This is a genomic window from Amycolatopsis oliviviridis, from assembly GCF_014654365.1.
Taxonomy (GTDB): domain Bacteria; phylum Actinomycetota; class Actinomycetes; order Mycobacteriales; family Pseudonocardiaceae; genus Amycolatopsis; species Amycolatopsis oliviviridis.
Window position 1 is genome coordinate 1 of the sequence record NZ_BNAY01000012.1, and the last position, 51,293, is coordinate 51,293.

49 protein-coding genes and 1 rRNA gene are annotated in these 51,293 nt (G+C 69.2%); 35 read left to right on the plus strand and 15 right to left on the minus strand.

Translation table 11 applies throughout. The features are described 5' to 3' along the window. Positions 1-145 precede the first annotated feature (145 nt). A 5S ribosomal RNA gene (gene rrf / locus IE302_RS37470) occupies positions 146-262 on the plus strand. 157 nt (positions 263-419) lie between these two features. Here rrf and cobF read toward each other — a convergent pair. Beyond that, entirely contained in the window at positions 420-1,190 is a 771-nt protein-coding gene (gene cobF / locus IE302_RS37475; protein ID WP_191259212.1) for a precorrin-6A synthase (deacetylating), read from the minus strand. Between the two features lie 96 nt (positions 1,191-1,286). Between cobF and IE302_RS37480 the strand changes: the two genes are divergently transcribed. Genes IE302_RS37480 through IE302_RS37490 form a run of 3 tightly spaced genes read left to right on the plus strand, consistent with a single transcriptional unit; the run spans position 1,287 to position 3,867 of the window. Beyond that, positions 1,287-1,493 carry a heavy-metal-associated domain-containing protein gene (locus IE302_RS37480; protein ID WP_191259213.1) on the plus strand — a complete coding sequence of 69 codons (207 nt, stop codon included), beginning with the start codon at positions 1,287-1,289 and terminating at the stop codon, positions 1,491-1,493. Next, positions 1,490-1,666 (plus strand): hypothetical protein, encoded by a 177-nt coding sequence (locus IE302_RS37485; RefSeq protein WP_191259214.1) that lies wholly within the window; start codon positions 1,490-1,492, stop codon positions 1,664-1,666. Before IE302_RS37480 ends, IE302_RS37485 begins: the two co-directional genes overlap by 4 nt. Before the next feature lie 41 nt (positions 1,667-1,707). Continuing rightward, positions 1,708-3,867: a heavy metal translocating P-type ATPase gene (locus IE302_RS37490; protein WP_229908230.1), complete on the plus strand. Its 2,160-nt coding sequence runs from the start codon at positions 1,708-1,710 to the stop codon at positions 3,865-3,867. An 11-nt stretch (positions 3,868-3,878) separates the two neighbouring features. On the opposite strand, the gene IE302_RS37495 is transcribed toward IE302_RS37490, so the two are convergent. Then, positions 3,879-4,160 carry a metal-sensitive transcriptional regulator gene (locus IE302_RS37495; RefSeq protein WP_009081418.1) on the minus strand — a complete coding sequence of 94 codons (282 nt, stop codon included), beginning with the start codon at positions 4,158-4,160 and terminating at the stop codon, positions 3,879-3,881. 167 nt (positions 4,161-4,327) lie between these two features. Between IE302_RS37495 and IE302_RS37500 the strand changes: the two genes are divergently transcribed. Next, positions 4,328-4,690, plus strand: a complete 363-nt coding sequence (locus IE302_RS37500; protein ID WP_191259216.1) for a YciI family protein — start codon at positions 4,328-4,330, stop codon at positions 4,688-4,690. Here IE302_RS37500 and IE302_RS37505 read toward each other — a convergent pair. Next, positions 4,687-5,343, minus strand: coding sequence for a M protein (locus tag IE302_RS37505; RefSeq protein WP_229908206.1), 657 nt, complete (start codon positions 5,341-5,343; stop codon positions 4,687-4,689). The genes IE302_RS37500 and IE302_RS37505 overlap by 4 nt on opposite strands. 321 nt (positions 5,344-5,664) lie before the next feature. Between IE302_RS37505 and IE302_RS37510 the strand changes: the two genes are divergently transcribed. After that, positions 5,665-6,273: a maleylpyruvate isomerase family mycothiol-dependent enzyme gene (locus tag IE302_RS37510; protein ID WP_191259218.1), complete on the plus strand. Its 609-nt coding sequence runs from the start codon at positions 5,665-5,667 to the stop codon at positions 6,271-6,273. Here IE302_RS37510 and IE302_RS37515 read toward each other — a convergent pair whose 3' ends face one another. From IE302_RS37515 to IE302_RS37530, 4 genes are all read right to left on the minus strand, one after another. Then, positions 6,274-7,608, minus strand: coding sequence for a copper resistance CopC/CopD family protein (locus tag IE302_RS37515; protein WP_191259219.1), 1,335 nt, complete (start codon positions 7,606-7,608; stop codon positions 6,274-6,276). It lies immediately after the preceding gene. Further along, the gene (locus IE302_RS37520; RefSeq protein ID WP_191259220.1) at positions 7,605-8,183 is read right to left on the minus strand and encodes a hypothetical protein; all 579 of its coding nucleotides are present in this window, start codon (positions 8,181-8,183) and stop codon (positions 7,605-7,607) included. Before IE302_RS37520 ends, IE302_RS37515 begins: the two co-directional genes overlap by 4 nt. A gap of 117 nt (positions 8,184-8,300) precedes the next feature. Continuing rightward, a complete protein-coding gene (locus IE302_RS37525) occupies positions 8,301-8,984 on the minus strand; it encodes a winged helix-turn-helix transcriptional regulator (protein ID WP_191259221.1) in 684 nt (227 codons plus the stop codon). A 41-nt stretch (positions 8,985-9,025) separates the two neighbouring features. Then, positions 9,026-9,865, minus strand: coding sequence for an AfsR/SARP family transcriptional regulator (locus tag IE302_RS37530; protein ID WP_191259222.1), 840 nt, complete (start codon positions 9,863-9,865; stop codon positions 9,026-9,028). Positions 9,866-10,088: 223 nt separating this feature from the next. On the opposite strand from IE302_RS37530, the gene IE302_RS37535 reads away from it, so the two are divergent. The 16 genes from IE302_RS37535 to IE302_RS37610 all read left to right on the plus strand — a co-directional run bounded on the left by IE302_RS37535 (position 10,089) and on the right by IE302_RS37610 (position 32,793). Next, entirely contained in the window at positions 10,089-12,365 is a 2,277-nt protein-coding gene (locus tag IE302_RS37535) for a TOMM precursor leader peptide-binding protein (protein ID WP_191259223.1), read from the plus strand. Between the two features lie 42 nt (positions 12,366-12,407). Then, positions 12,408-13,853 carry a SagB family peptide dehydrogenase gene (locus tag IE302_RS37540; protein WP_191259422.1) on the plus strand — a complete coding sequence of 482 codons (1,446 nt, stop codon included), beginning with the start codon at positions 12,408-12,410 and terminating at the stop codon, positions 13,851-13,853. A 364-nt stretch (positions 13,854-14,217) separates the two neighbouring features. Then, positions 14,218-15,120, plus strand: coding sequence for a helix-turn-helix domain-containing protein (locus IE302_RS37545; protein WP_191259224.1), 903 nt, complete (start codon positions 14,218-14,220; stop codon positions 15,118-15,120). Between the two features lie 141 nt (positions 15,121-15,261). Continuing rightward, positions 15,262-16,239: a DUF1702 family protein gene (locus IE302_RS37550; RefSeq protein WP_191259225.1), complete on the plus strand. Its 978-nt coding sequence runs from the start codon at positions 15,262-15,264 to the stop codon at positions 16,237-16,239. Beyond that, positions 16,236-18,200 carry a CRTAC1 family protein gene (locus IE302_RS37555; RefSeq protein ID WP_191259226.1) on the plus strand — a complete coding sequence of 655 codons (1,965 nt, stop codon included), beginning with the start codon at positions 16,236-16,238 and terminating at the stop codon, positions 18,198-18,200. The genes IE302_RS37550 and IE302_RS37555 overlap by 4 nt, the downstream gene beginning before the upstream one ends. Positions 18,201-18,205: 5 nt before the next feature. After that, positions 18,206-19,192 (plus strand): enediyne biosynthesis protein, encoded by a 987-nt coding sequence (locus tag IE302_RS37560; protein WP_191259227.1) that lies wholly within the window; start codon positions 18,206-18,208, stop codon positions 19,190-19,192. Next, positions 19,189-20,541, plus strand: coding sequence for a cytochrome P450 (locus IE302_RS37565; RefSeq protein ID WP_191259228.1), 1,353 nt, complete (start codon positions 19,189-19,191; stop codon positions 20,539-20,541). The genes IE302_RS37560 and IE302_RS37565 overlap by 4 nt, the downstream gene beginning before the upstream one ends. A 5-nt stretch (positions 20,542-20,546) precedes the next feature. Continuing rightward, positions 20,547-21,104 (plus strand): DUF5987 family protein, encoded by a 558-nt coding sequence (locus IE302_RS37570; RefSeq protein ID WP_191259229.1) that lies wholly within the window; start codon positions 20,547-20,549, stop codon positions 21,102-21,104. Beyond that, positions 21,101-22,753 carry a GMC family oxidoreductase N-terminal domain-containing protein gene (locus IE302_RS37575; RefSeq protein ID WP_191259230.1) on the plus strand — a complete coding sequence of 551 codons (1,653 nt, stop codon included), beginning with the start codon at positions 21,101-21,103 and terminating at the stop codon, positions 22,751-22,753. The genes IE302_RS37570 and IE302_RS37575 overlap by 4 nt, the downstream gene beginning before the upstream one ends. Positions 22,754-22,755: 2 nt before the next feature. Then, a complete protein-coding gene (locus IE302_RS37580; RefSeq protein ID WP_191259231.1) occupies positions 22,756-23,706 on the plus strand; it encodes a carboxymuconolactone decarboxylase family protein in 951 nt (316 codons plus the stop codon). A 164-nt stretch (positions 23,707-23,870) separates the two neighbouring features. Further along, positions 23,871-29,690, plus strand: a complete 5,820-nt coding sequence (locus IE302_RS37585; protein ID WP_191259232.1) for a type I polyketide synthase — start codon at positions 23,871-23,873, stop codon at positions 29,688-29,690. A 1-nt stretch (position 29,691) separates the two neighbouring features. After that, positions 29,692-30,132, plus strand: a complete 441-nt coding sequence (locus IE302_RS37590) for an acyl-CoA thioesterase (protein WP_020629606.1) — start codon at positions 29,692-29,694, stop codon at positions 30,130-30,132. A gap of 1 nt (position 30,133) precedes the next feature. Continuing rightward, positions 30,134-30,706, plus strand: coding sequence for a flavin reductase family protein (locus IE302_RS37595; RefSeq protein ID WP_191259233.1), 573 nt, complete (start codon positions 30,134-30,136; stop codon positions 30,704-30,706). A 16-nt stretch (positions 30,707-30,722) separates the two neighbouring features. Further along, positions 30,723-30,890, plus strand: coding sequence for a DUF6222 family protein (locus tag IE302_RS37600; RefSeq protein WP_191259234.1), 168 nt, complete (start codon positions 30,723-30,725; stop codon positions 30,888-30,890). Positions 30,891-31,048: 158 nt separating this feature from the next. Beyond that, complete coding sequence (locus IE302_RS37605) at positions 31,049-32,590, plus strand: acyl-CoA carboxylase subunit beta (protein ID WP_373308076.1); 1,542 nt, start codon at positions 31,049-31,051, stop codon at positions 32,588-32,590. 11 nt (positions 32,591-32,601) lie between these two features. Continuing rightward, positions 32,602-32,793: an acyl-CoA carboxylase subunit epsilon gene (locus tag IE302_RS37610; RefSeq protein WP_191259236.1), complete on the plus strand. Its 192-nt coding sequence runs from the start codon at positions 32,602-32,604 to the stop codon at positions 32,791-32,793. A 146-nt stretch (positions 32,794-32,939) separates the two neighbouring features. On the opposite strand, the gene IE302_RS37615 is transcribed toward IE302_RS37610, so the two are convergent. Next, positions 32,940-33,131, minus strand: a complete 192-nt coding sequence (locus IE302_RS37615) for a hypothetical protein (RefSeq protein WP_191259237.1) — start codon at positions 33,129-33,131, stop codon at positions 32,940-32,942. Between the two features lie 290 nt (positions 33,132-33,421). Between IE302_RS37615 and IE302_RS37620 the strand changes: the two genes are divergently transcribed. The 9 genes from IE302_RS37620 (at position 33,422) to IE302_RS37660 (ending at position 39,716) form a co-directional block, all read left to right on the plus strand. Further along, positions 33,422-33,571: a hypothetical protein gene (locus IE302_RS37620; RefSeq protein ID WP_191259238.1), complete on the plus strand. Its 150-nt coding sequence runs from the start codon at positions 33,422-33,424 to the stop codon at positions 33,569-33,571. Between the two features lie 113 nt (positions 33,572-33,684). Next, positions 33,685-33,993 carry a DUF6235 family protein gene (locus IE302_RS37625; RefSeq protein ID WP_191259239.1) on the plus strand — a complete coding sequence of 103 codons (309 nt, stop codon included), beginning with the start codon at positions 33,685-33,687 and terminating at the stop codon, positions 33,991-33,993. A 277-nt stretch (positions 33,994-34,270) separates the two neighbouring features. Then, positions 34,271-34,756, plus strand: a complete 486-nt coding sequence (locus IE302_RS37630) for a DUF6423 family protein (RefSeq protein WP_191259423.1) — start codon at positions 34,271-34,273, stop codon at positions 34,754-34,756. 8 nt (positions 34,757-34,764) lie between these two features. Then, complete coding sequence (locus IE302_RS37635; protein WP_191259240.1) at positions 34,765-36,084, plus strand: FAD-dependent oxidoreductase; 1,320 nt, start codon at positions 34,765-34,767, stop codon at positions 36,082-36,084. Then, positions 36,077-36,562: a DUF6187 family protein gene (locus tag IE302_RS37640; protein WP_191259241.1), complete on the plus strand. Its 486-nt coding sequence runs from the start codon at positions 36,077-36,079 to the stop codon at positions 36,560-36,562. The genes IE302_RS37635 and IE302_RS37640 overlap by 8 nt, the downstream gene beginning before the upstream one ends. After that, the gene (locus IE302_RS37645) at positions 36,534-37,079 is read left to right on the plus strand and encodes a carboxymuconolactone decarboxylase family protein (RefSeq protein WP_191259242.1); all 546 of its coding nucleotides are present in this window, start codon (positions 36,534-36,536) and stop codon (positions 37,077-37,079) included. The genes IE302_RS37640 and IE302_RS37645 overlap by 29 nt, the downstream gene beginning before the upstream one ends. 269 nt (positions 37,080-37,348) lie before the next feature. After that, the gene (locus tag IE302_RS37650) at positions 37,349-37,540 is read left to right on the plus strand and encodes a hypothetical protein (protein ID WP_191259243.1); all 192 of its coding nucleotides are present in this window, start codon (positions 37,349-37,351) and stop codon (positions 37,538-37,540) included. A gap of 68 nt (positions 37,541-37,608) precedes the next feature. Next, positions 37,609-38,985 carry an MFS transporter gene (locus tag IE302_RS37655; RefSeq protein WP_191259244.1) on the plus strand — a complete coding sequence of 459 codons (1,377 nt, stop codon included), beginning with the start codon at positions 37,609-37,611 and terminating at the stop codon, positions 38,983-38,985. A gap of 125 nt (positions 38,986-39,110) precedes the next feature. Then, entirely contained in the window at positions 39,111-39,716 is a 606-nt protein-coding gene (locus IE302_RS37660) for a response regulator (protein WP_494492213.1), read from the plus strand. Positions 39,717-39,723: 7 nt separating this feature from the next. Here IE302_RS37660 and IE302_RS37665 read toward each other — a convergent pair whose 3' ends face one another. After that, a complete protein-coding gene (locus IE302_RS37665) occupies positions 39,724-42,075 on the minus strand; it encodes a sensor histidine kinase (protein WP_191259246.1) in 2,352 nt (783 codons plus the stop codon). 354 nt (positions 42,076-42,429) lie between these two features. On the opposite strand from IE302_RS37665, the gene IE302_RS37670 reads away from it, so the two are divergent. Beyond that, on the plus strand, positions 42,430-43,050 hold the full coding sequence (locus IE302_RS37670) for an L-threonylcarbamoyladenylate synthase (protein ID WP_191259247.1): 621 nt from the start codon (positions 42,430-42,432) through the stop codon (positions 43,048-43,050). A 41-nt stretch (positions 43,051-43,091) separates the two neighbouring features. Here the strand turns inward: IE302_RS37670 and IE302_RS37675 are convergent, their stop codons facing one another. The 3 genes from IE302_RS37675 to IE302_RS37685 form a co-directional block, all read right to left on the minus strand. Then, the gene (locus tag IE302_RS37675; RefSeq protein WP_191259248.1) at positions 43,092-43,778 is read right to left on the minus strand and encodes a winged helix-turn-helix transcriptional regulator; all 687 of its coding nucleotides are present in this window, start codon (positions 43,776-43,778) and stop codon (positions 43,092-43,094) included. A gap of 46 nt (positions 43,779-43,824) precedes the next feature. Continuing rightward, entirely contained in the window at positions 43,825-44,649 is an 825-nt protein-coding gene (locus tag IE302_RS37680) for an AfsR/SARP family transcriptional regulator (protein WP_191259249.1), read from the minus strand. A 167-nt stretch (positions 44,650-44,816) separates the two neighbouring features. Beyond that, complete coding sequence (locus IE302_RS37685; RefSeq protein WP_026466657.1) at positions 44,817-45,422, minus strand: response regulator transcription factor; 606 nt, start codon at positions 45,420-45,422, stop codon at positions 44,817-44,819. Positions 45,423-45,857: 435 nt separating this feature from the next. On the opposite strand from IE302_RS37685, the gene IE302_RS37690 reads away from it, so the two are divergent. Continuing rightward, positions 45,858-46,853 carry a DUF1702 family protein gene (locus tag IE302_RS37690; RefSeq protein ID WP_191259250.1) on the plus strand — a complete coding sequence of 332 codons (996 nt, stop codon included), beginning with the start codon at positions 45,858-45,860 and terminating at the stop codon, positions 46,851-46,853. Positions 46,854-46,932: 79 nt separating this feature from the next. Here IE302_RS37690 and IE302_RS37695 read toward each other — a convergent pair whose 3' ends face one another. Further along, the gene (locus tag IE302_RS37695; protein WP_191259251.1) at positions 46,933-47,631 is read right to left on the minus strand and encodes an AraC family transcriptional regulator; all 699 of its coding nucleotides are present in this window, start codon (positions 47,629-47,631) and stop codon (positions 46,933-46,935) included. Between the two features lie 490 nt (positions 47,632-48,121). Here IE302_RS37695 and IE302_RS37700 point away from each other — a divergent pair, with 490 nt between their 5' ends. Beyond that, positions 48,122-48,727 (plus strand): response regulator transcription factor, encoded by a 606-nt coding sequence (locus tag IE302_RS37700; RefSeq protein WP_005154150.1) that lies wholly within the window; start codon positions 48,122-48,124, stop codon positions 48,725-48,727. Between the two features lie 13 nt (positions 48,728-48,740). Here IE302_RS37700 and IE302_RS37705 read toward each other — a convergent pair whose 3' ends face one another. Beyond that, on the minus strand, positions 48,741-49,838 hold the full coding sequence (locus tag IE302_RS37705) for a carboxylate-amine ligase (protein WP_191259252.1): 1,098 nt from the start codon (positions 49,836-49,838) through the stop codon (positions 48,741-48,743). A 134-nt stretch (positions 49,839-49,972) separates the two neighbouring features. Between IE302_RS37705 and pip the strand changes: the two genes are divergently transcribed. Then, the gene (pip, locus tag IE302_RS37710; protein ID WP_191259253.1) at positions 49,973-50,914 is read left to right on the plus strand and encodes a prolyl aminopeptidase; all 942 of its coding nucleotides are present in this window, start codon (positions 49,973-49,975) and stop codon (positions 50,912-50,914) included. Between the two features lie 43 nt (positions 50,915-50,957). Here pip and IE302_RS37715 read toward each other — a convergent pair. Then, a partial coding sequence (locus tag IE302_RS37715) for an HNH endonuclease signature motif containing protein (RefSeq protein WP_191259254.1) occupies positions 50,958-51,293 on the minus strand: 336 nt, incomplete at its 5' end.

Here is a 51,293-nt window from a genome sequence, read left to right on the forward strand (position 1 = left end):
AATGGAAGCACAGTAATGTGTTGTCGAGTTGACTGGTACTAATAGGCCGAGGACTTGCCCACAAAGATGTTACGCATCCACTCTACAGCTCTGAAACACCACACAACCCCCTCGTGTGAGGTTGTGGGGGAGTGTTTCACAGTGTTTCGGTGGTTATAGCGTCAGGGAAACGCCCGGTCCCATTCCGAACCCGGAAGCTAAGCCTGACAGCGCCGATGGTACTGCAACCGAAGGGTTGTGGGAGAGTAGGACACCGCCGGACTAACATTGATAAAGGTCTGGGACCTGGTCGAGAACCCTCGAGGTTCTCCCAGGTCCCAGACCTTTTTTCATGCCCGCATGCATTCAGAGGACTAAACGCGTGGAGGGCACGCGACTACCCGCATTTAGAGGACTAAACGCCACATGCATTCAGAGGACTAAATGCGGGAGGGGGCGGGGCGGCGCAGGTGGTAGATGTCCATGATCCAGCCCTTCCGGGACCGCGCCGCGGCGCGAACCGTGCGGATCTCCTCGGCGAGCTCGGCGGTCAAGGGACCGGAGCGCAGGAGCTCGTCGGGCGTCCCGAGGTACGCGCCCCAGTAGATCTCCAGTCCCGTGTCCACGAATCGCGAGAACGTGCACTGCGCGTCCAGCATCACGAACACGTCGTCGACGTCCGCGGGCCAGCCGGCCTCCAGGCGACGGCCGGTCGTGACGAGTACCGGACGGCCGATCTGGTTCATGGTGGTCCGGTGCCGTGACGTCAGCGCGGCCACACTGCTGACCCCGGGGACGACGTCGTACTCGAACTCGACGTTCCCCCTGGCGAGCACGGCGTCCAGCAGCGTCAGAGTCGAGTCGTAGAGCGCCGGGTCACCCCACACCAGGAACGCGCCCCGCTCATCGGGACCGAGCGAAGCGATCATGCTCTCGTAGACGTCGGTGCGGAGCCGGTGCCAGTCGGCGACGGCCTTCCGGTAGTCGTCAGGGGTACGGTCGCGTTCGGGGTCCGGTGCCCGCACGACGCGGTAGCCGGGCCGTTCGACGAACCGGTCGAGGATCTCCTGGCGCAGTCCCACCAGGTCCTGCTTCTCTGAACCCTTGTCGAGCACGAAGAACACATCGGCCTCGTTCAGCCGCCGGACGGCCTGGACGGTCAGGTGTTCCGGGTCGCCGGCGCCGATGCCGATGGCGGAGATCTTCCTCATTTCCGCAGTGTGCCCGCACCCTCAGTGCACACCCCTACCCCCATGGGGTATAAAAGTAATGATCGCTTCGTTTGTCCTGTAGAGGAGTTCGTACCGATGGCCGAAACCACCTACACCGTCAAGGGCATGTCCTGCGGGCACTGCGCCTCCTCCGTCACCGAGGAGGTCAGCGGGATCGCGGGCGTCAGTGCCGTGAACGTGGACGTCGCCAGCGGCAAGGTAACCATCACCAGCGACACCGCGCTCGATGTCCAGATCGTGGACGCGGCCGTCACCGAGGCCGGTTACCAGCTCGTCTCGTGAGCACCGCCGTCAAGGTGTCGGCGTTCGCCGCGGCCCTGGTCGCGGTGTTCGTCGTCGCCTGGGCGATCGGGTCCGCCGTCGGGCCGGTGGATGAGCCTCCTCCGCCGGCCCCGACCGCGCCGGCCAGCACGCACGAAGGGCATCACGAGGGGCACACGGGAGGCACGCCGTGAGCGTCGGGACATCCCAGCGCGTCGAACTGGCCATCGGCGGGATGACCTGCGCGTCGTGTGCCGCGCGGGTCGAACGCAAGCTGAACAAGGTCGACGGCGTCTCCGCCACGGTCAATTACGCCACCGAGAAGGCGCAGGTCGACTTCCCCGCGGCGGTCTCGGTCGAGGACCTCGTCGGCGTCGTCGAGTCCGCGGGCTACACCGCCCAGCCGCCGAAACCCGACGCGGACGAGGACACTGACCAGACCGGCTCGCTCCGGACGCGTCTTCTGGTCTCGGCCGTGCTCGCCGTGCCGGTGATCGTGCTGGCGATGGTCCCGGCCTGGCAGTTCACCTACTGGCAGTGGGTCTCGCTGGTCCTGGCCGCGCCGGTCGTCACGTGGGGTGCGTGGCCGTTCCACCGCCCCGCCTGGACGAATCTCCGCCATGGCGCCGCCACCATGGACACCCTGATCTCACTCGGCGTCGCCGCCGCCACGCTCTGGTCGTTGTACGCGCTGCTGTTCGGCACCGCCGGGGTACCCGGGATGCGGCACGGCTTCGCGCTGACCATGGAGCGCGGCTCCGGCGCGGGCAACCTCTACCTGGAGGTCGCCGCCGGAGTGACCACCTTCCTCCTCGCGGGCCGCTACTTCGAGGCGCGCTCCAAGCGCCGCTCCGGTGCCGCGCTGCGGGCGCTGCTCGAACTCGGCGCGAAGGACGTCGCTCTCCTCAAGGACGGCGTGGAGAGCCGCGTGCCGATCGGCCAGCTGAAGACCGGCGACGACTTCGTTGTGCGGCCGGGCGAGAAGATCGCCACCGACGGGGTCGTGACGGACGGCGGATCCGCGGTCGACCTCAGCATGCTGACGGGTGAGTCCGTCCCGGTCGAGGTGTCCGCCGGCGACACCGTCGTCGGCGGGACGGTCAACGCCGGCGGCAGGCTCGTCGTCCGTGCGACCCGGGTCGGCGCCGACACCCAGCTCGCGCAGATGGCGCGGCTGGTCGAGGACGCGCAGAACGGCAAGGCGCGCGTCCAGCGGCTCGCCGACCGGGTGTCGGCCGTATTCGTCCCCGTGGTGATCGCGCTCGCGGTCGGCACGCTCGGCTTCTGGCTCGGGGCGAGCAGCGGCGCCGACGCCGCCTTCACCGCCGCCGTCGCGGTCCTGATCATCGCCTGCCCGTGCGCGCTCGGCCTGGCCACGCCGACGGCGCTGCTGGTCGGCACCGGCCGCGGCGCGCAACTGGGCATCCTCATCAAGGGGCCCGAGGTGCTCGAGTCCACTCGCCAGGTCGACACCGTCGTCCTGGACAAGACCGGCACGGTGACCGCCGGGAAGATGAGCCTCACCGATCTCCATGGCGACAGCGAGGTCCTCCGGCTCGCCGCGGCCGTCGAGCACGCCTCGGAGCATCCGATCGCCCGCGCGATCGTCACGGCCGCCGAGGAACAGCTAGGTGAGCTGCCGCCGGTCGAGGGGTTCCGCAACGCCGAGGGCCTGGGTGTCGTCGGAGAGGTCGAGGGCAAGACCGTGCTGGCCGGACGGCCCGCCCTCCTCGACCAGCACGGCATCACCGTCGGCGACACGTTCTCCCAGGTCAAGGCGGCCGCCGAGAACCGCGGCGCGACCGCTGTCGTCGTCGCCTGGGACGGCGAGACGCGGGGTGTGGTCGTCGTCGCCGACACGGTCAAGCCGACGTCGGCCAAGGCCGTCGCCGAACTGAAGGCGCTCGGGCTGCGGCCGGTCCTGCTGACCGGTGACAACGCGGGATCCGCGAACGCGGTCGCCGCCGAAGTCGGGATCGACGAGGTCGTCGCGGAGGTGCTGCCCGCCGGCAAGGTCGACGTCGTCAAGCGGTTGCAGGAGCAGGGCCGCGTGGTCGCCATGGTCGGCGACGGCGTCAACGACGCGGCCGCGCTCGCGCAGGCCGACCTCGGCCTCTCGATGGGGACGGGAACGGACGCCGCGATCGAGGCCGGTGACCTGACGCTGGTGCGCGGTGACCTGCGCGCGGCCGTGGACGCCATCCGGCTCTCGCGCCGCACGCTCGGCACGATCAAGGGCAACCTGTTCTGGGCGTTCGCCTACAACGTCGCCGCGCTGCCGCTGGCCGCGCTCGGCCTGCTCAACCCCATGATCGCCGGGGCCGCGATGGCGTTCTCGTCGGTCTTCGTCGTCACCAACAGCCTGCGCCTGCGGAGGTTCCGCGGCGTCGCTTGATCAGGAACGGATCAGGAACGGACCAGCCGGGCGATGGCGTCGGATGCCTCCCGGACCTTGAGGTCGGCCTCTTCACCGCCCGCGGCGGCGGCCTGCACCACACAGGTGGCGAGGTGCTCGTCCAGCAGTTCGAGGGAGAACGACTGGAGCGCCTTCGTGGCCGCGGACACCTGGGTCAGGATGTCGATGCAGTACTTGTCCTCTTCGACCATCCGCTGCAACCCGCGGATCTGCCCCTCGATCCGGCGCAGGCGCTTGAGGTAGGCCTCCCGCTCGCTGCCGTATCCCGTCATCCCGCACCCGCTCTCTCGTCGTTCCCTGCCGCTGCTCACTATACCCTCCCCACGTATCCGCCCCGGGCGGGTGAAAATCGTGGGTGCCAGGATGTCGAGGACGATCCGGCGGCTCCGACTCCTGCGTGAGCGGCCGGGCACCGGCCGGATGACCAGGAGGAACACCGATGAAGTACATGATCATGATCACGATGAACCCCGCCGCCTGGGACGCCCTCCCCGAGAAGGAGCGCGACGAGGTGGTCGCCCGCATCGACCCTTTCATGCAGAAGCTCACCGAGAGCGGCGAACTGCTGGGGACGCAGGCGCTGGGGGAGCCGAAGGAGAGCACGGTGGTCCGGGTGCGTGACGGCGTCCCGGTGGTCACCGACGGCCCGTTCGCGGAGTCGAAGGAGTATCTGGCCGGCTTCTACCTGGTGGAATGCGACAGCAAGGAGCGCGCGATCGAGATCGCGGGCCAGGTCCCGGACGCGCACATCAACGCGATGGAGATCCGGCCGGTGGTGTATTCCTCGGGCGATGACGCCTAGGTGGCGGCCGCTTCGGTGCCGGTGCGGGCCTCGGGCCTGCTCCGGCGCTGAACGGGCACTTCCGGTTCCGCGGTGATCGCCAGGACCGTTCCGGCTTCGGTGAGCAGTTCGCGGCAGCCGACCAGCTGTTTCAGCACGTCGTCGCGCAGGCTGAGGGCTACGTCGGCCTTCTGCCGCGCTTCGGCGACCAGGCGCTCGCCCTGTTCGGCGGCGTCTTCGAGCACTTTCCGCGCCCTCGCCTGCGAGGCTTCGTCCCGGGCGGCGAGTGCGCGCATCGCCTCCGCGCGGCGCAGCGTCATGGCGCGCTCGAAGTCTTCGGCGATCCGCTTGCGTTCCGCCTCGGCTTCGGCGGCCTCCTCGGCGGCACGCGCGGTGATGTCGGCGGCTTCTTCACGGGTGAGTTCGAGCATCCGGCGCGACCGCTCCTGCAGCGCGTCCGGCGCGATCGGCACCCGGCTGATCCGGTCGACGCTGTTCTTCAGTTCGCGATTTTCCTCTTGCGCCGCGGTGAGCCTGGCGGCGAGCGCCTGCCCGCGCCGGATCGCCTCGTCGCGTTCGGCGGCGACTCGTCGTAGCTCGGCCTCCACCTCGCGAACGAATTCCCGGACCTGCGCGCGGTTGAAGCCACGCCACGCCAGATCGAAGCCGGGCATTTCCATTGGTCACCTCCACAGTGGGCGATCCGTCACCGGTGAGCGCTTTGTTGGAACGGCAGAGTTCCTTGCGGCACGGGGCTTTCCCGTCCAGTGTGCCTGAAGCCGCGAGGACACGCGTCACGGGTGGGTGATCTTTGCGCCGAACGGTCGGGCGCACACGAGAAGAAGGGGCATCCTTCCAGCGGTGGGAGAATGGACGACCATTGTTTCACCCCTAGTGGAGGTGGCCGCGTGACGAGCAGCCGAATTCGGGTCCCTGGCTGGAATACGGCGACCGCGGCCGAAGGATACCGGCAGGTCAGAGAGAACATCACGATCTTGCTCACCGATCACGCGGGCGCGGGGGAGCGGACCGTCCCGGCCTGTCCACAGTGGACCGTCCGAGATCTGCTCGCGCATCTGACCGAGATCTGCGACCGGGTGATCACCCGTTTCGGCGGCGAGGCCTGCCCGGTCCCGGAGACGGCGCCGGTCGCCGAACTGCTGCGGCTGTGGACCGAACGCGGACCCGAGGCCGACGCGCTGCTCGCCGCCGACGGCGAAGGCAAGAGCCGCGGCGACATCATGGTGATGGACGCCTTCACCCACGAACTCGATCTCCGGTACGCGCTCGGCGCTCCGCCGCCCGAGGCGCACGCCGCCTGGCTGCGGGGTTTCGAAGTGCTCGTCAGTGGCCTCGGCGCCTCGCTGGGCAACCACGGGCTGCCCGGGATGCGGATCGAGATCGAGGGCGCGACCTGGATCGCCGGCACCGAGCCGATCGCCGCGGTGCTCTCGGGCGCGCCGGTGGACGTGTACCGGTCGCTCGCCGGGCGCCGGAGCCCGGCCCAGATCGCCGCCATGGACTGGCTGGGCGATCCCGAGCCGTGGCTCCGGGCCTTCACCTGGGGTCCGTTCGCCCCGCCGGAAGAGCCGGTCGAACGCTGATCAGCCGGTCGGGGACATCGAGGACAGCGCCGCGGCCAGCGCGAGCACCACGGCCACGATCAGCACCTCGACCCCGACGCTGACCCGCAGTTTCCGCAGGTCGGCGGTTACGACGCCGGTGCCGCCGCGGCCGGAGATCCCGCGGCGCACCGCGGTGCGGCTCATGTTCGCCACCAGCAGCAACGCGGCGAACCCGGTCAGCTTCAGCACGAAGACGATGCCGTAGGCCGACGTCCAGAGCGCCTCCACCGACGGGACGAGCCGGAAGCCCAGGTAAGCCCCGCTGACCACCATGACCACGATCGACCAGGTGGCGATCGGGTGGAACCGCGCCAGCGCCGGTTCGGCCTCGTCCGCCGGGTATCTGCCGCGCAGGAGCACGGCCAGCTGGATCAGCCCGCCCACCCAGACGGCCATCGCGCCGAAATGCGCGAGGTCGGCGCTGACCGAGAGGAACATGATCTTGTCGGCCACCGCGTGCCCGGTCGCGGAGAAACTCAGCATCACGATGAACCCGGCCGCGATGCCGAGGTTCTCGTACCGCGACCGCAGCCGGTCCGGCAGGCCGTCCGCCAGCAGCCGCCGCACGAGCACGGCGAGCGCGACGATCGCGGCCAGGCGCAGGAGCAGGAGCTTCCCGTACGCCACCCGCAGGGTCGCCTCGATCAGCGCCGGATCGAAGACCGAGCCCGCGCCGCGGCCCGCGACGTACGGGCCTTGCAGCAGGAACCCGGCCACGGCCGTGACCCCGGAGAGCCACAGGCCCGCGGTGAGCTGCCTCCGCGCCGCTGGGTCGGTCCGGCCGCCGGGACGGCAGACCAGCAGGAACACCAGCCCGCCGAGCAGCGCGACGCCGAGGAACGAACCCCAGCGGAAGGTGGTGAACAACGCGTCGGTCACCGGATCGGTGCCGGTCGAGGCGGACACCGCGCCCGCCGAGGTGATCAGGGGACCGGTGCCGATCACGAACGCGAGCGTGCCGCGCACCGGATGCGAGTCCGTCGAGACGAAGGCGTACTCGACGAGGTAGCTGCCGTCGGGAAGATCGGGTTCGAGTTTGACGGCGACCTGCTCGGCGATGTCACCGGGCTGGAACACCGGCCCGGTGACGACGTCCGTGCCCTGCTGATCGACGACCTTGATCGAGTTCGGCTGGATGCCGATGTTCTCCGACAGGGTGATCGAGATCTGGGCGGGCGCCGAGGTCAGCCGGGCGCCGTCGGCGGGATTCGAGTTGAGGAGTTCCACATGGGCCGAGGCCGGGGCCGCGGCGAACACCGCGACCCCCAGCCAGGCGGCCACCAGGGCCAGGAGCGCGAAGAGCCTCCGGGTCACGATGCCGCGGTGGCCAGCTCACGCCGGCTTTCGGGCGAGCACGTGCAGCCGGTCAGCTGCCGTTCGACGGCGGAGGCCTTCCGGTGCACGATCATCGCGATGATCATCGGGATGGTGACGATCGTGTTGTAGAACAGGTGCAGCTCGACGCGCGGGATGAACAGCTGGATGATGCTGCTCGGCGCGGTGCCGCCGCCGAGCCGCCAGCCGGTCTGCGCCTGGATCAGCAGGAGCAGATGCTCGATGTGGTGCCAGAACTGCAGGCCGAGCGCCAGGTTCCACCACTGCCGCGAGCGGCCGGCAAAGCCCTTGCGCAGGGCGAACAGGAAGACCAGCATGACGATCGCGTAGCCGTAGTGCAGCCATTCGGAGCTGATCAGCTTGGGGAACGGGATGCCCAGCACGCCGCGGGCGTCCGCGGTCTTCCAGCCCAGGGCGTAGATCTGGAACGCCTGCACCAGGTGTTCGGCCCAGTGAGCCAGTACGACGAGGGCGAAGATGTTGAGTGCCGCGCGATGGTATTTCCCGTTGAGCGAGGCGAGCAGGCCGGGACGGTGGGGATCGAGTGCGGCCATGAAGGGCTCCTTGGGCGAAAGACCGGCCGGTGACGGATCCTGACGATAGCTCGCGGACCGGCCGATTCCTTTACTCCGGATTGCTGATCTGACCTGCGGGAAACTACGCCGGATGGATCAACGGACGACGATTCCGTGGGTCGCCTGGGGCGCGGCGGGAATGTGGAACAGCTCCGTGAACAGCGTCAGGTACTCGACGTCGCCTTCGACGCGGACCTTGCCGGTCCGCAAGGCGTCGTCGGCGGTGAGCTCCCCGCTGAGCAGGTCCTTGATGTACGGGCCCAGCGGTTCGATGATCGCGTCGGCGCCGGGATGCGCGCCGTCCGCGACCTTGAGCGCGCCGTCCTCGACGATCGCGTGCAGGACCATCCCGCCCGGGTAGTGCAGTTCGTAGGTGGCCTGGATGCCCTTGGCCCGCTCGCTCTGGAAGGTCGTGTACAGCGAGAGGATCGCCGCGTCCAGGGTGAAGACGTCCTCGGGTGACGGCCGCCCGAGCGACCGCGCGCCCCAGAGACCGAGGTCCAGCACGATCTGGTCGAGTTCGCCGCCGTACTCGGTGAGCTCGTAGACGACGGCGGCGTCGAGCTGGGGGAGCAGGCGGCGGCGGAGTACACCGGACTGTTCGAGTTCGTTGAGCCGCGCGGACAGCGTGCTCGCCGGGATCTTGGGCAGGCCCGCCTGCAGTTCGGTGAACCGCTTCGGGCCGAGGACGAGGTCACGGACGATCAGCAGCGACCAGCGTTCGCCGATGATCTCCAGCGCGCGGGCCAGACCGCAGAACTGTCCATAAGTACGGCTCATCCGCCGATCCTCACTTTCGTTTCCCGTGGCAGCGGTGGGTTTCACGCGGGTTCGCCCTCGGACAGCAGGTCGTGGTGCAGGACCTGCAGTTCGTCGCAGGGCTCGACGCCCAGTTCATTGTTGAGCCTCGACCGCACCTGGCGGTAGGTCGCGAGCGCGTCGGATCGGCGCCCGCTGCGGCCGAGTACGCGGATCAGCTGGCCGTGCAGGGCCTCGTCCAGCGGGTTCGCGGTGACCAGCGACCGCAGTTCGCCGATCAGCTCGTGCCGCATCCCGGCCGCGATGTCCGCCTCGATCCGCAGGTGCAGGGTGCTGCGCCGCTGTTCGACGAGGTCGACCGCGTACGCCGACAGCACCGGTCCACAGTGGACGTTCGCCAGCGGCGGCCCGGACCACAGGTCGAGCGCGGCCCGGAAGGCCTTCGCCGCCTCGGCGGGCTCGCCCCGCAGTTGCAGCTCCCGGCCCTGCTTCTGCAGCGTCTGGAACTCGAAGACGTCCACCTGCTCCGGCGCGATCCGGAACACGTACCCCGGCGGCTTCGTCGCCAGCATGGTCTCGCCGTACGGGGCGAGGTCGTTCTCGTCGATGCACCGGCGCAGCTGGTAGACGTAGGTGTGCATCGTGGTGCGGACGCTGCGCGGCGGGTCGCTGGCCCACAGTTCCTGGACGATCGTGTCGATGTGCACGATCTTCCCCGGGCTCATCACCAGCATGGCGAGCACCTGCAGCAGCTTCGGCGTCGTCGGCGCGTAGTCGATCCCGTCCCGCACGAGTTCGAGCGGGCCGAGAAGGGTGAAGCGGAGGGGACTTGCGGAGGGGGCCGGGATCGGGTTGGGTTCCGAGCCGTGCCGCGTGTCCGCTACTCGTGATCCGGGGTACATCGCAAGCGCCCTCCAGCTCGATACGCGTCGTGACCTGATTTCCCAGTGCGTCGACAGTGACAGAGCGCCGGGGCACCGGGCCAGTGAGCCGTCCACCAGGTCCCGCGTGCGTGCGTCCCGGAAAAACATGGGTTTTTCATGTCCGACCCGTGAATCGCGCACTGGCCGGTACCCGGCTCCGCGCAGCAGGATTCGGGGACCGCACCGACCTACGGGGGTTCCCATGCGCGAGGCAGTGTCGAACGGGTCCGGCTCGATCAGCGGTGGTCTGGGATTCAAACGGCATCTGCGGGCGGAGATCAGTGAGGGCAACGGCGCCTATCTGTTCTCCGAACAGGGCGTCATCGCGATGCGCGGCGCACAGGTCGCCTCGGTCGCGGCCCTGCTCGACGGCACCCGTGACCTCGACGGTCTCCTGTCCGCCTGCCCCGAGGGGATGAGCGCCGAACAGGTCACCGGCGTCCTGGCCAGGCTGGTCGAAGCGGGTCTGGTCACCGTCCGGGTCCCGGACGAGCTCAGCGGCGACGAACGCGCGCTCGCGTACTGGGACGCGTGCGGGCTCGACGCGTCGGCGGTGGCGTGCCGTCAGAAGCCGGCGACGGCGAGCCTGACCGCGATCGGCCGCGGCGTGGACACCTCGCAGGTGGAGAACGCGCTCGTCGCGAGCGGCATCGAAGTGGTCGAGACCGCCTCCGAACTGGCCATCGTGCTGTGCGACGACTACCTCGACCCGAGGCTGGCGGAGATCGACGCCGAGCACCGGCGCACCGGGCGGCCGTGGCTGCTGGCCAGGCCGTCGGGTTCGCAGGTGTGGATCGGCCCGATCATGCAGCCCGGTCGGTCCGGCTGCTGGCACTGCCTGACCAACCGGCTGTGGGGGCACCGGCACGCGGAGGCCTGCGTGCAGGAGGTCCTCGGGCACGACGGTCCCGCCTCGTTCCCGATCCCCGCCGTGCCGCCGCTGACCGCGGCCGCGTCGCACCTGATCTCGCTCGAAGCGTCCAAATGGCTGGCGGGACACCGCTATCCGGGGCAGCAGGCGGTGTGGATCCTGGACACCCTCGACCTGCAGGGGCGGCTGCACGAACTGCGGCGTCGCCCGCAGTGCCCGGAATGCGGTGACGAAGGGATCGTCGCCGCGCGGACGGCCGAGCCGGTCGTGCTGTGCGAGGCGAAGAAGGCGACGTCGGGCGGGGGCGGGCACCGGACGCTCACCCCGGTCGAGGTGCTCGACCGCTACGGCCACCTGGTCAGCCCGGTCACCGGCATCGTCAAGGAGATCGCCCGCGACCCGAGGGCGCCGGCGTTCGTGAACGCGTATCGCTCCGGGCTGAACGTCGCGCGCCGCGTGCGCGGTGAGGCGGGGCTGCAGGCCGGGCTGCGCGGGGACAACGGCGGCAAGGGCGCCAGCCCGATCGACGCCGAGGTCGGCGCGCTGTGCGAGGCGATCGAACGGTTCTCGGCCAACTACCAGGGCGACGAACTGCGGATCCGCGACACCTTCCGCGCGCTCGGCGCGGACGCGGTCCACCCGAACTCGTGCATGCTCTTCGACGAGCGCCAGTACGAAAACCGCGACGAGTGGAACGCCAGGCACGCAATCTTCCAGCACGTCCCCGAACGGTTCGACGACGAGGCCGCCGTCGACTGGACGCCGTTGTGGTCGCTTTCGCAGCAGCGCCGGAAGCTGATGCCGACGGCGTACCTCTACTACGGGGTGCCGCCGGAGTGCGGGATCAGGGGTATGCGCGCGGACTCCAACGGCTGCGCGGCCGGGAGCAGCATCGAGGACGCCGTCCTGCAGGGACTGCTCGAACTCGTCGAACGCGACGCCGTCGCGATGTGGTGGTACAACCGGCTTCCCGTCCCCGGCGTCGACATCGCGTCGTTCGACGACCCGTGGGCCGAGGAGATGGTCGGCCAGTACGCGCGGACGGGCCGGGAACTGTGGGTCCTCGACCTGACCGCGGATCTCGGTGTCCCGGTGATGGTCGCGCTGTCCAGGAGTATCGCCGGGCCGCGCGAGAACGTCATGATGGGTTTCGGCGCCCACCTGGATCCCAGGACGGCGCTGCGGAGGGCGGTCAGCGAGCTCAACCAGATGATCCCGGCGGTGCTCGCGAACGACGTCGAACTCGACGATCCCGACGCGGCGCAGTGGCTCCGGCACGCCACGGTCGCGAATCAGCCGTATCTGCTGCCGGCGCCAGGACGCTCGGCGAAACGGGCCGCGGACTTCAAGTTCGTCCGGCGGCCCGACGTGCGGGACGACGTGGAATGCTTGGTACGCAAGCTTTCCGCGCTGGGAATGGAGACGCTCGTGCTGGATCAGACCAGGCCCGACATCGATCTTCCGGTGGTCAGGGTGGTCGTTCCGGGGCTGCGGCCGTTCTGGAGCCGCTTCGCCCCCGGGCGGCTGTTCGACGTGCCGGTGCGCTTGGGCAGGCTCGCCGAACCGACCCCGTACGACCGGCTGAACCCCTTCCCCATGTTCTTGTAGATCCGTCTGGAGCACCCCTTGACGACAGATCCCCCCGGCGGTGTGGCCGAGACGATCCCCTTGTGGTCGCTCACCGACGACAGTCTTGTCGAAATCGGTGAGGACGGCTCACTGGTGGTCGTCACCCGCTGGGGGGAGTACGACTTCGATCGTGCGGAACCACTGGTCCGGGAGTCGTTGCGGCGCATGGCTTTGGGGCCGATCTCGCTGGCGAACGTGACGGCGTCGTGGGAACCGGTCGAGCGGGAACCCGACCTCGAAGGCGAGCTGAGCTGGACGGCGGAGGGGGCCGACGCGCTGCGGCAGGCGCTCAAGGAACTCGGCGGTTCCGTGGTGCACTCGCTGGGCCTCGCCGACGGCCGGGGGCCACTGCTGTCGGTGATCCCGGTGGCACTCGCCCCGGTGTTCGTCCCGGTGGAGATTCCGGCCAACCGCCCGATCCGGTTGTCCCGCTTCAGTTCCCTGCGTTCCGACGCCTACGGGATGGGACTGGAGTCGCCGTCGGCGCGCTACCGTGTCGTGCTGTATCAACCGTGGGCCGTGCACGTCGCGGCGACACTGGCGACGGCGAAGTCCGTCGGGGAAATCGTGGCCACCACGGGGATCGGGCCCAGTGTGGTCGGTGCGATCGTGTCCTATCTGGTCGCCGCGGGCGTCGTCCAGGTCGCCGGGGAACATGGCCGGTTCGCCGAGGACGACGATCCCGAACTGGGGCTGTGGTCCCCGGACGAACTGCTCTTCCACACCACGAGCCGCACCTGGCGACCCGGTGGCCCGGCCGATCTGCCCGGGCTCGGGAAACCGCCGGTGGTCAAGGCCGCCACCGGCGAAGGGCCGGTCTACACGCTCTACCGGCCGGACCTGACCGACCGCGCGGCGACCGATCCGACACTGACGGCGTTGCTGGAGAACGATCACACCTGCCCCGAATTCACCGAGGGTGTGCTGTCCGCCGAGCAGATCGGCGAATTCCTGTTCCGCGGCGCGCGGATCCGGTCGATCGGGCCCGCGCACTTCCCCAATGGACCGGCGCACAGTGCTTCGCAGCGGCCGTACTTCAGTGTCGCCTGCCTGTACGAACTCGAGTTGTACGTCTCGGTCAACCGCTGTTCGGGGCTGGATCGCGGGATCTATCACTACGATCCGCTCGAACACCGGCTCAGCCTGGTCAACGACGACGAGTCCGATCTGGACGCGATGCTCGACATGGCGATGATCGGCGGCGGCAACCACCGGCGGCCCTCGGCGCTGATCACGGTGACCGCACGGATGCCGCGGATGGCGTCGGTACTCGGCGGTGGCGCGTACGCCACGACTCTGGCGCACGTCGGTGCCTTACAGCAGACGCTGTACCTCGTCGCCCGCGCGATGGGACTGGCCGCGCACGCCGTCCCGGTCGACGCCGGTGACCGCGTGGACCGCGCGCTGAAGCTCGAATGGCCCGCCGAGGTCGGCGTCGGCGAGTGCGTGCTCGACCTTCCGGCCTGACGCGCGTTCAGCCGACTGGTTGCACTTCGAGCGGTCGGGGCTTCGGGGCGAGGGCGCGTTGTGAAAGCCACTTTCGCAACGTTGAAGGTTGCGAAAGTGGCTTTGACAACATGGCGCGTGGCGGGCCTTCACGGAGCTTCACGGCCGACTTGACGCGCGTTCAGCCGACTACTTGTGGCCCGGGCGGGCGCACCCCCGACCTCGGTTTCTCCGGTCGTGCCCTCGCTTCGACCGTTCGCCGATCGCGCAGGGCTGAGTAGTACCAGCGCATACCCCATCTCGATCGCGTGTCGAGTGCTCCGAAATCGATGACGCGTTTGCTGGCGTGCAGAGGAAAAGCGACAGCGAATCCGAGGTTGGTCTGATGCAGCTACGAACAGTCGCCACGGCGGCGAACGAGAAAGGCCTCATCGAATCCGGTCGGCTCCCCGAGCCGGCGTCCCCCCTGCAACCAGCGGTGCTGCAGGCCATCTCAGCGATGCACGCGAGGTACTTCGACCCGATCACCTTGGGCGACCTGGCATCGGAAGTCTTCGTCAGCCCGTTCCACTTCTCGCGGATCTTCACCAAGGCGACCGGGGTGACCCCCGGCCGGTATCTCACCGCGATCCGGCTCTTCGAAGCCAAACGCCTGCTGTTGACGACGTCGCTGACGGTGTCGGACATCGTGTGCAGCGTCGGCTACAGCAGTGTCGGCACGTTCACCAGCCGCTTCACCCGCGCGGTCGGGATGACCCCGACCCAGTACCGCGACCCCGAGGTCGGCGAGCTGCTCGTCGCGCTGGCCCCGCACTTCCAGCGGCTGCCGACGCTGGAGGCCTTGCACAGCGCCGGAATGGGCTGCGCGACGATGCGCAGCGGCACCGGCACGATCAGCGTGCGCGTCGAGACCCCGCGCGGGGCAGGCCCGGCGAGTGTCCTCATCGGACTGTTCGCCGAGTCGATCCCGCAGTGCGGCCCGGTCGCGTTCGGCGGCAGGGCGAACGTCCTTTCGGCGGACATCGAGATCCAGAACGTTCCCGAGGGCCGGTGGACCGTCATCGCGGTCGCCGAGCACGCCGCCGGGACCGCGGCTTCCTCCTTCTCCGTGGGCACCCTGCCCGGGCGCGTCGACATCACCCGGTACGGCCGGGTCCACCTGCGGATGCCGATGCGCACGCCGCGGCCGACCGACGCGCCGATGGCGATCACCCTCGCCGGCGGCCCGGCCTCCACCGGCAACCGGATGACCATGCCCGCTCCCGACTACCTCCGCGCGGCGGCCTGACCGCGGTTATTCCCGCGTTCTCCCGGCGTCGCAAACCGGGAGAACCGCGGGCGCAACCGTGGAGTAGCTGCCCTGTCTCTGCGCATGTGAGCCTTTAACCAGTCCGCAGAATTCGAATCCACCCGTTAGGGGGAGAGTGCGTTGGGCAATGGTTGGCGCACGTTCAGACGTCGCATGATAACCCCGGACGTCTCCGAGACGTCGCTGGACAAGCGCGGTTTCCACAAGAAGAGCCCGGCCGCTCAAGAATTGCTGGAGACCGTCGGCGAGAAATTCCTGCTCGGTTACGCTCACGCGGTCGAAGCCCGTTCCGTCGCCCAGGCGGAAGAATGGCTGGAACGTATTCCGGTGAAATACCGCGGCTTCGCCTACGAAGGCGCGGGAATGGGTTACGGAATGCTGGACGGCCTGCCCGGCGGCGGCCGCGGGCACATCGCGGACTTCCTCGCCGGTCCCGGTGAGAAACACGACTACATCATCTACGTCGGCGTCGGCTGGGCGATGGCGCGGCTGCCGCGCTTCCGCTGGCCGTCCGCCGAGGACTTCGACCCGTTGCTGCGCTGGCTGGTGCTCGACGGCTACGGCTTCCACCAGGCGTACTTCAAGACCGCGAAGTACGTCGACGGCCAGTACCAGGACCCGAACTTCACCTGGCCCGCGGGGAACAACGGCTACTCGCTGCGGGCGATCGACCAGGGCATCGGCCGGGCGCTGTGGTTCATCTGCGGCACCGACGTCGATCTCGTCGCCGACACGGTCGCGAGATTCCCCGAACACCGCCACGGTGACCTCTACGCCGGGATCGGGCTCGCCTCGACCTACGCGTGCGGTGTCACTTCCGACGAGCTGCTGAAGCTGGCCGAGTTCGCCGGTGAGTACCGGGGAAACCTGGCCCAGGGCAGCGCTTTCGCCGCCGAAGCCCGCGTCCGCGCCGGGCTGCTGATCCCCGAGACGGAGGTCGCCACGCAGGCGATCTGCGGGCTGCCGGCCGAGCGCGCCGCGGCCATCACCCAGGAGGTTCGCCCCGCCGTGGTCGTCGACGGCGAGCTCCCGCATTTCGAAACCTGGCGACAGCGCATCGCCACCGAGGTACTCACTTCTGGAGGTGCAGGTAAATGACCGCGACCTTGGGCTGGCTCCGCAAGCAGCTTGCGGGCATCGTGGCGCTGTTGCTGATGGCGGGACTGTTCGTGGTGGCTCAGCTGCCCACGGTCTCGACCGCCGAGGCGGACACCATGGCCTCGAAGTACGCGTTCGAACCCCTGACGATCGCCCTGCCGGAGGCGGCGAAGAGCCAGTCGATCCGCACGGTGAACAAGGAGTACGAGCACATCCGCGCCTGGATCTCCTCGGTCGGCGCCGCGATCGCGGTCAACGACCTCGACGGCGACAAGCTCGCGAACGACCTGTGCTTCGTGGACCCGCGCAGCGACCAGGTCGTCGTCACCCCGACCCCGGGCAAGGGCGGTGACCGGTACGCGCCGTTCGCGCTCGACGCGGCGCCGCTGCCGATGGGCAAGTACATCGCGCCCATGGGCTGCGTGCCCGCCGACCTGAACGAGGACGGCCGGGTCGACCTGCTGGCCTACTACTGGGGCCGCACCCCGATCGCCTTCCTGGCGAAGCCGGGCGCGACCAAGCTGGAGCCGAAGGCGTACGAGCCGGTGGAACTGGTGCCGGGCAACAACTCCAAGAACGGTGAGTACTCCGGTCCACTGTGGAACACCAACGCCGCCTCGGTCGGTGATTTCGACGGCGACGGCCACCAGGACATCTTCATCGGCAACTACTTCCCCGACAGCGCGGTCCTGGACGACCGCGTCGAGGGCGGGGTCGAGATGAACAAGTCGATGTCGCACGCCGACAACGCCGGCGGCAAGTACATCCTCCGGTTCACCGGCGCCACCCAGGGCGCGAAGCCGACCGCGACGTTCGCCCTCGACGACAAGGCCATCCCGGCCGACGCCCAGGGCGGCTGGTCGCTCGCGGCCAGCGCGACCGACGTCGACGGCGACAATCTCCCCGAGCTCTACATCGGCAACGACTTCGGCCACGACCGCCTGCTGTACAACAAGTCCCGCCCCGGCAAGGTCGAGTTCGCCGAGGTGAAGGGCATTCGCGGGGCCAACGAGCCGAAGTCGAAGGTGCTCGGCAACGACTCCTTCAAGGGTATGGGCGTCGACTTCGCCGACCTCGACCACGACGGTCTCTACGACCTGTACGTCAGCAACATCACGACATCCTGGGGTATCGAGGAAAGCCACTTCCAGTTCATGAACACCGCCAAGGACACCGCGGATCTGCGCGGCCGTCTGCAGGGTGGCGAGGCACCGTGGGTCGACCGCAGCGCGCAGGCGGGCACCGCGTGGTCCGGCTGGGGCTGGGACGTCAAGATCGCCGACTACAACAACAGCGGCGAATCGGTGATCACCCAGGCGACCGGCTTCGTCAAGGGCGACGTCAACCGCTGGCCGCAGCTGCAGGAACTGGCGACGTCGAACGACGAACTGCTGAAGCACCCGTACTTCTGGCCGAACATGCGCGCCGGTGACGACGTCGGTGGCGACCACACCCTGCACTTCTGGGCCAAGGGAGCCGACGGCCGCTACACCGACCTGGCCCCGCGCCTCGGCCTCGCGGTCCCGGTGCCCACCCGCGGTATCGCCACCGGTGACGCCGACGGCGACGGCAAGCTCGACTTCGCCGTGGCCCGCCAGTGGGAGCAGCCGATCTTCTACCACAACGTCAGCCCCGACTCCGGTTCGTACCTGAACCTGAAGCTGGTGCACGACAAGGCTTCGGCCGATGGCCCGCTCAAGGCCGCCGGCACCGCCGCGATCGGCGCGCAGGTCACCGTCATCACCCCCGACGGCAAGAAGTACATGGACCGCGTCGACGGCGGCAGCGGCCACTCCGGCAAGCGCAGCCACGAGATCCAGATCGGGCTCGGCAAGGTCACCGGACCGGTGAAGGTGTGCCTGCAGTGGCGCGACCTGACCGGGCAGATCCGTACCCAGGAAGTCCAGCTGACCCCGGGCAGCCACACGTTCCAGCTCGGCGCTCAGGCTAAGGAGAAGTGACCGTCATGGCTGAGCAGACACTAACGGCACCGAAGAGCAACAAGACGATCACGGCCCTTCGCCGGTTCGCGATCTCGATCACCATCTTCAACATCATCGGCTACACCGTGCTCGGTTTCGAGCAGCCCTACACCTATCCGTTCATCGCGCTGGCGACGGCGTACGCCACGGAAATCCTGCTGGAGATCATCGGGGCCCGCGTCCAGGGCCGCGACGTCCGGTTCCGCGGCAACGGTTTCAAGGGACTGGTGGAGTTCCTCTTCCCAGCGCACATCACCGGTCTCGCGCTCAACATGCTGACCTACGTCAACGACCAGGTGCTGGTCATGATGTTCGGCGTCGTGGTCGCCGTCGGCGCCAAGTGGGTCCTCCAGGCCCCGGTGCGGGGACGGCTCCGCCACTACATGAACCCGTCGAACTTCGGCATCACGATCATCCTGCTGGTGTTCCCCTGGGCGAGCATCGCGCCGCCCTACCACTTCACCGAGCAGGTCGACTCGTGGGTCGGCTGGCTGATCGTCGGCATCATCATGATCTCGGGCACCGTGCTCAACGCGATGCTGACCCAGCGGATGTGGCTGATCGGCGCCTGGCTGATCACCTTCGCGCTCCAGGCGATCATCCGTGGCCTGGTGTTCGACACCGCGATCCCCGGCGCGCTCGGGATGATGACCGGGGTGGCGTTCGTGCTCTACACGAACTACATGGTCACCGACCCGGGCACGACCCCGTCGAAGCCCGCGTCGCAGGTCCTGTTCGGTTCGGGAGTGGCGCTGGCGTACGGGTTCTTCATGATCGTGCACGTCGCCTACGGCCTGTTCCTGGCGACCGCGCTGGTCTGCCTCATCCGAGGCATGTTCCTGTGGGGCCTGCACTTCTCCAAGAAGGCCACCGAGAAGTGGGAGGCCGAGCAGGCGAAGTCGGCCGAGGTCACGACCCTGCCGAAGCCGGCCGAGAAGCCGGAGACGGAAACCGGGGCCGTGGCGGCATGACCTCGCCCGCGGAATCCACCCGGGGGGCGCGTCTCGCGCCCCCCGGGCCGCCGCGCCGAGCGACCTTCGGTCTGCTGAAGAAGCTCTTCACCGACCGGCTGGCGCTCATGTCGGACTCGGCGGAGGCGCACGGGGACGTCGTCCGGATCGCGATCGGTCCCAAGACGATGTACCTGGTGAACCACCCCGAACTGGCGAAACACGTGCTCGCGGACAACGCGGCCAACTACCACAAGGGAATCGGCCTCCAGGAGGCCAGGCGGGCGCTCGGCGACGGGCTGCTCACCAGTGACGGCGACGTCTGGAAGAAGCAGCGCCGGACCATCCAGCCGGTGTTCCAGCCCAAGCGGATCGCGCGGCAGGCCTCGGTCGTCGCGAACGAGGTCGAAGGTCTCGTGAAACGCTTGCGGGACACCGAAGGCCCGGTGGAGATCCTGCACGAGATGACCGGGCTGACGCTCGGCGTGCTCGGCAAGACGTTGCTCGACGCGGACCTCGGCGGATTCACGTCGCTGGGGCATTCGTTCGAGGCCGTGCAGGACCAGGCGATGTTCGAAGCGGTGACGCTGAGCATGGTCCCGGAGTGGGCACCGCTGAAGAAACAGCTGCGGTTCCGCGAGTCCCGGGCCGACCTCCGGCGGATCGCCGACGAGCTCGTCGAGCAGCGGCTGGCGAACCCGGTCGAGAACGGTGAGGACGTGCTCTCGCGGCTCATCGCGACCGACGGGACCCGCGAGCAGATGCGGGACGAGCTGATCACCCTGCTGCTGGCCGGTCACGAGACGACGGCGAGCACGCTGGGCTGGGCGTTCCACCTGCTCGACGAACATCCCGACGTCGCGGCGAAACTGCGCGCGGAGGCCGATTCGGTGCTGGGCGACCAGCTGCCGACCCATGACGACCTGCACCGGCTGCCGTACACGTCGAGGGTCGTCGAAGAGGTCATGCGGCTGTACCCGCCGGTGTGGCTGCTGCCGCGGGTGGCGCAGGCCGACGACGAGATCGGCGGGTACCACATCCCCGCCGGATCCGACGTCGTCGTCGTGCCCTACACGCTGCACCGGCATCCGGCGTTCTGGCCGGAGCCGGAGCGGTTCGACCCGGACCGGTTCGATCCGGACCGGCCGAGCGGGCGGCCCCGGTACGCCTACATCCCGTTCGGCGCCGGGCCGCGGTTCTGCATCGGCAACAGCCTCGGCGTGATGGAGGCCGTTTTCGTGCTGACGATGGTCCTGCGCGACCTCGAACTCAGGAAGCTCCCGGGCTACGACGTGGTCCCCGAGGCGATGCTGTCGCTGCGGGTCCGCGGCGGGCTGCCGATGACCGTGCACACCAGGAACAGGAGGTAGGTTCCGTGGATTCGGACGAACAGGTCAAGGTGTCCACTTTGGAGGCCTACGCGGACACGATCGTACCGGGGGAGAAGCGATTCCCCGGCGATCACGCGATCGCCGGAGCCTCGGCAGGACCGGGCGCGGTCGTGGCGGGCGCGCTCGAACTGCTGCACACCGAGGCGACCGGGGTGACCGTCGGGCTGCCGTACCTGGCGCAGTCCCTCAACGATCACGCGAAGGTCTACGCCAAGGAACACGACCTCACCCTGGACGAGTCGCTGCCGTCGTTCGTGGCACTGTCCTTCGAGGACAGGACGGCGCTCGTGCGGTCGCTGACCGCGCCGGGGCATCCGGAGAAGGACGGCTGGGTCAGCCTCGCCCTGTTCTGCAACATGTCCTTCGACAGCGCGGCGCACAAGCACACCGCCGAAGCCATCGCCGAGGGCCACCCCGGGCTGCTGGCGATGGGCTACACCGCACCGGACGAGGACGGCCTGTGGCGGTTCCCGAAGTTCTCCTACCGCCGCGAACTGGCGCGACTCCACCCTGACACCACACCTTCCGGGAGCCCGGCATGACTGCCTACGACAAGACCGACGTCGTCATCGTCGGCAGCGGGTTCGGCGGTTCGATCCCCGCCTACCACCTGGCCGCGGGCGGCGCGAAGGTCACCGTGCTGGAACGCGGGCCATGGCTGGAGGCGAAGGAGTTCGAGCACGACTACCTGCTCGGCTCGTCCTACACCAGGGCGTTCGACTTCGTCGTCGGTGACGGCATGAGCGTGCTGGGCGGGAACTGCGTCGGCGGCGGCAGCGTGGTGTACTTCGCCGCGATGCCGCGCGCGCCGAAGTTCGTCTTCGAGCGCCACGGCAGCATCGGCCGTCGCATGTGGCCTTCGACGATCACGCGCGACTCGCTGGAGCCCTGGTACGACCGGGTTTCGGACTCGCTCCCGGTGTCCAAACAGGACTGGAACGACGTCTCGTACGCCGGCGGCCTGTGGGCGGCGTTCTGTAACCATTCCGGCCGGACCGCCAACCCGGCGCCGGTCGCGGTGGACAACGACCGCTGCGTGAACTGCAACTTCATGATGGCCGGCTGCCGGTTCGACGCGAAACGCTCGCTGCTGACCAACTATCTGCCCGCCGCGCTCGCGCACGGCGCGCAGATCCGGCCGCTGCACGAGGTCCAGCGGATCGAGCGCATCGACGACGGTGACTACCGCGTGCACTTCAACCTCGTCGACGACTCGGACTACCGCGTGCAGACCGGCAGCGGGACGATCGACGCGAAGATCGTCATCATCGCCGCCGGCGCCGGTGCGACACCGGTGATCCTGCAGCGTTCGGAGTCGGCGCTGGGCACCATGCCGCACGCCGTCGGCCGGTACTTCTCGGGCAACGGTGAGCGGCTCAACACCGCGATCATCAACGAGGAGCGCGTCCGCGAGGTGCTCGGACTGTCCCGTGAGGACGGCAAGGTCTACGAGGCCAACCACATCGGCAAGGGCCCGACCGTGGCGAACTGGGACAAGCTCGACGGATCACTGCCGGAGTACGAGCGGTACTCGCTGGAGCAGCTGTACTTCCCGCCCGGTCTCGGCACCATCCTCGCGCAGGTGCCCGACGGCGACGAACCACGCTGGTTCGGGGCGCAGAAGAAGGAGATCCTCAAGAAGTGGGCCTCCTGGCTGACCATCTTCTTGATGACCGAGGACGACAACGAGGGCGTCTTCGGCACGCCGCCGCCCACCGGCAACTCCTACCGCATCTCGCAGCAGATGCTCGGCCGCGGCCCGCTGAAGTACGACCCGACGCCGAACACCCTGCACGGCTGGTCGCTGGCCGACGCGGAGTGCAAGGAGATCCTGGAGAAGGACGGCCTGGCGAAGGTGGCGCCGTGGACCAACGACGTCGTCGGCGCGTACACCGTGCACCCGCTGGCGTCGTGCCGGATCGGTGACGACCCGGAGACCTCGGCGCTGCACCCGAACCACGAGCTCCGCAACCACCCCGGGATCTTCGTGACCGACAGCGCTTCCGTGCCGGGCGCGCTGACGGTGAACCCGGCGATGACGATCGCGGCGCTGGCCGAACGGTCGGTGCCGGGGATCGTGCGGGCGCTGCAGGCGCGCGGTGTCGACGTCTCCTACGGTGCCCCGGCTCCGGACGGTTCGATCACCGGGCGGCGGGCGGTCGGCAAGTTGTCGCTGGTGGCCGGGAGCTGAGCATGGCTCCCAGACTGGTGCGGCTCGCGCTGCGGCGGGTGTTGCGCGAAGTCCGGCACGTCCGGCCGGTTCCCTTCGGCCGGGCGTCCGGGCTCGTGCGCGACGTCTACCGTCAGCTGGAACGGGATTTCGGGATGCTGGCCCCGCCGGTGGCCCTGCATTCGCCGTCCCCGCCGGTGCTCGCGGCGAGCTGGGTGATGCTGCGGGAGTCGCTGGTGGCGGCGGGTGAGACGGGCCGGGTGGACCGGGAGGTCGTCGCTTCCCTGGTGTCGCAAGCGAATTCGTGTCCGTACTGTGTCGAGGTGCACGGGATGGCGCTGGACTCGCTCGGGCGCTCCTCGGAGGCTTCGGCGATCGCGGCGGGTCGTGCGGTCGAGGACCCTTTGGACGGTGAGCTGTCGCCCGCCGCCAGGGCGGAGCTGACCGCGGTGGCGTTCACTTTCCACTACCTGAACCGGGTGGTGAGCGTGTTCCTCGGGCCGTCGCCGCTGCCGTCGACCGTGCCGGATTCCGCACGGGAGAAGGCGAAGTCGGTCCTGGGACGGTTCCTGCGGCCAGGGTCGGGCGCCACGCCCTGTGAGTCGCTGGAACTGCTGCCGGCGGGCTCGCGGGACTTCTCCTGGGCGGCGGGGAATCCGTTCGTCGCGGACGCCTTCTCACGGGCTTCCGCGGTGTTCGGATCGTTGACGGTTTCTCCTGTCGTGCGGGATGTCGTGCTACGAGAACTGTCCACTTGGGACGGCAGTCCACCGGGCTTGAGCCGGTCTTGGGCCGCTGCGGCGGGCGATCCGGTCGTACGGCTGGCCTTGGTGGTCGCGAAAGCGCCCTACCAGGTCGACGACGCCCTGGTCGCCGCGGCCGGATTGGACGATCGGGAGCTGGTCGAACTGGTGGGGTGGGCGGCGTTCACCGCCGCCGCGCACTGCGTTTCACTCCTCCCGATCCGCACTTAGTCGCCTACTTGCGCAACAACATGAGAGAAGACCATCGGCCCGGGTCGGGTTCATGCTTGACCGGACTGCAGATGCGGACGGCTGCCGCGTTTCTGAGGACAGAGCCCGGCGCCGGAACCGGATTCCATGACTTGAGTGGTTGAGAGCTAGGGGAGTGCGGTGGCATGAGCGTTGAGCGGATTTCGATTGTCGGTATCGGTCTCCGATACCCTGACGCCGGTTCCCCGGACGAATTGTGGGAGAACGTCCTCGCCGGCCGCCGGGCGTTCCGGAGACTGCCCGACGAGCGGATGAACCGCGAGGACTACTACTCGCCCGACCCGAAGGCTCCGGACCGTTTCTACGCCCAGAAGGCCGCGGTCCTCCGCGACTACGAGTTCGACCGGATCAAGTACAAGGTCGCGGGCAGCACCTTCCGGTCGACCGACACCACGCACTGGCTCGCCCTCGAGGTCGCCGCGCAGGCCTTGGCGGACGCGGGTTTCCCCGAAGGCGAAGGCCTTCCGAGGTCCGCCACCGGCGTGGTCATCGGCAACAGCCTCACCGGCGAGTTCTCGCGCGCCAACATCATGCGGCTGCGCTGGCCGTACGTGCGCCGCACGGTCGCGGCCGCGCTCGCCGAACGCGGCTGGGCCGAGGGTGACACCGCCGAGTTCCTCCACGATCTCGAAGCGCAGTACAAGGCGCCGTTCCCGGAGATCGACGAGGACACCCTCGCGGGCGGCCTGGCGAACACGATCGCCGGCCGTGTCTGCAACTTCTTCGACTTCGGCGGCGGCGGGTTCACCGTGGACGGTGCCTGCTCGTCGTCGCTGCTTTCCGTGGTCACCGCGGCGAACGCGTTGTCCGAGGGTGACCTCGACGTCGCCGTGGCGGGCGGTGTCGACTTGTCGATCGACCCGTTCGAGGTGATCGGCTTCGCCAAGACCGGCGCGCTCGCCAAGCGCGAGATGAAGGTCTACGACGCCGACTCCAACGGCTTCTGGCCCGGCGAGGGCTCCGGCATGCTCGTGCTGATGCGCGAGGAGGACGCGATCGCGCAGGGCAAACGGATCTACGCCTCCATCGGCGGCTGGGGTGTCTCCTCCGACGGCAAGGGCGGCATCACGCGGCCCGAGGCGTCGGGGCACCGCCTCGCGCTCAAGCGGGCGTACGAGAAGGCGGGCTACGGCGTCGAGACCGTGTCCTACTTCGAGGGGCACGGCACCGGGACCGCGCTGGGCGACGCCACCGAGATCGAGGCGCTCTCCACCGCCCGCCGCGACGCCGACCCGCTCGCCGACCGTGCGGCGCTGAGCACGATCAAGGGCAACATCGGCCACACCAAGGCCGCGGCCGGGGTCGCCGGGCTGATCAAGGCGACACTCGCGGTCTACCACCAGGTCATCCCGCCCGCGACCGGCCACTTCGAACCGCATGAGTCGCTGGTCGGCGACTCCGCGCGGATGTACGTCCCGGCCGAGGCCGGGTTGTGGCCCACGGATCACCCCGTTCGCGCCGGTGTCTCCGCGATGGGCTTCGGCGGGATCAACTCGCACGTCACCGTCACCGAGGCGCCGGGAGCGGCGCGGCGCAAGGAACTTGACGAAAAGACCCGGGCGCTGGTCGCCGGACGGCAGGACAGCGAACTGCTGCTGCTCGACGCCGACGACGCCGCGTCGCTGCGCGGCCGGGTGACCGGGCTGCTGGAGGTCGTGCCGAAGCTTTCGTTCGCGGAGCTCGCGGACCTCGCCGGGACGCTTTCCGCGGAACTGTCCGGGAAACCGGTCCGCGCAGCGATCGTCGCGACCAGCCCGGAGGACGCCGAGCGCAAACTGGCCAAGCTCCTCGACCTCCTCGGCGAGGGCGAGCCGGATGTCTTCTCCGCCAGTGAAGGCATCTTCGCCGGCTCGCGCTCCAAGGACCCGAAGATCGGCTTCCTGTTCCCCGGACAGGGTTCCGGGCAGGGCACGGTCGGCGCGGTGCGCAAACGGTTCACCCACGCCGACGACGTCTACCGCGCCGCCGGGCTTTCGACCGGTGCCGATCAGGTCGCCACCGACGTCGCGCAGCCGCGTATCGTCACCGGGTCGCTCGCCGGGCTCCGCGTCCTCAAGAGTCTCGGCATCGAGGCGCAGACGGCCGCCGGGCACAGCCTCGGCGAGCTGACCGCGCTGCACTGGGGTGGCGCGCTCACCGAACGCGAAGTCCTCAAGCTCGCCAAGATCCGCGGCAAGGTGATGGCGACCGCGAGCGACGGAAACGGTGCCATGGCGGGGATCGCCGCCACACCGGGCGTCGCCGAGCGGCTCGCCGAGGGCGAAGAAGTCGTCATCGCGGGCTACAACGCGCCCGAGCAGACCGTCCTTTCCGGACCGTCGGAGGCGATCGACCGGGTCGTCGCCCGTGCCCGCGCGGAGGGTTTCACCGCGACCCGCATCAACGTCTCGCACGCCTTCCACTCGCCCGCGGTCGTCCCGGCCGCCGAGGCGATGACCGAGGAACTCGCCGCGTTCGACTTCGCCCGGCTCGACCGGCCCGTCGTGTCCACGGTGACCGGTGACGTCCTGCACGCCGCCGAAGACCTGCGCGATCTGCTGCGCGACCAGGTCGTCCTGCCGGTGCGTTTCCGTGAGGCGGCCGCGAAGGTCGCCGAGCGCAGCGATCTGGTGATCGAGGTCGGCCCCGGCCGGGTCCTCACCGGACTGTTCGGCGAGATCGCGCCCGGTACGCCGGTGCTCGCGATCGACACCGACAGCCCGACACTGGCCGCCGTGCTGAAGGTCGCCGGTGCCGCGTTCGCGTTCGGTGTCCCGCTGGAGACCTCCACGCTGTTCGCCGGCCGGGTCGTGCGGGCCCTGCCGGTGGACGGCGAATTCTCCTTCCTCGCCAGCCCCTGTGAGGCCGCGCCGTCGATCGGTGCGGAGCTGGCCCGCGACCGCGTCGCAGACCCCGCCGAGGCCACGGCGGGCGAAGCCTCGGAGAACGGCGGCAGCAGCACGCTCGACCTGCTGCGCAAGCTCGCCTCGGAGCGGGTCGAACTGCCGCTCGAAGCCGTCACCGCGGACACGCATCCGCTCGACGATCTGCACCTGTCGTCGATCACCGTCGGCCAGCTGGTCAACGACGTGACCCGCGCGCTCGGCCGTCCGGCGCTGGAGGGCATGCCGAACTTCGCGACCGTCTGTCTCGGCGAACTCGCCGAGATGATCGACGAACTCGCGCAGACCGCCAAACCCGCCGACAGCAACCAGGCCGAGGTCGCCGGCGTCGGACCGTGGGTCCGGCCGTTCGCGGTCGAGTACGTCGTCGCGCCGAAGCCCGCGCCCGACCTCACGACCGGCATCTCCACCGCCGAATGGACGGCGTTCGCGCCGGACGGCCACCCGCTGGCGGAGCCGCTGCGCGCGGCACTGGCCACCGCGGGGGTCGGCGACGGTGTCCTCCTGTGCCTGAACGAGGACAGCGACGCGGACGACGTCGGCCTGTTCCTGGACGCGGGCCGCGCGGTGCTGGCCGCCCCCAACGGCACGCGGTTCGTCGTGGTGCAGCACGGACTCGGCGCTTCCGGCCTGGCGAAGACGCTGCGGCTGGAGGACCCGTCGGCGCGCACCACGATCGTCGACCTCGCCGACGTCAACCCGGTCGACCCCGAGGCCGTCGGCGCCGCGGTGTCCACTGTGGTCACCGAGGTCGCGGCGACGAACGACTTCAGCGAGGTCCGCTACGACTCCGCGGGCGTCCGCACGGTGCCGAAGCTCGGCGCCCTGACCCCCGCGGAAGCGGAGGGGACCCCGCTGGACACCGGCGACGTCCTGCTCGTCACCGGTGGCGGCAAGGGCATCACCGCGGAGAGCGCTTTGGCGCTGGCCAAGGACTCCGGCGCGAAACTGGCGCTGCTCGGCCGGAGCGACCCGGCCGACGACGCCGAACTGTCGGAGAACCTCGGCCGGATGGCGGCGGCGGGCATCACCTACCGCTACGAGCGCGCCGACGTCACCGACGGACGGCAGGTCGCGGAGGCGATCGGCCGCGTCCAGGCCGAATTCGGCCCGGTCACCGCGGTGCTGCACGGCGCGGGCCGCAACGAGCCCGCCGCGCTGTTCTCCTTGACCGAGGAAAGCTTCCGCAAGACCCTCGCCCCGAAGATCGGCGGGCTCAACGCCGTCCTCGACGCCGTCGACAAGGACAAGATCAAGCTGCTGGTCACCTTCGGCAGCATCATCGGACGGGCGGGCCTGCGCGGTGAGGCGCACTACGCCACGGCCAACGACTGGATGACCGAACTGACCGTGCGCTTCGGCCGCGAACACCCGAAGGCACGGGCGATCGCGCTGGAATGGTCGGTCTGGTCCGGGACCGGGATGGGCGAGAAGCTCGGTGTCGTCAGCGCTCTGATGCGCGACGGCATCACCCCCATCCCGACCGAGGAGGGCATCGAGATCCTCCGCCAGGTCGTCGGCGATCCGGCCGCCCCGTCGGTACTGGTCGTCTGCGGCCGCACCGCGGGGCTGGCCACCCTGCCGGTGGAGAAGCGGGAACTGCCGCTGACCCGCTTCGTCGACCGCGCCGTCGTGCACTACCCGGGGGTCGAGCTGATCACCGAGGCCGACCTCTCCGCGGGCAGCGACCCGTATCTGGCCGACCATCTGCTCGACGGTCAGCTGCTGTTCCCGGCGGTCATCGGCATGGAGGCGATGACCCAGGTCGCCAAGGCCGCGCTGGCCGCGGAAACCCTGCCGGCGCCGGTGTTCTCCGACGTCGAGTTCCTGCGCCCGATCATCGTCTCGCCCGGAGGGTCGACCACGATCCGGCTCGCCGCGCTGGCCAGGGACGCCGAAACGGTGGACGTGGTGCTGCGCAGCGGAGAGACCGGGTTCAGCGCCGACCACTTCCGCGCCCGGCTGCGGTTCTCCCGGCCGGATCCGCTCGGCGAGACCGTCGTCCGCGACGTCGCCCTGCCGCCGGTCCCGGTCGACCCGACGACCGAGCTGTACGGCACGGTTCTCTTCCAGGGCAAGCGATTCCAGCGGGTCACCGGGTACCGGCGGGCCAGCGCGCGGCATGCGGTCGCGGAGATCGCGACCGGCGCCGAAGTCGACTGGTTCGCGCCGTTCCTCCCGCAGGAACAGCTCCTGGCCGACCCGGGCACCCGTGACGCGATGATGCACGCGATCCAGTGCTGCGTCCCGGACGCGACCCTGCTGCCGCAAGGCATCGAGCGGCTGTACCTGGCCGAGCCGGGCGAGCAGGACCCGGAGTACGTGCTCCTCGACGCCCGCGAACGTTCGCAGGACGGCGACAGCTACGTCTACGACCTCGACGTCCGCAACCCGGACGGGAAGCTCGTCGAGCGGTGGGAAGGGCTGAAGCTGCGCGCGGTGCGCAAACGCGACGGTGAAGGGCCTTGGGTCCCGTCGATGCTCGGGTCCTATTTGGAGCGTTCGGTCGAACGGCTGCTCGGCTCGTCCCGCGCGATCGTCGTCGAACCGGACCCGGTGGGCGTTTCCGTGGAGACCACGCCGGAACGGCGGGCACAGACGGCACTGGCCGCCGGCCGCGCCGTCGACACCCCGCTCGAGATCCGCTACCGCCCGGACGGGAAACCGGAGGCCGACGGCGTCGAGGTGAGCGCGTCGCACAGCGCCGACCTCACCCTGGCGATCGCGGGCACCGGCCGGATCGCGTGCGACGTCGAGACGGCGATCGAGCGGACACCGGAGGACTGGGCGGGCCTGCTCGGCGAGGATCTGCTCTCGGTGGGCGAACTGCTCGCCGCGGACGCCCGCGAGCCGCTTTCGGTCGCGCACACCAGGGTCTGGAGCGCGCTGGAATGCGTGCGCAAGACCGGAGACATGACACAGGCGCTCACCGTGCACCGGGTCGACCCGGACGGCTGGGCGGTGCTTTCCCACGGCAGTGCCCGCATCGCCACCTGGGTGACGACCGTCAACGACCGGACCGATCCCGTCGTCTTCGCGGTGCTCCAGGGAGAGGAGAACTGACATGGCCGACTACTACGAGATCCTTCACACGGTCGGGTTCGAGGAGACCAACCTGGTCGGCAACGTCTACTACGTGAACTACGTGCGCTGGCAGGGCCGGTGCCGCGAGATGTTCCTGAAGGAGAAGGCGCCCGCGGTACTCGAAGAGGTCCGCCACGACCTCAAGCTGTTCACGCTCAAGGTCGACTGCGAGTTCTACGCGGAGATCACCGCGTTCGACGAGCTGTCCATCCGGCTGCGGCTGGAAGAGCTGACCCAGACCCAGATCCAGTTCACCTTCGACTACGTCCACCTCACCGACGAGGGCGAGCGGCTGGTGGCCCGCGGGCGGCAGCGGATCGCGTGCATGCGCGGCCCGAACACGGCGACGGTGCCCAGCCGGGTGCCCGAACAGCTGCGTGAGGCGCTGGCCCCGTACACGGTCGATCGCAAGGGAGAGTGACGTGGGCACTGAGGACGAGCCCAAACGGCCGGTGCTGAAACGGCTGCCGACCCCCGCGACGCGGCGCCGGTTGTCCGCGCAGGCCGGGCTGCGGGAGGTGATGGGCCAGTTCGCCACCGGGGTCACGGTGCTGACCGCCGGAGGCGAACGGGCCCACGGGATGACCGCCAACGCCGTCACCTCCGTGTCACTGGAACCGCCGATGGTGCTGTGCTGCGTCTCCCGCGCGGCCCGGATGCACGAGGCGATCGTGACGGCCGGCTCGTACGCGGTCACGGTGCTGGCGTCGGACCAGAAGGACCTGGCGAAGTACTTCGCGGACTGGCGCCGCCCGGCCGGGCTCGCGCAGTTCGACTCGGTGGACTGGACGGCGGGGCCGCAGACCGGCGCCCCGCTGCTCGACGGCGCGCTGGCGTGGCTGGAATGCGAGCTGGCGGAGGTCCACGAAGGCGGTGACCACTCGATCTTCCTCGGCAAGGTGGTCGCCTCCAGCCGCGGCACGGCGCAGGACTCGCTGGTCTTCTACAGCGGCGGCTACCACCAGATCGACGGCCGGGTACGGGCATCGGCCTAAAGGGAGAGGAACTGTCATGACCATCAACGAATCCACCACGCCCGCTCCGGCGCTCTCGCCCGAGCGGCCGCCGGTGGTCACCACGATGCCGCGGCTCGGACGGGGGGTGTGCTGGCGCGACATCGTGCGCGAGATCAAACTCGACGAGCTCGAGCGTGAGGCCCGGATGAAGGAGGCGGCGTGACCCTCCAGGGCGATCCGGGCGCCCAGCGCACGGACGAATCCGAGGTGGTGCCGCTGCCGGAAGACCGGCTGCGGCGCCCCCGGTTCCCGAGGGCGACCGACGGGCAGGTGATCCCGCTCGCCCGCGGCGCCGAACCGGTGCACCCGCCGGAGCCGACGATGCCGTTGCTGCGCACGCAACGCGACGAACTGCGCGAGCACATCGTCGACGGACGGCTCGACGGCGTCCGGCGGCAGCACTCGCTCGGCAAGCACACCGCGCGCGAACGGCTGGATCTGTTGCTGGACCCCGATTCCTTCACCGAGGTCGAGCTGTACCGGCGGCATCAGGCGAGCGGGCTCGGGCTGGCGGAGAACCGGCCGTACACCGACGGCGTCGTCGCGGGCTCGGGCACCATCGACGGACGGCGCGTGTTCGTCTACGCGCAGGACTTCACCGTCTTCGGCGGTTCGCTCGGCGAGGCGCACGCGGCGAAGATCCACAAGGTGATGGACCTGGCCATCGCCACCGGGTCCCCGCTGATCGGGCTCAACGACAGCGGGGGAGCGCGGATCCAGGAAGGCGTCATGGCGCTCAACGGCTACGGCGGCATCTTCCGCCGCCAGGTCGAGGCGTCCGGCGTCATCCCGCAGATCAGCGTGGTGCTGGGGCCGTGCGCGGGCGGGGCGGCGTACTCGCCCGCGCTCGCGGACTTCGTCTTCATGGTGCGCGACACCGCCCGCATGTACCTGACCGGGCCGGACGTCGTCGAGACGGTGACCGGGGAACGCGTCAGTCACGACGAACTGGGCGGCGCGGACGTGCACGGCGCGTCGTCCGGGGTGGCGACCGTGGTGCACGACGACGAGGAGAGCTGCCTCGCCGACGTCCGCTACCTGGTTTCGCTGCTGCCGTCGAACTACCTGGAACCCGCGCCGCGCGAGCCGTCACAGGACGCGGGCAAGGACCGGCGGCCCCGGTTCGCGGACCTCGTCCCCGTGGAGCCGAACAAGCCGTACGACATGCGGGACGTGTTCGCGGAACTGGCCGACGACGGCGAGTTCTTCGAACTGCACGAGCGGTGGGCGCAGAACGTGCTGTGCGCGCTCGCCCGGGTCGACGGGCGCGTGGTCGGCCTGGTCGGCAACCAGCCGGTGGTGTTCGCCGGCGTGCTCGACGGCCCCGCCTCGCAGAAGGCGGCGCGGTTCGTGCGGTTCTGCGACGCGTTCAGCATCCCGCTGGTGACGCTGGTGGACGTCCCCGGGTTCCTGCCCGGGGTCGAGCAGGAACACTCCGGGATCATCCGGCACGGCGCGCAGCTGCTGCACGCCTACTGCGAGGCGACCGTGCCGCGGATCCAGGTCATCCTGCGCAAGGCCTACGGCGGCGCGTACATCGTGATGGACTCGCGGTCCATCGGGACCGACCTGTCGCTGGCGTGGCCGACCAACCAGATCGCCGTGATGGGCGCCGAGGGCGCGGTCAACGTGCTGTTCCGCAAGGATCTGGCCGCCGCGCCGGATCCCGACGCGTTGCGCGCGCACCTGGTCGCCGAGTACACCGAGGAGTTCATGAACCCGCAATACTCGGCCGAACGCGGGCTCGTCGACGACATCATCGACCCCGCGGACACCCGCTCGGCCGTCGCCAGGGCGCTGGAAATGCTGCAGGACAAGCGAAAGGCGGCGCCCCAGCGCAAGCACGGCAACCACCCGATCTGAACGGGGGAACCATGTCACCGTCCGGAATGGACAGTGCGCCGCTCTTCCGGGTTCTGCGGGGGGACCCGGAAGACGTCGAACTCGCGGCGCTCGTCGCCGTCCTCGGCGCGCTCGCGTCGGCCGCGCCGCCGCCCGCCGCGCCCGCGCGTTCCGCCTGGTCGCCCCTCAGTGCGGCGACCTGGCGCACCTCCACGCTGCGCTGAACCGGCCCGTCAAGTCCGTGACTCACGTGATCAGGGACGTGACTCGCGTGATGGGAGACGGAACTCGCGTGATCAGACGCCGCACACCCGAGTGCGGCGTCTGATCACGCGAGTTCCGGGTCTGATCACGCCAGTGCGGTGTCCGATCACGTCGCAGCGGGAGCCGTGAGCCGGCGCGCCGCCTCGGTTTCCCGCCGCGCCGGATACGTGCTGTGCCAAGGATGCACGGCGACGTAGAGGACCTCGCCGTCGATCACGGCCTCCAGTCCCGTCCGCTCGCCCGGAGCGAACAGGGCACCGCAGGCCGCGCAGGTCCGCTGGCGATTCGCGGCGCTCACGGCCGGTCCCGTTGCTCGGGGACGGCGGGATCGGGCCACGACAGGCCCAGCAGGTCGACGTCGAGTTCGTCGTCGGCGTAGATCTCGTACGGGTCGAGGCGTTCGGTCATGATGCGCTCCTTGTGTTCCGGGGTGACACAAGAGCACTACCGGGACCCCCTCATCGGCGACTTGTTATTTGCTCATCGGGATCTTCAGCGGTCCTCGAGCGCGCCACGACCGGCTTCCGATCGGACGGGTCCATCCTTGGTTGTCAAGTGAGCTCTTCATCCAAGGCCGGGAGGAACGTCATGACGGCACAGGTGCGAATTTGGGTCGTGACCGATGATTTCGACCCGCGCGGGATCGACGGGACCGACGCGGCGCCGTTCGTCCCGGAGCCGAGGCAGCCCGCCGAAAGCGAGTTCCCGGCCGAGCACATCGTCCTCGGCTACAACTAGCGGACATGAACCGCGACCAGCGAGGACAGCAAGGACAAAGAAGACCACCGGGTATCCCGCGCGGGAGAATGAAGATCACCCGCGACCCGGCGAGACCTCTAGGAGGCCTTCGGATGGCTATGCGCCTCCAGCTCACGTCGGGTCTGCAGGTGCTGGAAGAATGGGCGATCAACGCTCCACAGGCCGACCGCAATGTTATCTACGAAGCGTTGTTCGCGGTAGCCGACGGATCCGCTTTTCTCATCTACGACATTTTCGGAGATGGCCGGGATCCGCATCAGTTCATCATTCTGGTGAAACACGACCTCGTCATCAGAATAGGGCTCAAGCGTACCGATTCCTCGTTCGAGATCGTTTACATCGGCGCGCTGGAGCACGGGACGCCCGCCGCGGCGTGGGCCGAGGACTCCGACGGTTCCTGACCCGCTGAGCGAGCGGGTGAGCCCGAAAGAACCAGACCTCGTACCGCTGAACGGACCAGTGCCGGGCAGTAGTACCGGCATCCTTTCGCAGTAATGAATCGTGCGTTCCTCATCTTGACATCGTCCGCTTCGGCGTGAAATTCTTCCGGTGTTTGCGGATGGGGAAATAACGCCGGGTCGAAATTGCGTTTATCGAGGTCTGGAGGCATGAAAGATGTCGTCACCTGAATTCCCGGGATTGGACGTTTCCACCCGGGTACGCGCACGTGACATCCAGATGGCCGGGGTCGCCGACGTCCGTCGCCGGGTGCTGATGATCTCCGGTGCGATCGACACCACCGAGCACGACATCTCGGTCAGCGTCAACCTGCCGGAACCGGGCCGCTGGCAGGTGATCAAGTCCGAGACCAACCTGACCGACAAGACCTGGGTCGCGATGCAGGTCGTCACCGACGAGGACTCGACCTTCGTCGACGACGCCGACACCCTGGTGCTTTCCCGCCAGTTCTCCAAGTCCTTCATGACGCCGGATCAGCGCCGCCTCACCTTCTACGACGGTGAGGTCCGGCCCGGCGAGGCCGTGCTGAAGGTGTACTCGCTGGACGCGGGCGGGCGGAAGCCGACCTACTCGTACTCCCGCTACAGCCCGATCGCGACCGACACCGCCGAGCAGTCCCAGCAGACCCTGGACGAACTGATCAGCAACGGGATGAAGCAGCGTCCCGTGATCGAGCTGATCGTCCCGGTGACCGTGATCGGCTGAGCACGCCGGTGATCACCTTCGTCCCGGAACCCCATCTGCTCGAATCGCCGCGCGGGCGGGAATGGCCGGTCCTGCCGGCGACCCGTGCGGCCGTCACCGCCGAACCGCCGCCCGGCGCCGACGTCGTCATCGTCGGCGCGGGCCCGGCGGGGCTCGCGGTCGCTTCCGCGTTGTGGCACCACGGTGTCCGCGACATCGTCGTCGTCGACCGCGACGGCCGTCCCTGCGGCCGGTTCTTCGACCGCGTCGACCTGCTCGGCCAGCGTGTGCTGCGGTCGCCGTACGAACACCATCCCGGCGTCGAGGGCTACCGGGACTGCGAACTCCTGGACTTCGCCCGGCTGCACTGGTCGGTGCTGACCCCGGTGGAGCGCCGGGAGATCCGGATGGCGCAGGCCGGGCACCGCTCGGTCGTCCCCGTCGACGTCTTCGAGGCCTACTGCCGCCATCTGGCCGCGAGCCACCACGTCACCGAGCGGACCTGGCGCGGTTCGGTTCGCGAGGTCCTGCCGACGTCGGACGCGGTCACCGTGCGCGCCGACCGGTTCTCCATCACCGCGCGCCACGCGGTGCTGTGCCTCGGCGAGGAACGCCGGTCCGCCCCGGACACCTGGTGGGGCGGCGGCTATCCGCCGCGCGGCGTGAGTTACTGGGACGAACCCGTTCCCCAGGGCGGGAAACGCCTCGCCGTCGTCGGTGCCGGCCTCACCGCCGCGCATCTGATCTCCAACGGGCTGGCCCAAGGCCGCGAGGTGCACTGGGTGGTCCGCGAAGCCGGCGAGCGCTACCAATGCGCCGACGTCAACTCGTCCTTCTTCCGGCCGGAAGGCCGCGCCCGCTTCGACGGCGTGAGCTGGTCCGACAGGCTCGAACTGATGGGCCGTTTCCGCCGCGCGTCGATCATGTTCGAGTTCCGGCCGATGCTCGAAGCGGCCGAAGCCGAGGGGCGGCTGGTCGTGCATCGCGGCAAGGCGATCACGAAGGTGACCCCGGGCGTCGGCCTCCACCTCGAAGACGGTTCGCGGGTTTCCGTGGACCACGCCGTCCTCGCGCTCGGCACCACGCCGTCGATCGGCGACGGCCTGATGCCCGACGACGCCGTCCTCGACCGCGGCGGCTGGCCGCGACTGGACGAGCGCACCTTCGCCTACGTCGGCGCGCCTCGCGTCTTCGCCGTCGGCGCGGCCGCGGGAATGGCGCTCGGCCCGGCCGCCCGCAACATCGACGGCCACCGCGTCGCCACCGCGCGGGTCGCGGCCACCGTCGCCGAGAATCTGCGCCGGGACGCCCCGCTGCGGGCGGCCGCGAAGGACGTCGCCCGTGTCTGAGCCCTACGACTCCCGGTTCACCCTGCCCTCGATCGACGACGCCCCCTCGACCGAGGCAGGGGTGATCCTGATGGGCCTGGACGCCGAACGGCTGCTCGCCGGCGTCGGGCTCGCGCGGCTCGCCGACGAGCCGGCGCTGGTCGCCCTCGCGGTCGACCAGGCCCGGCACGACGCGCTCGACCTCAGCACCGGAGCCCTGGTCGATGCCGGGATCCTCCGCTGGCGCGAGGTCCGCCCGCTGATCGAAGCAGGTTCGGAGATGACGTCCGCCGGTTCCCTGCGCAGAGAATGGGAACACACCATCGCGCGGGTCACGGCCACGGTGACCGGGCTGGGCCCGGCGTCGGTGGCCTGCCTCGCGGCCTGCTGGCTGCGTCGCGACGACATCGACGACATGGCCGAGTCCGCCGGACACGGGCGGACACCGGAAAAGGGGAGCGGTACACACGATGTCCTATCTCGGGTCTTTGCCGACTGACGCCACTCTGCTGCAGGTCTTCCAGAAGTTCCCCGCGCCCGCGTCGAAACTGCTGGACTTCCACGAACTGATCATGCGGGCGCCGTCGGCGTTCGACGCGGGGGAGCGGGAGCTGATCGCCGCCTACGTCTCCGGCGTCAACGATTGCCGGTACTGCCACGGGGTCCACACCGTCACCGCGGAGGCTTTCGGTGTGCCGGAAGGACTTCTGGCGGCCGCGCTGACCGATCTCGGCTCCTCGCCCGTGGACGAGCGCATGAAGCCCGTGCTGGCCTACGTGGGCAAGCTGACGCGCACGCCGTCCGAGGTGACCGAGGAGGACGCCGAAGCCGTGTTCGCCGCCGGGTGGGACGAAGCCGCGCTGCACGACGCCGTCCTCGTCTGCGCCCTGTTCAACTTCATGAACCGGATGGTCGAGGGACTCGGGATCCGCGCCGACGCCGGTTACGCGAAGACTTCGGGCGTCCGGCTGAAAGAAGGCGGGTACGCCGGTCTGGCGCGCCTGCTCGCCGGGTGACTACGCCATCAGGATGATGAATCCGGCACGGTGACCACAAGCGGTCACCGTGCCTCGATGAGCGCGGCCGGACACGAACCGTAATCGAAAACGGACTCCGCTACTCCGTTCGAAGTCCATGATCGCGGAAGTGGAGCAGCCGGGCGAACCGTCTGGCGTAGGCGAAAAGCACATCCCCACGATGATGCATGGCACTGGCCGCGTACCGGCCCCGGGAAGCACGATTTCCTCATCGAAGGAAAACCACCGAAACGCCTGGGAGCCATTCGATGAAGAACGCTGTGACCGACAACGTCCGCTCGCTCTTCGCCGTCCAGGGAATCGACACCGATTCCGCGCGGAACCAGGTCGAGCTGGTGATCGACCGCTTCGACCACTGGACCAACCAGCCGCGCGGTGAGGTCTTCAACTGTTTCACCGGCGCCTGTTGTACCGCCCCGCCGCTGGCCGAGGCGAGCTGAGAGCCATCCCTGCCGGCCGTTTCCCGGAAGCCGGGGAACGGCCGGTTCGCGCGTGGGAGGGAAGCGAGATGACCACAGCCGGGCCGAATCCGTGGCGCGTCCTCGGCGTGCTCTGCGTCGCGAATTTCCTCGTGCTGCTCGACACGACCATCGTCAACACCGCCGTACCCGACATGATGACCAGGCTCGATGCCGGGATCGGCGAGATCCTCTGGATCCTCAACGGATATCTGCTGGCACTGGCGTCGCTGCTGGTCTTCTTCGGCAGGCTCGGTGATCTGGCCGGGCCGCGGCGGCTGTTCGTGCTGGGGCTCGCGGTGTTCACCCTCGCCTCCGCGCTTTGCGGCCTCGCGACCGACCCGGCGTGGCTCATCGCCGCCCGCGTCGCGCAGGGGATCGGCGCGGCGATCCTGAGCCCGCAGGCGTTCGTGCTGATCGCGGCGATCTTCCCGCCCGCCCGCCGCGGCGCCGCGTTCGGCCTGTTCACCGCCGTCGCCGGGATCGCCGCCATCAGCGGTCCCACCCTCGGCGGGCTGCTGGTCACCGAGTTCGGCTGGCAGTCGGTGTTCCTGCTCAACGTCCCGGTCGGCCTCGCGGGCATCGTCCTCGCGCTGCGCGTGGTGCCGGACGCGCGGACCGGACGGCCGCACCGGTTCGACGTCGTCGGCGTGCTGCTGGTGACCGCGGGCCTGGTCGGCGTCGTCTACGGGCTCATCGGGAAGACGGGGACGATCGCGGGCTTCGCCGTCGCGATCGTCGCGCTGGCCGCGTTCGTCCGCTGGGAGCGGGGGAGGAGAGATCCCCTGATACCGCTGGGGCTCTACCGCGACCGCGGCTACCGGATCGCCACCGTGCTCACCGGTGCGACGGCGTTCTCGATCGCCGGCTTCCTGCTGGTCTTCGTGCTCCTGACGCAGAACCTGCTCGGGATGAGCCCGCTGATGTCGGGCGTGGCCGCCCTGCCGTGGACGCTGGCGCTCAGCGCGGTCGCCCCGGTGGCGGGACGGCTGGCCGACCGCGTCGGCGGCCGCTGGCTGCTGGTGGGCGGGCTGGCGCTGTACGCGGCGGGGGTGGTCGCGACGGCGTTGCTGCCGGACGAGACGTCGACGGCGGCCGTGTTCCTCGTCCCGCTGATCGCCGTCGGCGCCGGACAGGGGCTCGCGATCGCGCCCGCGACGACCGAAGCCCTCCGCGCCATCCCGCCGGACGCCGTCGGCGCCGCGTCGGGCGTGCTCAACACCGCGCGCCACGTCGGTTCGGCACTCGGGGCGGCCGTCGCGGGCGTGGTGTTCCAGGCCAGGCTCGCCGACGGCGAGCTCACCGCGGCACGCACCACGTTCCTCCTGCTGGCGGTCGTGCTCGCGGCCGCCGCGCTCCTCGCGGTGCGGGTCCCGGCCATGACGACGGAAAGTCACCGACCGACTGCGGAATCCGTAGCCGCGTGACCCTTTTGCCCTAGCGCCTCCGAAGTGGACCAAGCCGACTCACCACCCGAACGGTGGAACGCGTTCCGTCCGGGCGTGTTTATGTTGGGCCCACGGGGGTGTGCGTTGAAGGGGCGGCGCGGATGGTGATCAGAGTTCTCGTGGCCGAAGACATGCACATCGTCCGGGGAGCGCTCGTCGCGCTGCTGCGTTTGGAGCCGGACATCGAAGTGGTGTCCGAAGTGGCCTCCGGTGACGAGATCCTCAGCGCCGCACGGACTTCGCGGACCCAGGTCGCGGTCATCGACATCGATCTCCCCGGCAAGGACGGGCTCACCGCGGCCACCGAACTCCACGAGCAGCTTCCCGAGGTCAGAACGCTGATCTTGACCAGCCTCGGCAGGCCCGGGACGCTCCGCCGGGCCCTGGCGGCCAAGGTGAACGGGTTCCTGTTGAAGGACGCCCCCGCGGAGAAACTCGCCAACGCGGTACGCGGCGTGGCGGCCGGACGGCGGATGGTCGACGGCGATCTGGCGCTCGCCGCCTGGGACACCGTGGAATGCCCGCTGACCCCGAGGGAGATCGACGTCCTGCGGCTGACCGCGGAAGGCCGCGACACCCTGGAGGTCGCGGCGAAAGCCTTTCTCTCCACCGGAACCGTGCGCAACTACCTGACCACGATCGTGTCCAAGCTCAACGCGCGCAACCGGGTCGACGCGATCCGCATCGCCAAGGAGTCCGGCTGGATCTAGCCGCGCCCTAGACCGGCACGACCGCGCGCAGCCGGAACCGTCCGTCCGCCTCGACGCCCGCGGTCAGTTCGCCGCCGAGACCGGCGACCCGGTCCGACATGTTCGTGATGCCGCTGCCCGCGGCCTCGACCCGCACCGGCCGCTCCGGCTTCGGCGGCCGCCCGTTCTCCACACCGTCGTTGACGATGTCCAGCGCGACCCCGTCGCCGATCCGCCGCACGGCGATCTCGCAGCGTTCGACCTTGCTGTGCCGCAACACATTCGTCACGCCCTCGCGCAGCACCACGGCGAGCACCGTCCGCACCGTGGCCGGCAGGTCCTCGTGCTCGATCTCCAGCCGCACCTGCACGTCGGCGGCCACCAGCACCGCCTGCGCCGACCGGGACTCCTGATCCAGCGACAGTTCGCGGTAGCCGCTCGCCACCGAGCGGACGTCGGTCAGCGCCTGCCGGGTCAGCCCGAGGATCTCGAGCAGCTCGTCGGAGGCGCGGTCGGTGTCGATGTCCATGATCCGGCTGGTCAGCTCGCTCTTGAGCGCGATCGCCGACAGGCTCATCCCCAGCAGGTCGTGCAGGTCGCGGGCGAACCGCAGCCGCTCTTCCGCGACCGCGACCTCGGCGAGCCGTTTCCTGGTCTCGCCCAGCTCGGTCACCAGCCGGATCAGCCAGATGAGACCGAAGACCATCAGGCCCGTGTTCAGGATGGACGCGAAGCTGTAGAAGCCGCCGAGGAAGTCGGTGCCGTACTCGATCCGGACCAGGACCACGCCGGCGGCGGTCACCGCGAACGCCGTCCACCCCAGCAGCGGCGGCAGCACCAGCAGCGCGGTGCCGGCGAACAGGCTGGGCAGGCTCACCCAGGTGTTGCCGAGCGGGATCAGCGGCAGGAAGGTCAGACAGGCCTGGACGAACAGCAGCGCGTAGCTCTGCCGTGAGCGCAGCCGGACGTTCGGCCGGGCGAAATAGGACAGTTGCAGGGTGATCAGCGCGGTGAGGTAGCCGGCGGTGAACGCGATGTACCAGGTGTTCTCGGACAGCGCGGTCCACAGGTCGTCGGTCCCGGTCAGCATGAAGGCCCGGCTCATCGCGGAGAGACCGAAGAGGATGAAGACCACCGTCAGCGTCCATTGGACGTTCCTGGCGTCGATCCGGGACCAGTGGCCGGGCGCCTGGGCCAGCGCGGTCTCGGTGGGTTCGGCCTGGTCGGGTACCGGGAGCTCGGCGCGCAGCCGCCACCGGCCCGCCGCGTCGGGGCCCGCGCTCAGCGTCCCGCCGTGCCCGGCGACCTCCTTGGTCACCTCGAACAGGCTTTCGGCCGTTTCCGCCGGGACGTCCTCGTGCGCCGTCCCGTCGTGGACGATCTCCAGCGCGACCCGGCCGCCGGTCTCGCGCACGGTGATCTCGCACTGCTCGACGCCGGTGTAGCGGAGCACGTTCGTGACGCCCTCCCGCAGCACCTTCGCCAGCAGGGTGCGCAGCTTCACCGGCAGCTTGACCTGCTCGAGGTCGAGCCGCACCGCGACGTTCGACGCCGAGAGCAGCGACACCGCGGTCCGCGACTCCTTGTCGAGCGAAAGCTCCCGGTAGCCCCTGGCCACCGACCGCACGTCGGACAGCGTCCGCTGGGCGATCCCGGTGATCTCGGCGAGTTCCTCGCGCGCCCGGTCCAGCGACTTGCGCAGCAGCCGGTGCACCAGTTCGCCCTTGAGCGCGATCGCGGACAGGCTGAGCCCGAGCAGGTCGTGCAGGTCCCTCGCGAAGGCCAGCCGCTGCTCGGCCACGGCCCGTCGCGCCAGTTCGGTCCTGGCCTGGTGCAGCTCGGTCACCAGCCGCGCGAGCCAGGTCAGCAGGTACACGACCAGCGCGTAGAAGATCGCGGTGATGCTGTCGAACACCGCGCCGAGCCACGTGTCGTCGTAGGTCCACAGGATCCACGTGGTGCCCGCCATGAACACGGTGAACACCGTCCAGCCCGTCCTCGGCCGGAACAGCAGCAGCGCGCTGCCCGCCGCGAGGGTGGTCAGCGAGCTCAGCGCCGCCTCGAAGTGCAGCGTCGGCAGGTAGGCGAGGCACGCCTGGACCACCAGCATGGCTTTCGCGAGCCTTGTGTCCAGACGGACCGCCGGACGGCTGAAGTACAGCAGCTGGATGGCCAGTACGGGCCCGACGTACAGCACCGCCAGCAGGCCCTGCCAGAAGTCCACCCCTGGCCGCAGCAGGACGGCGAGGAGGCCGAACAGGCAGGAGTTGACGAAGACGACGGTGATGATCAGCCCGGCGAGGAACAGCGCTCTGCGGGGGCGCCGGTCGATCCCGGCGGTCCCCAGAGGTTCGGCGGTCACCGCGAGCTGTTCCGGCACAGGCACCCCAGAGGTAACAGGAGACGTGTCTTCTTCGTTGTGCTTCGCCCTCGCGACGGCCGAGGCCGGGCGCCGCACGACCTTCCATCGCGGTGTATTCGGATCCTAACCCATGCTTGTTACCTCGGTTGATCCTTCCGGGTAAGGGAGAACGACGAACAAGGAGACGTTTTCCCCGTCGGGCACAGGGAAAATCCGGGAGACCACCCGCGCGGGTGTGGGACGTTCGGACCCTGCGGACGATCGCGGAACACGCCACGATGGAAGACGTGAGGCACGCCGGGGTTCCACTGTGTACGCGACACGGGGCGGGCTCTCGCGGCGCGCGGGCGCCGGTGGCCCTAAGCTCGGCGCATGGCCAGGTATTTCGACGTACATCCGGAGAATCCGCAACGACGCGCGATCGGACAGGTCGTCGACATCCTGCGCGAGGACGGACTGATCGCGTACCCGACGGACTCGTGCTTCGCCCTCGGCTGCCAGCTGGGGAACAAGGACGGCATCGATCGCATCCGGAGCATCCGCAAGCTGGACGACCGCCACCATTTCACCCTGGTGTGCCAGGACTTCGCCCAGCTGGGCCAGTTCGTGCACGTGGACAACGCGGTCTTCCGCGCGGTCAAGGCGTCCACCCCGGGCAGCTACACGTTCATCCTCCCGGCGACCAAGGAGGTTCCGCGCCGGCTGATGCACGCCAAGAAGAAGACCGTCGGCGTGCGCATCCCGGACCACGTGGTCACCCAGGCACTGCTGGGCGAGCTCGGCGAACCGCTGCTGTCGAGCACGCTGCTGCTGCCCGACCAGGAAGAGCCCATGACCCAGGGCTGGGACATCAAGGAGCGGCTGGAACACGTGGTGGACGCGGTGATCGACTCCGGCGAGTGCGGGGTCGAACCCACCACGGTCATCGATTTCTCGTCGGGAGAGCCGGAGATCGTGCGCCGGGGGGCCGGCGACACCTCACGCTTCGAGTGACCGAGCGGGACCGGTCGCCCGGTCCCGCCGCGGACACCTGCTCAGTGGGTGACGAGCCCTTCGGTCTTGGACGGGGCCGACGGGATGTGGAACAGCCGGGTGAACAGCTCCAGCTTCGCCGGGTCGCCCTTGATGGCGACGGCGCCGCAGGTGAGCGCGCTCGTGGCGTCCAGCTCGCCGTTCAGCAGCTTGAGCATGAGCGGGCCGCGCGGCTCGATCACCAGGTCCGGCTCCGGGTGCGGGCCCTCGCCCGCGGTCACGGCGCCGTCCTCGACCACCGCGTGGACGATCATCTGGTCGCCGTAATGCAGCTCGAAGGCGCCCTCGACGCCGCGTGCCGCGTCCGGCTGGAAGGTCGTGTACAGCGACAGGATGGCCGCGTCCAGGGTGAACAGGTCGTCGGCCGCCGGGTCGGTGAGCGAACGGGCGCCCCACAGGCCCAGCTGCAGCAGGATCTGGTCGAGGTCGTTGCCGTACTCGGTCAGCTCGTAGACCACCCCGGCGTCGAGCTGCGAGAGCACCCGGCGCTGGACGACGCCGTGCCGTTCGAGTTCGTTCAGCCGGGTCGACAGGATGCTCGTCGGGATCTTCGGCAGGCCCTGCTGCAGCTCGTCGAAGCGCTTCGGGCCGAGCACCAGGTCACGGATCACGAGCAGGGACCAGCGTTCCCCGATGATCTCGAGCGCGCGGGCGAGGCCGCAGAACTGGCCGTAGGTGCGAGCGGTCATGCTTGACTCCTCAACTTCCTTGATCTGGTGGCGGGGTGGTGCTCGTTCAGCGGATCGGGTGTCCCTCGGAAAGCAGTTCGCGGTGCAGCTCTCGCAGTTCGGCGCAGGGTTCCACCCCCAGTTCGTCCTCGAGTCTCGTGCGCAGCCAGTGGTAGGCCGCCAGCGCGTCGCTGCGCCGCCCGCTGAGTCCCAGCGCGCGGATCAGCTGGCCGTGCAGGGTTTCGTCGAACGGGTTCGCGGTGGTCAGCGACCGCAGCACGCCGAGCATCTCCCGGTGCCGCCCGGACCGGATCTCGGCCTCGATCCACAGGTCACGGGCGTTGCGCCGGTGCTCCAGCAGATAGACGGTGTAGGCGGCCAGGGTCGGTCCACAGTGGATGTTGGCCAGCGGTGGACCGGACCACAGGTCCAGTGCGGTACGGAACGCGTGCGCGGCCGCCGCGTTGTCGCCTTCGTCCAGCAGGTCGCGACCGAGCCGGTGCAGTCGCTGGAACTCCGACACGTCGACCATGGCGGGGTCGACGTCGAGCCGGAACCCGGGCGGACTGGTGACCAGCAGGCCGGCGTCGCCGTCGGGGTCGAGGTGACGGCGGAGGTGGTGGACGTAGGTGTGCAGGGTCCGGCGGGCACTGCGCGGGGGCGCGTCGGACCAGAGCTCGTGGATCAGGGAGTCGACATGGACCGTCTTGCCGGGACGGATGAGCAGCATCGCCAGCAGTTGCAGGAGTTTCGGTGTGGTCGGCGCACGATCGGCGCCGCCGGCGTGCAGTTCCAGAGGTCCGAGCAGCCGGGCGCGCGGCGCGTCCGGCTCCCGGTTCGAGGCGACCGGCGCGGTGGCCGTGTCTCCCGGTTCGATGGTCATCGCGTGCATCCCCTGCCCCTCCGGCGGACTCCCCCTCTGTGACGGTGACAGAGGCGGAACCTTCGGAACAGTGCCGGAAACACCCGGCGAGCCATGATTTCTTCTTTGCCCCGTATGCGATCGTCACGACCTGGAGCGCGGAACCGTTCGTGGCAAAGGAGAAGACGCGCGCGGGGTCAGAGCCAGTCGGAATCGGTGGCGATGCGGATGGCGTCCACCCGGTTGCGGGCGTTGAGTTTCGTGACCACGGTGGCGAGATAGTTCCGCACGGTACCCGGTGAGAGGAACAGTTCCGCCGCGATGTCGGCGACCGTGCGCCCGTTCGCGGCGAGCCGGAGGATCTCGACCTCCCGCGGGGTCAGCGGGCAGTCCTCCGTTTCCCAGGCGGACAACGCGAGTTCACTGTCGATGACGCGGCGGCCGATGGCGACCGAGCGGACGGCGTTGGCGAGCTTGTCGGCGGGCGCGTCCTTGAGCAGGAAGCCGTTGACCTTCGCGTCGAGCGCGCGGCGCACCGTGCCCGGCCGGCCCAGCGACGTGAGAATCAGCGTGCGGACGCTGGGAAGTTGCTGGTAGAGCTCGGAAGCGGCGGCGAGTCCGTCCTTGGCGGGCAGGTCGATGTCGATGATCGCGACGTCCGGGAGGTACTCCGCGGCCATCGGGAGGATCTTGTCGCCCGAGCAGACCTCCGCGACGACCTCGATGTCCTGTTCGAGGTTCAGCAGAGCGACCAAGGCGCCGCGGACCATGTGCATATCCTCGGCCAATAGGACTCGGATCACTCCGACCTCCTCTTCCCCAAAACGCGCTAACTCTCAGTGTACATAGCAAACCTGGAAGAGTGAATCTGAATCGCACGATGCAAGGTTGTGCTTTTTCCGGCGGCCTGCTCGGTCGATCAATGCCCTGGTGAGCAGCGTTGATGGTGAAGGTTCGACAAGTATGAAACTGCGATCGATCGATTACCGAGTGTTAGGCCAGAGGACGGTAAAATTGCCGCCACAAGTGCTTTTCATTCCTCGTCGAGTACGTTCCACCCCGGTGAATTCATCTGGCGAACGGGTGAAATCGCGATTGCGGGAGGCGCGAATGGCCTGTTCGGCGGTACCGGCGCCGATCTCGATCGGCCGTCGAGCGGACGGCCAGCGCGGCGTGGTCTCCTCGGCAAGAGCCGAGTACGCGCGCGAAGCCGCCACTATCCACAAAGGACGTATGTGATGAGCTCACTGCTGGGTGCCCTCCGACAGGCCTTGTTCGCACCTTCGCTGGCTTCGGTCGGTTTCGAGGGACGCGGCTTCGGGGTGCCGCCGACGCCGGCGACCGCCCGGCTGGAGTCGATCCCGCAGGCGGTGGTGGCCGGATTCGAATGGGGGATCCACGCTCCGGCGCTGTGGGAGGCCGAGCGGCGGCTGGACATGGTCGAGCAGGAGATGCGCGGATTCGCCTACGAGGGCGCGGCGATGGCGTTCACCATCCTCGACGTCATGCCCGGCGGCCGGAAGGACCGCACGGCCGAGCTGATGAGCGGCCCCGGCCTCCCGCACGTGTTCCTGACCTACATCGGCATCGGGTTCGCGATGGCCCGGCTGCCCCGGCCGTTGTGGAAGAAGGTGCTGCCGGAGCTGGACGGCGTCCCGTTCCACCCGACGATGAGCTGGCTGGCCGTCGACGGCTACGCGTTCGATCGCGCGTACTTCGACACCCGCAAGTGGGTCGACGGGCAGTACGTCCCCAAGCCGTACCCGTGGGCGGGTGCCCCCGCGTACTTCCCGCGCGCCTGCGACCAGGGCATCGGCCGGGCGCTGTGGTTCATCAACGGCGCCGACCCGGTGAAGGTCGCCGCGGCGGTGAACCGCTTCCCCGCCGGACGCCGTCCGGACCTGTGGGCGGGGGTCGGGCTGGCCTCGACCTTCGCGGGCGGCTGCGACCAGCCCGGACTGGCCAGGCTGCGCGAGTCGGCGGGGGAGCACCAGGACGAACTCGGCCTCGGCGTCGTGTTCGCGGTGAAGGCGAGGACGTTCTCGTCGTTCGTCCCCCCGCACACCCGCCGCGCCGCGCGGACGCTCGCCGGGCTGAGCATCGAGGAGGCCGTCGACCTGGCCGACTCGACCGAGGTCGTCGAGAACGCGGCGGACGGGACGCCCGCCTACGAACTGTGGCGGCGGAACATCCGGGAGGGCCTCGCCCCCGAGGCGGGCCGCCTGTCCGCCTGAGGTCCCGTGGATGTCAGGAAAGGGCCGTTCAAGACGTTTTCCGTCTTGAACGGCCCTTTCCTGACACTCGGGAGCGGGATCAGGCCGCGTGCTTGAACGGCTCCGGCCGGTGCCGCAGGTCGGGCAGCGCGAGCAGGACCGGCGGGTCGAACAGGCGCTTCGGGCGCATCCGCAGGTCCGCCAGCCGCGCGGTGACGCCCTGCTCGACGGTGATCGGGCCGTGGTGCCCGGTGTACCCGGTGCCGCGGCGGGTGAGCGGTCCGGTCACGCAGTGCGCGACGAGGTGCCAGGTGCCCTCCGGCACCTCGGTCAGCTGGTAGGGGCCGGGGGCGTCGATGACCGTGTAGCGCACGGGCGCGCCCTCGGGGATGCGCGTCGGGAAGAGACCTACGAAGACGAGGCCGGGCGAGATCTCCGGCGGCGCCGACACGAAACCGCGGACGATCGCCGGCTTCGCACCGGGACGGGGTTCGCCCGTCAGACGGTGCTGGAAACCGCCCTGCTGGCGGTAGGCGGAGGGGGAGAGACCGACGCGGCTGCTGAACCGCGTGCTGAAGGTGCCGACGCTGTTGTAGCCCACGCGGTGGCTGACGTCGGCGACCGTGATCGAGGTGGTCAGCAGCAGGCGCTTGGCCTCGTCGAGCCGCAGCGCGGACAGGAACCGGCCGGGCGAGACGCCGGTGGCCTGCTGGAACACCCTGGTGAAATGAAATTTGCTGAACGTCGCGGCGCGGGCGATGTCGTCGATAGTGAGCTCTTCGCCCAGTTTCTCGTTCATGGCGCCAATGGCTCGCTCCACGGCTCGCCGGACAGTCTCATCCATTGTACCGTCCTTTCGCTCGAGGAATTCTGGCGTGCTTTGCGGTTTCGACAGTAGTGTTCGCCGCCGCTTCTCCTGAAGTGCTTGATTCACCGCCGGATATGGATTCATGTGTGCGGCGACGTGAAAATTTCACGGTCCCCTCGCCGGTCTCGGGGAAGTCCGCACATCATGGGACGACCATGCGAAAACCACAGGTCGGCAGTGGTGTGAACACTGGATCTCCGCAGCGTGCGACCGCAAAATTCCTGGTAGCGCATTCACGCCGGAACTCCCCCGGCCGTGTTGGCGCGGTCCGAAGAACGTATTCCCGCGGCAACACAGAACCGGCCCTTGACCGCGTCCCCCCGCGGCGGTCAAGGGCCGGTTTCCATTTCGCGGGACGGTTGTGTGAGGATAGTATTGTCGGCCCGTGGGGCGAGACGCAGGCGAAAGGCAGATGGGGTCGATGATCAAGGTCCTGGTGGCGGAGGACATGCACATTGTCCGTGGGGCCCTGGTCGCGCTGCTCGGCTTGGAGGCCGACATCGAGGTCGTCGCCGAATGCGCGAGCGGTGACGAGATCCTCCCGCTCGCGCAGTCCGCGCGCCCCGACATCGCGCTCATCGACATCGACCTGCCGGGCAAGGACGGGCTCACCGCGGCCGCCGAACTGCACGAACAACTGCCCGGGGTGCGCACGCTGATCCTCACTTCGCTCGGCAGCCCCGGAACCCTCCGGCGGGCGCTGGCCGCGAAGGTCAACGGCTTCCTGCGCAAGGACGCGCCCGCCGACAGGCTGGCCAACGCGGTCCGCGGGGTCGCCGCCGGACGGCGCGTCGTCGACGGCGACCTGGCGCTCGCCGCGTGGGACAGCGAGGAATGCCCGCTCACCGCGCGCGAGATCGAGGTGCTCCGGCTGGCGTCGGTCGGCTCCGACCCGACCGAGATCGCGGCGGAACTGTTCCTGTCCGCCGGTACCGTGCGGAACTACCTGACGACCATCGTGTCCAAACTCAGCGCCCGCAACCGGGTCGACGCGGTGCGGATCGCGCGGGAGTCCGGCTGGCTGTGACGCCGGTCCTCCTTCACCGGGTCGGCACGTTCATCGTCGCGTGAGCGAGATCCGCGGCGAATTCGCCCGGGGAAGCCGCTTCCGAGAGCAGCCGGCGTTGCCGGACCGCGCCCGTCCCGTGTTCGAACAGGGAGTCCAGCCCGCGTTCGACGTCTTCGGTGTCACCGGCGACGTCGAGGGCGGGCCGGACGAAATCGACGAGTTCGCCGAGCAGGTCCCGCTGATCGGCCTCTTCGCCGGTGAAGACGTCGATTCCTGGGCCGTCTAGTCCCCGGCGCGCGGCGGCCGTCAGAGCCGCCGAGATCCGGTACCCGCGGGCTCGCGGCAGGATCGCCGTCCTGGCGCAGGTCGCGACCAGCCCGCGCACCAGCGCCGCGAGGAGCACGGCGTCGTCGACGGCCAAGCAGACGTCGGCGATCCGAACTTCCACAGTGGGGTGGCGAGGGGAAAGGCGGGCGTAGAAGTACACGCCCGCCGTGTCGAGGGCGGCGCCGTGGCGCAAAGCGTCCCGGATACTCCGGTCGTACGCGGCCGCGCCGGGCCATTCGTCGGGCGGTCTCGCCGTCGGCCACCGGTCCCAGAGCGGGAAGCGCCTGCTCGACCAGCCGGAATCGGCGCCGTGCTCGACCGGGGAATTGACACTGATCGCCAGCAACGGGGCGAGCCATGGCCGCAGCCCGGCGAGGACCCGCGCGCCGACATCGCGTGACGGCAAGCCGACGTGCACGTGGCAGGCGCACGTCCCGGCTTCGCCGATCAGCTCGGGGAACGCCTGGGCCAGTCGCCGGTACCGGGGATCCGGCGTGAGCGCGTCTTCCCGCAGGTCACCGGGCGGGACCCCCGCCGCCACCATCAGGCAGCCATCGGCTTCCGCCGCCGTCGCGACGATCTGCCGCAGCCGCGTCAGGTCCGAGCGCACTTCGTCCAGGCCGTGGCAGATGCCGGTCGCGGTCTCGATCTGGAACCGCATCAGCTCACCGGTGACGTCCGGTTCGAGGGCGAGGTTTTCGAGAAGATCGGGCGCGCGCAACGCGACCGAGCCGTCCACGGGGTCGAGGAGGACGAACTCTTCTTCCACGCCAAGGGTGAAGTTCATGCCGTCAAGCGCCATGGTTCTCCATTTCGGGTGAATCTCGCGGTACCAATGAATCTCCCCCTTCCGGTGCGGCGAAGAAAGGGCCGGTGTGCTGAACTTCGTTGCGGCGAAAGTGTTTCAGTGCCTCACTGACGGTCTAGGCTGGCTTCATGATCGACCTCTATCCACCCGTCGAGCCCTACGACAAGGGACTGCTCGCGGTAGGTGACGGCAATGTCGTCTACTGGGAGACCTGCGGGAATCCGGCCGGGAAACCCGCGGTCGTGCTGCACGGCGGCCCCGGACAGGGTTGCGTGCCGGGTATGCGGCGGATGTTCGACCCGGCCCGCTACCGCGTCGTGCTGTTCGACCAGCGCGGCTGCGGCCGCAGCACGCCGCACGCGAGCGATCCGGCGACCGATATGCGGCACAACACGACGGAACATCTCGTCTCCGACATGGAACTGTTGCGGGAACAGCTGGGCATCGAACGCTGGCTCGTGACCGGCGGATCGTGGGGTACGACGCTCGCGCTCGCCTACGCCGAACGCTTTCCGGAGCGGGTCACGGAGATCATCGTCAGCTCGATCAGCACGACACGTCCTTCCGAGATCGACTGGTTGTATCGCGGCGCCGGCCGGTTCTTCCCCGAAGAGTGGGCCCGCTTCCGCGGTGATCTCTCCGGTGACCTGGTCGCCGCCTACGCGCGGCTCATGGAGGATCCCGATCCGCACGTGCGCACCGAGGCCGCTCGTTCCTGGTGTTCATGGGAGGACACCGTCCTTTCGCTGGAGCCCGGTGCGACCGTCCACAATGGTCCGATCGGCGACTGGGAACTGGCTTTCGCGCGCATCGTCACGCACTACTACTCCCATGCGGCCTGGCTGGAACCCGGCGCGCTGATCCGCGACGCCGGTCTGTTGCGGGACATTCCCGGGGTACTGATCCACGGGCGCCGGGACCTGAGCTGCCCGGTGGACACGGCCTGGGAACTCGCCCGCGCGTGGCCCGGATCGGAACTGCTGATCGACGACGGCTCGGGACATCATTCGAGCGACGTGAAACGGGCCTGGAAGCTGGAAGCGCTGGACCGTTTCGCCTCACGCGGGTGATGACGAGGTACGCAATCAGTCGCCTGCTTGCGCGTGGGTCGGCCTATGTCCGTAGGTGCATGGTGTTGCGGCGGGGTTGTCCGGTGGGGTCGAGGTAGGTGGGTGCGGTGAATTCGGGGAGTCCGTCTTGGGCGATGTGGACTTTCCATTCGCTGTGGTGGATCAGCCGGTGGTGTTTGGTGCAGAGGAGTACGAGGTTGTCGATTTTCGTTTCGCCGTGGTGTCGCCAGAAGACGATGTGGTGTGCCGTGCAACGCGGCACCGGCATGTCGCAGCCCGGGAAGGCGCAGCCTCCGTCGCGGATGGTCAGTGCGTACTTCTGAGCTAGCGACACTGTTCGTTTTGAGCGGCCGATGTCGAGGGGTTCGCCCGCGGTGCC

Excerpts from the sequence above, each read along its gene's own strand:
- IE302_RS37700 (WP_005154150.1), top strand. The coding sequence starts at position 48,122 with ATGATCAAGGTCCTGGTGGCGGAGGACATGCACATTGTCCGTGGGGCC.
- IE302_RS37505 (WP_229908206.1), bottom strand. The coding sequence starts at position 5,343 with ATGCCCGGCTTCGATCTGGCGTGGCGTGGCTTCAACCGCGCGCAGGTC.
- IE302_RS37610 (WP_191259236.1), top strand. The coding sequence starts at position 32,602 with ATGTCACCGTCCGGAATGGACAGTGCGCCGCTCTTCCGGGTTCTGCGG.
- IE302_RS37500 (WP_191259216.1), top strand. The coding sequence starts at position 4,328 with ATGAAGTACATGATCATGATCACGATGAACCCCGCCGCCTGGGACGCC.
- IE302_RS37675 (WP_191259248.1), bottom strand. The coding sequence starts at position 43,778 with ATGACCGCTCGCACCTACGGCCAGTTCTGCGGCCTCGCCCGCGCGCTC.
- IE302_RS37590 (WP_020629606.1), top strand. The coding sequence starts at position 29,692 with ATGGCCGACTACTACGAGATCCTTCACACGGTCGGGTTCGAGGAGACC.
- IE302_RS37625 (WP_191259239.1), top strand. The coding sequence starts at position 33,685 with ATGGCTATGCGCCTCCAGCTCACGTCGGGTCTGCAGGTGCTGGAAGAA.
- IE302_RS37655 (WP_191259244.1), top strand. The coding sequence starts at position 37,609 with ATGACCACAGCCGGGCCGAATCCGTGGCGCGTCCTCGGCGTGCTCTGC.
- IE302_RS37645 (WP_191259242.1), top strand. The coding sequence starts at position 36,534 with ATGTCCTATCTCGGGTCTTTGCCGACTGACGCCACTCTGCTGCAGGTC.
- IE302_RS37535 (WP_191259223.1), top strand. The coding sequence starts at position 10,089 with ATGCGCGAGGCAGTGTCGAACGGGTCCGGCTCGATCAGCGGTGGTCTG.
- IE302_RS37605 (WP_373308076.1), top strand. The coding sequence starts at position 31,049 with ATGCCGTTGCTGCGCACGCAACGCGACGAACTGCGCGAGCACATCGTC.
- IE302_RS37650 (WP_191259243.1), top strand. The coding sequence starts at position 37,349 with ATGAAGAACGCTGTGACCGACAACGTCCGCTCGCTCTTCGCCGTCCAG.
- IE302_RS37705 (WP_191259252.1), bottom strand. The coding sequence starts at position 49,838 with ATGGCGCTTGACGGCATGAACTTCACCCTTGGCGTGGAAGAAGAGTTC.
- cobF (WP_191259212.1), bottom strand. The coding sequence starts at position 1,190 with ATGAGGAAGATCTCCGCCATCGGCATCGGCGCCGGCGACCCGGAACAC.
- IE302_RS37585 (WP_191259232.1), top strand. The coding sequence starts at position 23,871 with ATGAGCGTTGAGCGGATTTCGATTGTCGGTATCGGTCTCCGATACCCT.
- IE302_RS37620 (WP_191259238.1), top strand. The coding sequence starts at position 33,422 with ATGACGGCACAGGTGCGAATTTGGGTCGTGACCGATGATTTCGACCCG.
- IE302_RS37530 (WP_191259222.1), bottom strand. The coding sequence starts at position 9,865 with ATGTACCCCGGATCACGAGTAGCGGACACGCGGCACGGCTCGGAACCC.
- pip (WP_191259253.1), top strand. The coding sequence starts at position 49,973 with ATGATCGACCTCTATCCACCCGTCGAGCCCTACGACAAGGGACTGCTC.
- IE302_RS37490 (WP_229908230.1), top strand. The coding sequence starts at position 1,708 with ATGACCTGCGCGTCGTGTGCCGCGCGGGTCGAACGCAAGCTGAACAAG.
- IE302_RS37525 (WP_191259221.1), bottom strand. The coding sequence starts at position 8,984 with ATGAGCCGTACTTATGGACAGTTCTGCGGTCTGGCCCGCGCGCTGGAG.
- IE302_RS37495 (WP_009081418.1), bottom strand. The coding sequence starts at position 4,160 with ATGACGGGATACGGCAGCGAGCGGGAGGCCTACCTCAAGCGCCTGCGC.
- IE302_RS37520 (WP_191259220.1), bottom strand. The coding sequence starts at position 8,183 with ATGGCCGCACTCGATCCCCACCGTCCCGGCCTGCTCGCCTCGCTCAAC.
- IE302_RS37680 (WP_191259249.1), bottom strand. The coding sequence starts at position 44,649 with ATGCACGCGATGACCATCGAACCGGGAGACACGGCCACCGCGCCGGTC.
- IE302_RS37630 (WP_191259423.1), top strand. The coding sequence starts at position 34,271 with ATGGCCGGGGTCGCCGACGTCCGTCGCCGGGTGCTGATGATCTCCGGT.
- IE302_RS37670 (WP_191259247.1), top strand. The coding sequence starts at position 42,430 with ATGGCCAGGTATTTCGACGTACATCCGGAGAATCCGCAACGACGCGCG.
- IE302_RS37565 (WP_191259228.1), top strand. The coding sequence starts at position 19,189 with ATGACCTCGCCCGCGGAATCCACCCGGGGGGCGCGTCTCGCGCCCCCC.
- IE302_RS37690 (WP_191259250.1), top strand. The coding sequence starts at position 45,858 with ATGAGCTCACTGCTGGGTGCCCTCCGACAGGCCTTGTTCGCACCTTCG.
- IE302_RS37580 (WP_191259231.1), top strand. The coding sequence starts at position 22,756 with ATGGCTCCCAGACTGGTGCGGCTCGCGCTGCGGCGGGTGTTGCGCGAA.
- IE302_RS37560 (WP_191259227.1), top strand. The coding sequence starts at position 18,206 with ATGGCTGAGCAGACACTAACGGCACCGAAGAGCAACAAGACGATCACG.
- IE302_RS37600 (WP_191259234.1), top strand. The coding sequence starts at position 30,723 with ATGACCATCAACGAATCCACCACGCCCGCTCCGGCGCTCTCGCCCGAG.
- IE302_RS37555 (WP_191259226.1), top strand. The coding sequence starts at position 16,236 with ATGACCGCGACCTTGGGCTGGCTCCGCAAGCAGCTTGCGGGCATCGTG.
- IE302_RS37545 (WP_191259224.1), top strand. The coding sequence starts at position 14,218 with ATGCAGCTACGAACAGTCGCCACGGCGGCGAACGAGAAAGGCCTCATC.
- IE302_RS37575 (WP_191259230.1), top strand. The coding sequence starts at position 21,101 with ATGACTGCCTACGACAAGACCGACGTCGTCATCGTCGGCAGCGGGTTC.
- IE302_RS37480 (WP_191259213.1), top strand. The coding sequence starts at position 1,287 with ATGGCCGAAACCACCTACACCGTCAAGGGCATGTCCTGCGGGCACTGC.
- IE302_RS37695 (WP_191259251.1), bottom strand. The coding sequence starts at position 47,631 with ATGAACGAGAAACTGGGCGAAGAGCTCACTATCGACGACATCGCCCGC.